The organism is Pseudomonas sp. 8 R 14, from assembly GCF_900005955.1.
GTDB lineage: Bacteria > Pseudomonadota > Gammaproteobacteria > Pseudomonadales > Pseudomonadaceae > Aquipseudomonas > Aquipseudomonas marginalis.
In genome coordinates this window covers 1-57671 of sequence record NZ_CVTH01000002.1, presented here as the reverse complement: position 1 = coordinate 57671, position 57671 = coordinate 1, and the positions used below count along the sequence as shown (strand labels likewise).

The window sequence follows — 57671 nt, the reverse complement described above, 5'->3', positions numbered from 1 at the left end:
CAGGCTACGGCAAATTTCGACACGATCTGCTTGAGGTCCACCGCCAGCCTCGACAGTTCCTGGCTGGCGATCGAGGTCTGGCCGGCCGCCGAAGAACTCTGGATGGAAAGATCACGGATGCTGATCAGGTTCTGGTCCACCGAACGGGCCACGTGGGCCTGTTCCTCGGAGGCCGTGGCGATCAACAGGTTGCGGTCATTGATATCGGTAATGGCTTCGGTGATCTGAGTAATCGCCAGGCCCGCTTCATGGGCAATCTTCAAGGAGTCCACCGCTTCGTTGCGGTTGAGGGCCATGGAAGACACCGCTTCGCTGGAGCACGTCTGGATTTTCGCGATCATCTGCTCGATTTCCTGGGTCGAGGTCTGCGTTCTGTGGGCCAGGGCCCGCACCTCGTCGGCCACCACCGCAAAGCCCCGGCCCTGCTCCCCTGCCCTGGCGGCTTCAATGGCGGCGTTCAAGGCCAGCAGGTTGGTTTGCTCGGCAATCGAGCGGATCACTTCAACCACCCGGGCAATATCCTGGGCCTGCCTGGCCAGCCCTTCGACTTCGACGCCGGTCTGCTGCACCGTGGCGCTGAGTTTCTCGATGGAGGCGATGGTTTGCGTCACACGCTCCTGGCCCACTTTGGCCGAGCGTTGGGAGTCCTGGGTGGACTGGGACGCTGACACCGCATTGCGCGCCACTTCTTCAACTGCTGCCGTCATTTGGTTAACCGCCGTGGCGGCCTGATCGGTTTCCATGCTTTGGCGTTCAATACCGGCACTGGACTCGCGGGTGATGGCGCTCATCTCCTCCGCCGCCGCCGCCAATTGCCCGGACGCCTCGGAGATGTGCTGCAAGGTACTTTTCAGGTTCATTTGCATGGACGCCGTGGACCGTTGCAACGCGGTCAACTCGTCATTGCCATTGATGGCAATCGCCACGCGCAGATCGCCGTCGGCGATCTTGCCGGTCGATACCAGCAATTCACGCACCGGAGTAATGATGCTGCGAGTAAACAGGCTCGCTACCACGACGGTGATCAGCAAGGAGGCGGCCATCAATATCCAGGTGAACAGACGCGCCGCGTCATATTCGCTGGAAGCCACCTGCACCGCCGCCTTGGAGCCCCGTTCATTCAACGCGATCAACTCGCTGATGGAACGCTGCACATCCAGGGCAATCGGCCCGTTGACTTCGCGCAGGTAGGTCGACATCTGTTCAGCGGACAGGGTGGAGGCTTGCGCAAGAAATTCGTCCATCTTCTGGCTGTAGTTCTTGATGCTGGCTAATGCTTCGTTGTACTTGGCTTGCTCTTCGGGGCCTGAGACTAACGGCCCATAGCGTTCGGCAACATCGAGGGCTTCCGTACGGGTCGCCTTGAGTTTTTCCAGGGAGGCCGGATCCTGGCGGCTGATATCCATGGCATAACGACGTAGATCGAGACGAAGTTTATAAAACGCCGAATCTATTTCACCCGCCAAACGAATACTGGGGAGCCAGTTAGTTTCGATTTCAACCGTCGACGAATAGACCTTATCGACTTTTATCAGGGTCATTGCGCCTTGTATCAGCAGCAAAAGGCACACCAGGCCAAAACACAGTGTGGTACGGAAGTTCAACTTCAAGGCTCTCATGGACATCGCGGCTTACCCCTTTCCTGGGCCGCGAACTTCACGGCCTGATGGAGGCCAATGTGTTGAAATTCGTGTGAAAAATACGTGACCGCTGATGCAATTTTTCATTAACCAAAAATAAAAAGCCCGCCCTGATTATTACTTGGCTAACTATCAGGATCAGCGGTGCAGCCCCCTATTGAGATCAAACCATTAATCCACCCGGCGGCAATGGCAGCGCCGTCTTGTAGCGCACTTGCTTGAGGGCAAAGCTCGAGCGGATGTTGGCGACACCCGGCACCTTGGTCAGAAAGTCCATCATGAAACGCTCCAGCGACTGGATCGTCGGCACCAACACCCGGATCAAATAGTCCGGGTCGCCGGCCATCAAGTAGCACTCCATCACCTCGGGCCGGTCGGAAATCGCGCCTTCGAACTGCTGCAACGCCAGCTCGTTCTGCTTTTCCAGGCTCACATGGATAAACACGTTGACGTGCAGCCCCAGCAAATCGGCGTCGAGCAGGGTGACTTGCTCGCGAATCAGGCCCAGTTCCTCCATCGCCTTGACCCGGTTGAAACAAGGTGTGGGCGACAGGTTGACCGAGCGGGCCAGGTCGGCGTTGGTAATCCGCGCATTCTCCTGCAGGGCGTTGAGAATGCCGATATCGGTACGGTCCAGTTTGCGCATGAGACAAAATCACCTGTTTATTATGTTTATGCAGGTTTTTTATCCGCAAATGATCGCGGGCGCAATAAAACACAGATAAATATTCTTCTACGCCACGCCTATGATTGTTGTAGGACAAGATTTCTCTTACCCGGAGACTGACTGTCAGCTAGCGCGCCCACTACAAGAAATTCACAAGATCGAGCGTAGAAAGCCATGAATCAGCCGTATGCCCCACTGCGCCTGCACGTTCCCGAACCCTCGGGCCGCCCAGGCTGCAAGACCGACTTTACCTACCTGCGCCTGACCGACGCAGGCACCGTGCGCAAACCCGCCATCGACGTAGAACCCGCCGACACCGCCGACCTGGCCAAGGGCCTGATCCGCGTGCTCGACGACCAGGGCCAGGCCTTGGGGCCATGGGCCGAAGGGGTTCCCGTTGAAGTCCTGCGCAAAGGCATGCGCGCCATGCTCAAGACGCGGATCTTCGACAACCGCATGGTGGTCGCCCAGCGTCAGAAAAAAATGTCGTTCTACATGCAAAGCCTTGGCGAAGAAGCCATCGGCAGCGCCCAGGCCCTGGCCTTGAACATCGACGACATGTGCTTCCCCACCTACCGCCAGCAAAGCATCCTGATGGCCCGCGACGTGCCGCTGGTGGACCTGATCTGCCAGTTGCTGTCCAACGAGCGCGACCCGCTCAAGGGCCGCCAGTTGCCGATCATGTACTCGGTCAAGGATGCAGGCTTCTTCACCATCTCCGGCAACCTCGCCACCCAATTCGTACAGGGTGTGGGCTGGGGCATGGCCTCGGCGATCAAGGGCGATACCAAGATCGCCTCGGCCTGGATCGGCGACGGCGCCACCGCCGAATCCGACTTCCACACCGCCCTCACCTTCGCCCACGTGTACCGCGCCCCGGTGATTCTCAACGTGGTCAACAACCAGTGGGCCATCTCCACCTTCCAGGCCATCGCCGGTGGTGAAGCCACCACCTTCGCCGGACGCGGCGTCGGCTGCGGCATCGCCTCCCTGCGCGTGGACGGCAACGACTTTATCGCGGTGTACGCCGCCTCCGCCTGGGCCGCCGAGCGTGCGCGCCGCAACCTCGGCCCAACCCTGATCGAATGGGTCACCTACCGTGCCGGTCCGCACTCCACCTCGGACGATCCGTCCAAATACCGCCCCGCCGACGACTGGAGCCACTTCCCGCTGGGCGACCCGATTGCCCGCCTCAAGCAGCACCTGATCAGGATTGGCCAGTGGTCCGAAGAGGAACACGCGGCAGTCAGTGCCGAACTGGAAGCCGAGGTGATCGCCGCGCAGAAACAGGCCGAACAGTACGGCACCCTGGCCGGTGGCCAGATCCCAAGCGCCGCGACCATGTTCGAAGACGTCTATAAAGAGATGCCGGAGCACTTGAAGCGCCAGCGTCAGGAGTTGGGGATCTGACATGAACGATCACAACAACAGCATCGAATTGGAAACCGCCATGACCACCACTACCATGACCATGATCCAGGCCCTGCGCTCGGCCATGGATGTGATGCTTGAACGTGATGACAACGTGGTGGTGTTCGGCCAGGACGTCGGTTACTTCGGCGGTGTATTCCGCTGCACCGAAGGCTTGCAGACCAAGTACGGCAGCTCGCGGGTGTTCGACGCACCGATCTCGGAAAGCGGCATCATCGGCGTGGCCGTGGGCATGGGTGCCTATGGCCTGCGCCCGGTGGCCGAAATCCAGTTCGCCGACTACGTCTACCCCGCCACTGACCAGATCATCTCCGAAGCGGCGCGCCTGCGTTATCGCTCGGCCGGCCAGTTCACCGCGCCCTTGACCATGCGCATGCCCTGCGGCGGCGGCATCTACGGCGGCCAGACCCACAGCCAGAGCATCGAAGCGGTGTTCACCCAGGTCTGCGGCCTGCGCACGGTGATGCCGTCCAATCCCTATGACGCCAAGGGCCTGCTGATCGCCTCCATCGAAAACGATGACCCGGTGATCTTCCTTGAACCTAAACGCCTGTACAACGGCCCGTTCGACGGCCACCACGACCGCCCGGTAACACCGTGGTCGAAACACCCGCAAGCCCAGGTGCCGGACGGTTACTACACGGTGCCGCTGGACGTGGCCGCCATCGTGCGCCCTGGCTCGGCTGTCACTGTGCTGACCTACGGCACCACTGTGTATGTGTCGCAGGTCGCCGCCGAAGAAACCGGCATCGACGCCGAAGTCATCGACCTGCGCAGCCTGTGGCCGCTGGACCTGGACACCATCGTCAAATCCGTGAAGAAGACCGGCCGTTGCGTGGTGGTGCACGAAGCCACCCGCACCTGCGGCTTTGGTGCCGAGTTGGTGGCGCTGGTGCAGGAGCATTGCTTCCACCACCTGGAAGCGCCGATCGAACGCGTCACCGGTTGGGACACCCCCTACCCGCACGCGCAGGAGTGGGCGTATTTCCCAGGCCCGTCCCGAGTGGGCGCGGCGTTGAAACGGGTCATGGAGGTCTGAATGGGCACGCACGTTATCAAGATGCCGGACATTGGCGAAGGCATCGCGGAAGTTGAATTGTCGCAGTGGCATGTGAAGGTCGGCGACATGGTCGTCGAAGACCAGGTGCTGGCGGATGTGATGACCGACAAGGCGATGGTGGACATTCCCTCGCCGGTCCATGGCAAGGTGATTGCCCTCGGCGGCGAGCCGGGTGAAGTCATGGCGGTGGGCAGTATCCTGATCAGCATTGAAGTAGAAGGTGCGGGCAATGCCAAGGACGTGCCCGTGGTGGCGGAGCCGGTGAAAGCGGCTGCCGTTGTCGAGGCCAAGCCGGCACCGATGGTCGAAAGCAAGCCCGCACCGGTGGCAGCCGCACAGGCCCCCGTGGCCCGCGAGGCCGACGAACGCCCCCTGGCTTCCCCCGCCGTGCGCAAGCATGCGCTGGATGCCGGGATTCAACTGCGTCTGGTGCAGGGCTCCGGCCCAGCCGGGCGGATCCTGCACGAAGACCTCGAGGCCTACCTGCAACAAGGCGCGTCAAAAGCTTCGACGGCCGCCAACCCTTACGCCGAACGCAACGACGAAGAACAGATCCCGGTGATCGGCATGCGCCGCAAGATCGCCCAGCGCATGCAGGACGCCACCCGGCGTGCCGCGCATTTCAGCTATGTGGAAGAGATCGACGTCACCGCCCTCGACGAGCTGCGCGTGCACCTCAACGAGAAGCACGGCGCCACGCGCGGCAAGCTGACGTTGCTGCCGTTTATCGTGCGCGCCATGGTCGTGGCGTTGCGGGATTTCCCGCAGATCAACGCGCGCTACGACGACGAAGCCCAGGTCATCACCCGCCTCGGCGCGGTGCATGTGGGCGTCGCCACCCAGAGCGACATGGGCCTGATGGTGCCGGTGGTGCGTCACGCCGAAGCCCGCAGCCTGTGGGGCAACGCCGAGGAAATCGCGCGCTTGGCCAGCGCCGCGCGCAATGGCAAGGCCAGTCGCGATGAACTGTCCGGTTCGAGCATTACTCTGACCAGCCTGGGCGCCCTGGGCGGCATCGTCAGCACCCCGGTGCTGAACCTGCCGGAGGTGGCCATCGTCGGCGTCAACCGCATCGTCGAGCGGCCGATGGTGATCAAGGGCCAGATCGTGATCCGCAAGATGATGAACCTCTCCAGCTCCTTCGATCACCGCGTGGTCGATGGCATGGACGCGGCGCAATTCATCCAGGCCATTCGCGGCCTGCTCGAACAACCCGCCAGCCTGTTCCTGGAGTAAGGGCATGACCCAGACATTGCATACCACGCTGCTGATTATCGGCGGCGGCCCTGGCGGTTATGTGGCCGCCATTCGTGCCGGCCAGCTGGGCATCCCGGCCATCCTGGTGGAAGGCCAGGCGTTGGGCGGCACCTGCCTGAATATCGGCTGCATTCCGTCCAAGGCCTTGATTCACGTGGCCGAGCAGTTCCAGCAAACCGTGCACCACAGCCAGGGTTCCCGGTTGGGAATCGAGGTGGATGTGCCGACCCTGGACATCCGCAAAAGCGTGGAATGGAAAGACGGCATCGTCGACCGCCTGACCACCGGTGTCGCTGCGCTGCTTAAAAAGCACAAAGTGCAGGTGATCCATGGCTGGGCCAAGGTGGTAGACGGCAAGACCGTCGACGTCGGCGACCAGCGCATCCAGTGCGAACACCTGTTGCTGGCCACCGGATCGAAAAGCGTCAACCTGCCGATGCTGCCGATCGGCGGGCCGATCATCTCCTCCACCGAAGCCCTGGCGCCAACCCGCCTGCCCAAGCGCCTGATTGTGGTGGGCGGAGGCTACATCGGCCTGGAGCTGGGGATTGCGTATCGCAAGCTCGGCGCCGACGTGAGTGTGGTCGAAGCTCAGGATCGTATCCTGCCGGCCTACGACGCCGAGCTGACGCAACCGGTGCACGAATCGCTCAAGCAGTTGGGCGTGAAGCTGTACCTCAAGCACAGCGTGACGGGTTTCGAGCACAACAGCCTGCAAGTGCGCGATCCGAATGGCGACACGTTGTCGCTGGCGACGGACCAGGTGTTGGTGGCCGTTGGTCGCAAACCCAACACCCAGGGTTGGAACCTTGAGGCGCTGAACCTGGAGATGAACGGCGCGGCGATCAGGATCGACAGCCGCTGCCAGACCAGCATGCGCAATGTGTATGCCATCGGCGACCTGAGCGGCGAGCCGATGCTCGCCCACCGAGCGATGGCCCAGGGTGAAATGGTTGCCGAACTGATCAGCGGTCAACACCGCGAATTCAACCCGGCGGCGATCCCGGCGGTGTGCTTCACCGACCCGGAACTGGTGGTGGTCGGCAAGACGCCCGATGAAGCCAAGGCCGCCGGCCTGGACTGCATCGTGTCGAGCTTCCCGTTTGCCGCCAACGGCCGCGCGATGACCCTCGAGTCGAAAACCGGCTTCGTGCGGGTGGTGGCGCGACGGGACAATCACCTGATTGTTGGCTGGCAAGCAGTCGGCGCCGGCGTGTCCGAGCTGTCCACCGCCTTCGGCCTGAGCCTGGAAATGGGCGCGCGCCTGGAAGACGTGGCCGGCACCATCCACGCCCATCCGACGCTCGGCGAGGCGGTGCAGGAAGCTGCGCTGCGGGCCCTGGGCCACGCGTTGCACCTGTAAATAAACACCCCCTGTAGGAGCGAGCTTGCTCGCGAAGAACCTGAGGGCGCCGCGTTCATTCTGGTTTGACGCGTTATCGTTGACGATTTTCGCGAGCAAGCTCGCTCCTACAAGGGACGCGGGGGATGCGAATGGGCCTGCGAATGAAGTATTGTTGCGCCCATTCAGAAAAAAACCGACTTGACCAAAGATAGAGGGTGTCATGGGTAACGAAAGCATCAATTGGGACAAGCTGGGTTTTGACTACATCAAGACCGACAAGCGGTTTCTCCAAGTCTGGAAAAACGGCGAATGGCAAGCCGGCACCCTGACCGACGACAACGTGCTGCACATCAGCGAGGGCTCGACCGCCCTGCACTACGGCCAGCAGTGTTTCGAAGGTCTCAAGGCCTATCGCTGCAAGGACGGTTCGATCAACCTGTTCCGCCCGGACCAGAACGCCGCGCGCATGCAGCGCAGCTGCGCCCGCCTGCTGATGCCGCACGTCCCGACCGACGCGTTCATCGACGCGTGCAAGCAAGTGGTCAAGGCCAACGAGCGGTTCATCCCGCCGTACGGCAGCGGCGGCGCGCTGTACCTGCGCCCGTTCGTGATCGGCACCGGTGACAACATCGGCGTGCGCACCGCGCCGGAGTTCATCTTCTCGGTGTTCTGCATCCCGGTCGGCGCCTACTTCAAGGGCGGCCTGGTGCCCCACAACTTCCAGATCTCGACCTTCGACCGCGCCGCGCCACAGGGCACCGGTGCCGCCAAGGTCGGTGGCAACTACGCCGCCAGCCTGATGCCGGGCTCGGAAGCGAAGAAATCCGGTTTCGCCGATGCGATCTACCTGGACCCGATGACCCACTCGAAAATCGAAGAAGTCGGCTCGGCCAACTTCTTCGGGATCACCCACGACAACCAGTTCATCACACCGAAGTCACCTTCGGTGCTGCCAGGCATCACCCGCCTGTCGCTGATCGAACTGGCCCAGACCCGCCTGGGCCTGGAAGTGGTCGAAGGCGAGGTATTTATCGACAAGCTGGATCAGTTCAAGGAAGCCGGTGCCTGCGGGACTGCGGCAGTGATCTCGCCGATCGGCGGTATCCAGTACAACGGCCAGTTGCATGTGTTCCACAGCGAGACCGAAGTCGGCCCGATCACCCAGAAGCTCTACAAAGAGCTGACCGGCGTGCAAACCGGCGACGTCGAAGCGCCAGCGGGTTGGATCGTAAAAGTCTAAGCCAGTAACACCGCAAAACCCTGTGGGAGGGGGCCCCCTCCCACATTTGCTCTCCGGTGTATTCAAGATTCTTTCGGGATATTCTCGTCAATCTTCTTGCCCATGCTGATCCTCGGCTCCACCCCATACCCCAGCGCCTCATAGAACCCCACCACCGCCTCATTGCCACCGGTGATCTGCAGGTTGATCTTCATGCAGCCCAGGGCCGTCAGTACCTGTTCCGCATGCCGCACCAGCGAGGAACCGAGGCCATGACGCCGATAGCCCGGGTGCACGGCCACCGAGTACAACCAGCCGCGATGACCGTCGTAGCCGGCAAGCACCGTCCCGATAACAGTCTTTTTGTCCGTCGCCACAAAAAACAGCCCGTCATTGACCGCCAGTTTCTTATCGATCGTCAGGGTCGGCAGGTTATGCGCCGTGTCATACCCAAACGCCTCCTGCCATAACGCCACCACTTGCCCATGGTGCTGGCGGTCGCGATACGGACCGATGGGATGGCGCGACAACAGCGCTTTCTCCATCACCAACGTGCGCTCATTGCCGTGGTAGACGTCACGTACCGTGTGAAAACCCAGCTTGGTGTAGAACGGCTCGGCGGTCAGCGAGGACGGCACACTCAGCGTCGTCACCCCCGCTTCCCGCGCCCGCAGTTCGATTTCAATCATCAGCAACCGGCCAATGCCCTGCCCTTGCAGCGTCGGGTTGACGAACACCGAACGCACCACATTGGCATCCAGGGCCGCCGTGGCGACGATCACCCGGTCCTGGACCGCCACCAGCACCACACGGCGCTTGAGCAGGTCGAGCACCGCGTCCGGGGTGAAGTTGCTGGCCACCCGGGCAATCACATCCGCCGGATAGTCCCGCGCATTGCTGCTGTGCAAGGCCGCCAGGATGACCTGGCTGATCCCTTCGGCATCGTCGGATTGGGCAAGACGTACGACGGTAGACATGATTCCTCCTGGCTGACGGCGTTATTACAGTGGCCACTGTACCAATGTGGGAGGGGGCTTGCTCCCGATGGCGGTGTGCCAGTTGATGGATTGAGTGACTGATATACCGCAATCGGGGGCAAGCCACCCTCCCACATTTTGACCGCGCTCCAGCTCCCACCGCCGATTCGGCTGCCTCACCCCCCTTTTCAGCTTTCCCGGCTGAGCCGCCCCTTGGTTTCAGCCGGGATTCCCCTGCCACAGCGAACAAAATAGCCCCACTGCTCAACCCCATGGATTCGTGCACCCATGCAAACCACCAACACCGTCCTGATGATTCGCCCGGCGCGCTTTGCCTTCAACCCGGATACCGCGATCAACAACCGTTTCCAACGCCCACCCCTCGACCCGCTCAGTGCACAGCAGAAAGCGCTGGAAGAGTTCGACGGCTATGTCGACACCCTGCGCCGGCACGGCGTGGAAGTGCTGGTGGTGCAAGACACTCCGGCGCCCCACACACCCGACTCGATCTTCCCCAACAACTGGTGGAGCAGCCACGCCGACGGCAGCCTGGTGCTGTACCCGATGGAAGGCCAGAACCGCCGACTGGAACGTAACAAAGGCGTGCTGCAAGTGCTGGAGCAGCGCTTTGCGATCAAGGACACCATCGACCTCAGCCACCTCGAACAACAGAACATCTTCCTCGAAGGCACCGGCAGCATGGTGCTCGACCGCCAGCACCGCATCAGCTACGCCTGTCACTCCGGGCGCACCCACCACGACGCGCTGCGCCAGTTTGCCGAACGCCTCGACTACCGGCTCTGCGTCTTCCACGCCGTCGACCGCCACCACGCACCGATCTACCACAGCAACGTGATGATGAGCGTCGGCCGCGACCTCTCGGTGGTGTGCCTGCAAGCGCTGCCCGACGCCGACGAACGCCAGGCCCTGGAACGCTCGCTGCGCGACACCGGCAAAGACATCCTCGGCCTCGACTTCGACCAGCTCGAAGCCTTCGCCGGCAACATGCTCGAAGTCCACGACCGCGACGGCCAGCCGCTGCTGGCGATGTCTGCCAGTGCCTGGGGCGCGCTGCAACCGGCCCAGCGCCGGCATGTGGAGCGCCACACCCGGCCGGTGGTGGTGAACATCGACAACATCGAACGCATCGGCGGCGGCAGTGCCCGCTGCATGCTGGCAGAAGTGCATCTGCCCGCCCGTCCCTCATTTCAATAAGGAGTCTTGCCATGACCCGCTATATCGACGTCAACGACCTCAGCTATCTGGTTTCGCAAAAAGGCCTGCACACCTGCATCACCGAGATGGCCGAGTACATCCGCGCCGACTACCTGCGCTGGCAGGACTTTGAGAAATGCGCACGCCTGGCCAACCACTCGCCGGATGGCGTGATCGAGTTGATGCCGGTGTCCGACGCCTCGCTGTACGCCTTCAAGTACGTCAACGGCCACCCGAAGAACACCTTGGCCGGCATGCTCACCGTAATGGCCTTTGGTGCCCTCGGTGACGTCGACACCGGCAAACCGGTGCTGCTGGCGGAAATGACCCTGACCACTGCCATTCGTACCGCCGCCACGTCGGCCCTGGTGGCCCGCTACCTGGCCCGCGCCAACAGCCGCAGCATGGCGTTGATCGGCAACGGCTCCCAGAGCGAATTCCAGGCCCTGGCCTTCCACGCCATGCTCGGCATCAACGAGATCCGCCTGTTCGACATCGACGCCAAGGCCACCGCCAAGCTGGCAGCCAACCTCAAGGCGTTCCCGGCAATCAAGGTGATCCTGGCCGGCAGCGTGGCCGAAGCGGTCAAAGGCGCGGACATCGTCACCACCGTCACCGCCGACAAGGCCTACGCGACCATCCTCACCGACGACATGATCGAGCCCGGCATGCACCTCAACGCCGTGGGCGGCGACTGCCCGGGCAAGACCGAACTGGACCGCCGCATCGTCGAGCGCGCCCGTGTGATCGTCGAGTACGAACCGCAAAGCCGCATCGAAGGTGAAATCCAGCACATGCCGGAAGACTCGCCGGTGACCGAGTTGTGGCAGGTCATCAACGGCCAGGTCGCCGGCCGCGAGCATGAGCGCCAGGTCACCCTGTTCGACTCGGTGGGCTTTGCCATCGAAGACTACTCGGCCCTGCGCTATGTGCTGGACGTGGCCAAGGCCCTGGATGTCGGCAGCGAACTGGAACTGGTGCCGGACCTGGCCGACCCCAAGGACTTGTTCGCACGCCTGGCCCAACAGCCTCGTGCACAGCACAAAAAGCGCGCCTGAGACCGCTCTGGCATGCCCCTTTGCGCCAAGGGCAGGCCGGATTTCCAGGACTGAAAAGCCGATTCATAGGGTGCTACAGCCGATTCCGCTGCATTACGTGTTTTAACAGCGCAATTTGCGCTTTGAGCGCGGGGTAAACGACACAAAAAACGCACCATCATGAAGCATTCTGAGCCCGACCAAAGCGTCACCGAATGCATGCACGCTGCACCCTTTTTACTGCCCTGACATCAATTACAAAATATAGGGACCGACACATGACTCCACTGCGATCACTCTTCGCTGCGTTGCTGTTGCCACTGTGCGCCAGCGCCGCCCACGCCCAGGATTGGAAAGAAATCCGCTTCGGCGTATTCCCCGAGTACCCCCCGTTTGAATCCGTGGCCGCCGACGGCAGCCTGCAAGGCTTCGATATCGAGTTGGGCAACGCGATCTGCGCCAAGCTCGAGGTCAAATGCACCTGGGTGCACAACGAATTCGACGGCATGATCCCGGCCCTGCGCGCGCGCAAGTTCGACGCGATCATGTCGTCCATGGCTGTAACCCCGGCGCGCGAGAAAGTCATCGACTTCACCGACCGCCTGTTCCTCAGCCCCACGTCGGTGATCACGCGCAAAAACGCCGACTTCGGCGGCACCCCGGAATCGTTGAAAGGCAAACAGGTCGGCGTGCTGCAAGGTTCGTTGCAGGAAGCTTATGCCCGTGCACACCTGGCCAGGCTGGGCGCGCAGATCAAGGCGTACCAGTCCCAGGAACAGAACTACGCCGACCTGCAGAACGGCCGTCTCGACGCTACCCTGACCGACAAGCTCGAAGCCCAGCTCAACTTCCTGTCCAAGCCTGAAGGCGCCGACTTCAAGACCGGCCCGGCCTTCAAGGACCCGACCCTGCCCCTGGACATCGCCATGGGCCTGCGCAAGAACGACCAGGACTTGCGTGCGCTGATCAACAAGGGCATCGCCGCCGTCCAGGCCGATGGCACCTACGCACAGATCCAGAAGAAATACTTCGGCGATCAAGACATCTACAACGAATAAGCCAACACAATCCCTTGTGGGAAGGGGCTTGCTCCCGATAGCGGTGGGTCAGTCAATACAGGTGTCGACTGGCACGCCCTCATCGGGAGCAAGCCCCCTCCCACAGGGGTATGTCTGCGCCCTTTAGAGATCTCCCCATGAACGAACTCCTCAACCTGCAAGGCTACGGCCCGATGCTCGCCCAGGGTGCCTGGATGACGGTCAAGCTGGCGCTCCTGGCGCTGGCCCTGAGCCTCGCCCTGGGCCTGATCGCCGCCGGCGCCAAACTTTCCAGCGCCCAATGGCTGCGGGTGCCGGCCACGCTGTACACCACGCTGATCCGCAGCGTGCCGGACCTGGTGCTGATCCTGCTGATTTTCTACAGCCTGCAACTGTGGCTCAACGACCTGAGCGAAGTGTTCGGCTGGGACTACTTTGAAATCGACCCGTTTACCGCTGGGGTCATCACCCTGGGGTTTATCTACGGCGCGTATTTCACCGAGAACTTCCGTGGCGCGATCCTCAGTGTGCCGGTCGGCCAACTCGAAGCCGCCACCGCCTACGGCCTGAGCCGCTGGCAGCGTTTTCACCTGGTGCTGTTCCCGCAGCTGATGCGCTTTGCCCTGCCGGGCCTGGGCAATAACTGGCTGGTGCTGCTCAAGTCCACGGCGCTGGTGTCGATCATCGGCCTGTCGGACCTGGTCAAGGCCGCGCAGAACGCCGGCAAGACCACCAACGAGCCGTTGTACTTCCTGATCCTCGCGGGCCTGGTGTACCTGGTGATCACCACCCTCTCCAACCGCATCTTCAAGCGCCTCGAACGGCGCTACAACCTCGGCATCAAGGGGATGGCGCGATGATCGAACTGTTCCAGCAATACGGCCTGGCCTACCTGTTCAGCGATGGCACCGGGTTGTCCGGCGTTGCCATGACCTTGTGGCTGTTCATTATCTCGGTGGTGCTGGGTTTTTTCCTCTCGATCCCCCTGGCGCTGGCCCGCGTGTCGGAACACTTCTGGCTGCGCTGGCCGGTGGAGGTCTACACCTACCTGTTCCGCGGCACGCCGTTGTATATCCAACTGTTGATCTGCTACACCGGGCTGTACAGCCTGGAGGTGGTGCAGGACAACGCCCTGCTCAACCAGTTTTTCCGCAATGCCCTCAACTGCACCCTCCTGGCCTTTGTGCTCAACACCTGCGCCTACACCGTGGAAATCTTCGCCGGGGCGATCCGCAACATTCCCCACGGCGAACTCGAAGCGGCCCGCGCCTATGGCCTGCACGGCTGGCGCCTCAACCTGTTTGTGGTGGTGCCTGCCGCACTGCGCCGCGCGCTGCCGGCCTACAGCAATGAAATGATCCTGATGCTGCACGCCACGTCGCTGGCGTTTACCGCCACCGTCGCCGACATCCTCAAGGTGGCGCGCGATGCCAATGCCGAGACGTTCCTGACGTTCCAGGCCTTCGGCATCGCCGCCCTGCTCTACATGCTGCTGTCCTTTGCACTGGTGGGCCTGTTCCGACTGGCCGAACGTCGCTGGATGCGTTTTCTTGTTCCTACCCGAGGCTAACCCATGAATCAGTCCGCGCAGGCCCTGGCCACTTATCCTGTCGATGTACCCGTTACCCAGGCGGCAACTGCTGCCGTCAAGCTGCAGGCCGAAGGCATCCATAAACGCTACGGCGAACACGAAGTGCTCAAGGGCGTGTCCCTCAACGCCCGCAATGGCGACGTGATCAGCCTGATCGGCGCCAGCGGCTCGGGCAAAAGCACGATGCTGCGCTGCATCAATTTTCTCGAACAGCCGGACGCCGGCGTCATCACCCTGGACGGCATCAGCATCGAAATGCGCCAGGGCCGCGCCGGCGCCCGTGCGCCGCACCAGGAACAATTGCAGAACCTGCGTACGCGCCTGGCCATGGTGTTCCAGCACTTCAACCTGTGGAGCCACATGACCGTGCTGGAAAACATCACCATAGCCCCGCGCCGGGTGCTGGGGGTAAGTGCCGCCGAAGCGGAAAAACGCGCGCGCATGTACCTCGACAAGGTCGGCCTGCCGGGCCGCGTGGCCGATCAGTACCCGGCGTTCCTGTCCGGCGGCCAGCAACAGCGCGTGGCCATCGCGCGGGCCCTGGCGATGGAGCCGGAAATCATTCTGTTCGATGAACCCACCTCCGCCCTCGACCCCGAACTTGTAGGAGAAGTCCTCAAAGTCATACAGACGTTGGCTGAGGAAGGTCGTACCATGCTGATGGTCACCCACGAAATGGGCTTTGCCCGCCAGGTGTCCAGCCAAGTGCTGTTCCTGCATCAGGGCCGAGTCGAGGAACAAGGCGGCGCCGAGATCCTCGACCACCCCAACAGCGAGCGCTTGCAGCAATTTCTTTCCAACCGTTTGAAGTGAAACCCATGGATACCAAGGCCAACGGACCCCATACCTCCCCTGCGCTGGATCGCATCGATGAGGCGATCATCGAAGTGCTGCGCCACCAGGGGCGTATCACCTATGAAAAGCTCTCGTCACTGGTGCACCTCACCCCCAGGCCCTGCCTGGAGCGGGTGCGCAAGCTGGAGCGACGCGGGGTGATTCGCGGGTACGGCGCGATCATCGATGTACAGATGGTCTCGCCCGGACTGTCGCTGCTGGTGCTGGTGGCCTTGTCCAACCAGAGCGGGCGCTCGGCGCAAAAGGCCTTCGAAGCCTGTATGAAGGCGTGCCCCCAGGTGTTCGAATGCCAGCTGATCAGCGGGCCGTTCGACTACAGCCTGCGCATGCGCTGCCGGGACATGGAGCACTACCGGGTGGTATCGGAGATCTGGCTGAACAATGATGAGTTGCACATCGATAAGTTGGTGGCACATCCGGAGTTGGCGGTGGTGAAAAATACCGCCATCGAACTGGCCTAGATCCTCAAACACTGGAAATCCAATGTGGGAGGGGTTTGCCCCTCCCAGATTTTTAACCGCGCCCGCTTGAAATACGCTTGCCGAGCTTGGTGCCAATCATCTTCGCCTGCCCATCCTTCTGCTTCCCCGTACGTGCCTCGCTGATCAACCCCGGGATCAACTTGCCCTCGGGCAGATTCTTCCAGAACCGGCTCGGCAAGTGCCCTTCCATCACCTTGGGGTTCAACCGCGCCGGGTTGAAGATATGGCTGTAGTACGTCAGCCACATCGCACTGTGGGGATCCTCGACATTCTGCGCCAGCTGCTGCCAGGCCTCAGGGCATTGGCGTTGATGAATCAACTGTTCGCCATCGTAATAAACCCCATCCAACGGCGTGGCGATCATCCAGCGATGGCGCCCCATGCGCCCGACAAAATGCTGGCTGGCGCTCTTGAGAATGTCATGGGCCGGCTCATGCCAGGCCACGTACTCCGGCAACTCGGGCCCTGCCCCTGCCGGCAAGGCGATAAAGCGCACAAACGCATGCAGATGATGGGCCTCGCGGCTGACCTGCTTGATGCGCCGCTGCAGCTCAGTGCCGAGTTTATCCCCCGCCAGCATCGCGGTGCGGTCACCATGGCTGACGCGCCAGAGCACTTCGTACAACAGGCTCCAACGCTGGTCGCCGTGGTAGCAGGCGGCCGACTCCAGCAACTCCAGCAGCGCCTTGGGAATGCGCGCCTGGAACGGCCCCAAGCCTGCGGGGATCGGCTCATCGGTCGCAAACAGATCCGCCGCCTGCATCTCGCCCCAGCTGACCTGGCTGGGGTCGACCTGATGGCTGAGCAGCCAGCGCGCCTGTTCGCGCCAGGTGCTGAAAAGGTTGTCGCATTCCAGGCTGATCATCCCCACAACCCCATCTGCTGCGGCTGCGGGCGGTCGCGCAGTTGCTCGCGCAGCAGCACGCTGGTGCTGTCCGCCTGTTGCGGGTGGTAGTCACTGGTGATGAAAAACGGCTTGGCCTTGGCCAGCACACAGCGCATGCGCGCCAGGTCTTCAAAGCGGATCTTGCGTTCGCGGCGCAGGTCCACCAGGCGCTGGGTGGTGCGCAGGCCGATCCCTGGGATGCGGGCGATCAAGGTCGGCTCGGCGCGATTCAGGTCCAGGGGGAATACCTCGCGGTGCTCCAGGGCCCAGGCCAGCTTGGGGTCGATGTCCAGGGCCAGGTGGCCGGGGCCTTCGAACAGTTCGTTGGCACTGAAGCCGTAGCTGCGCAGCAGGAAATCCGCCTGGTACAAGCGATGCTCGCGCATCAACGGCGGCGCGGCCAGTGGCACGCTTTTCGGGCTGTTGGGGATGGGGCTGAAGGCCGAGTAATACACGCGGCGCAGCTTGAAGTTGCCATACAGCGCCTCGGCACTGTGGAGGATGGTGCTGTCGTCGGTCTCGTCGGCGCCGACGATCATCTGGGTGCTCTGCCCGGCCGGGGCGAAACGCGGTGCGCGGGGTTCGTTCAGGACTGTCTGCTCGCCGGTGTAGATGGTCTGCATGGCCTGCTTGATCGAGACGATCTGCTTTTCCGGCGCCAGGGTTTGCAGGCTGGCATCGGTGGGCAGTTCGATATTCACGCTGAGGCGATCGGCGTAGCGCCCAGCCTCGGCAATCAGCGCCGGGTCGGCTTCGGGGATGGTCTTGAGGTGGATGTAACCGCGAAAGTCATGCTCTTCGCGCAGCAGTTTGGCCACCCGCACCAACTGCTCCATGGTGTAGTCGGCCGAACGAATGATGCCGGAGCTGAGGAACAGCCCGCTGACGCAGTTGCGCTTGTAGAAATCCAGGGTCAGGGTGACCACCTCCTCCGGGCTGAAGCGTGCACGGGGCACGTCGCTGGAGCGGCGGTTGACGCAGTATTGGCAGTCGTAGAGGCAGAAGTTGGTGAGCAACACCTTGAGCAAGGATACGCAACGACCGTCCGGCGTGTAGCTGTGGCAGATGCCCATGCCATCGGTGGAGCCCAGACCCGCCTTGCCCTCCGAACTGCGCTTGGGCGCGCCACTGCTGGCGCAGGAGGCGTCGTACTTGGCCGCGTCGGCAAGGATGCTGAGTTTTTCGATCAACTGCATGGAAGGCTACCGATACTGGTTTTTTGTACAGTACCAGTAGCCCAACAGTGTTGCTAGTACCACCTGTAGGAGCGAGGGGGACGCCTAGTTCTTGCTCGCGAAGAACGCAAGAACAACGCGTTAATCCAGAATGCCCGCGTATCGTTGACGATTTTCGCGAGCAAGCTCGCTCCTACAAGGGCGGTCAGCTGGCAGTGGCGAGCAGCAAATCCTGCACCGAACGCCCCTTGCCACGGCTACGGTCGTTTTCAAACAGCGACGCCGCAATCTCATCCGCGCGAATCGGCAGTACCGACAGCAACGTATCGCTCAAGCCATGGCTGGCCTGGCTGAAGCCCTGGATGTAGATGCCGGCCTTGCAGCGCTCATCGGTGACGATGCGGTAGTCGCGCGCCACTTCAAAATCACCCAGATACTCCTCCAGCGGCGCCAGCAATGCGCGGTGGGTCTCGCGCTCGTAGCCGGTGGCGAGGATCACCGCGTCGTAATGGTTGACGCTGGTTTCGCCGCTGGCGTTGTTGCGCAGGGCCAGTTCGATGCCCAGGGGGCCGGGGGTGGCCTTCTCGACCACGGTCATGGTGCGGAAGGCCTGGCGGGCGATGCCGGAGACTTTCTGGCGGTAGAAAATCCCGTAGATGCGCTCGATCAGGTCGAGGTCGACCACCGAATAGTTGGTGTTCTGGTACTCGGCGACCAGGCGCTCGCGCTCGGCACCGACTTGCTGGAACACCAGGTCGGTGAAAGCCGGCGAGAACACTTCGTTGACGAACGGGCTGTCATCGGCAGGCTTGAGCGCCGAACCGCGCAGGATCATGTCGACCTGTACCGATGGGAAGCTGTCGTTCAGGTCGATAAAGGCTTCGGCCGCGCTCTGGCCACCACCGATGATGGCGATGCGCATCGCCTTGCCGTCCACGCAAGGCTGGGTGGCCATGCGCTCCAGGTACTGGGAATGGTGGAACACCCGGCTGTCGCCCTTGAGGGCCTTGAATGTTTCGGGAATGCGCGGGGTGCCGCCGGCGCTGACCACCACCGAACGGGTGGTGCGCACATGCTGCTCGCCCAGGGCATCGCGAGAGATCACGCGCAATGCCTCGACCTGTTGCTGGTGCAGGATCGGCTCGATGGCCAGCACTTCCTCGCCGTAGCGGGCCTGGGCCTGGAACTGCCCCGCGACCCAGCGCAGGTAGTCGTTGTACTCCATGCGGCACGGGTAGAAGGTGCCCAGATTGATGAAGTCCACCAGGCGGTCGTGGGCTTTCAGGTAATTGACGAAGGAGTACGGGCTGGTGGGGTTGCGCAGGGTCACCAGGTCCTTGAGGAACGAAATCTGCAATTCGCTCTGGGTCACCAGGGTATTGCCGTGCCAGCGGTAATCGGCCTGTTTGTCAAGAAACAGTACGTCCAGTTTGCCCTGCGCCTTTTCACGCTCCTGCAGGGCGATGGCCAGCGCCAGGTTCGAAGGGCCGAAACCGATACCGATCAGGTCATGAACCGCGGGCGAAGCAATTGCCTGTGTCATTCCAGTGTCCTCTGGATAAGCCCCTTGGCGGTGGGGCGGGAATACCTTCGAGACCTGCACAACAGGTCATGTGTTGATAGGAAACGAGGACAGTGAAAAAAAATTTAACCGATCAGTGATCAGTGCGCGTCCCACTCGCGCATCCGCACCCGGCAGTGCTTCATGGCGTTGACGATGTGTTTTTCCACCAGGGTGCGGGAAATACCCAGGCGCTCGGCGATTTGCAGGTGGCTCAGGCCCTCGAGTTTGCGCAGCAGGAAGCTGTCGCGACAGGCCGCCGGCAGCTCGGCCAGGGCGCGTTCGAGCAAGGCCAGGCGTTGGCCGTAGTCGTGGGTGGCATGGGGCGAACAGGCGGCAAAGCGCTCCTCGCTGTCGAGCACCTCCAGGGGTTCGACCTGGCGCAGGGCATTACGCCGGTGGCCATCGATCACCAGGTTCAGCGCGGTGCGATACAAAAAGGCACGCGGCTGTTCGATGGGCGTCTCGCTGGAACGTTCCAGCACCCGGACATAAGCGTCATGCACCACATCCTCGGCCACCTGACGGTTGCCCAGCTTGGCGTTGAGGAAACACACCAGCTCGCGATAGTAGTTTTCCAACATGACTCCCGGCCACCGGGTGGCGGCATTAGGTCCTGTAGGAGCGAGCTTGCTCGCGAAGTACGTCAACGATAACGCGGGAAACCAGAGTGAACGCGGCGTCATTGAGCTCTTCGCGAGCAAGCTCGCTCCTACACAAATACAGGCCATTCAGTAATGGCAGTTTGGGTAGGTGCAATTTATAGTAATTCTCATCTACTTTTAAACAAGACTTGCACCTACAGGCCGTTTTTTTTCTCCACAAGACCTGTAACCACTTATGTAACAACCTAAATCCTCGGCCAATTCTCTCGTTTAACTGTCAGCTCTGCGCAACTGCGCTCCGAACTTTCCCGGCTGGAACCTAAGCATGAAACGCCCTCGACCTGCCCGACGCGCCTTGCTCGCTATCGCGTGCCTGATTCCCATCATCGCCGTCGCCGCCTGGCAGGTGTTGCCGCCGGGGCGTGACAACCTGACCACCGTCACCGTCACCCGCGGCACTATCGAAAACAGCGTCACGGCCCTGGGCACCCTGCAACCGCGCCGGTATGTCGACGTGGGCGCCCAGGCGTCCGGGCAGATTCGCAAGATCCACGTTGAAGCCGGCGACCGGGTGCAGGAGGGCCAATTGCTGGTGGAGATCGACCCCTCGACGCAAAAAGCCAAGCTCGATGCCAGCCGCTACGCCATCGAAAACCTCAAGGCCCAGTTGCAGGAGCAAAAGGCCCAGCACGCCCTGGCCCGCCAGAAGTACCAGCGCCAGCAGCGCCTGGCCGCCGGCAACGCCACCCGCGAGGAAGACGTGCAAACCGCCAAGGCCGAACTGAGTGCCACCCAGGCCCGGATGGACATGTTCCAGGCGCAGATTCTCCAGGCCCAGGCCAGCCTGCGCAGCGATGAAGCGGAACTGGGCTATACGCGCATCTACGCACCGATGACCGGCACCGTGGTCGCGGTGGACGCGCGCGTCGGCCAGACCCTCAATGCCCAGCAGCAGACGCCGCTGATCCTGCGGATCGCCAAGTTGTCGCCGATGACCGTGTGGGCGGAAGTCTCGGAAGCCGACATCGGCCACGTCAAACCGGGCATGACCGCCTACTTCACCACCCTCAGCGGCGGCAACCGGCGCTGGACCAGTACCGTGCGGCAGATCCTGCCGATCCCGCCCAAGCCGCTGAATGAAACCCAGGGCAGCGGCAGCCCCAACAGTTCCAGCAAGAGCGGCAGCGGTCGCGTGGTGCTGTACACCGTGCTGCTGGACGTGGACAACAGCGACAACGCGCTGATGGCCGAAATGACCGCCCAGGTATTTTTCGTCGCCAGCCAGGTCAAGGATGTCCTCACCGCACCGGTGGCCGCGCTGCTGGGCACCTCAAGTGCCGACAAGCAGATCGCCCGCGTGGTCGCCACCAACGGCCGCATCGAAGAACGTGAAGTGCACCTGGGCATCAGCGATCGTCTGCGGGTCGAAGTGCTCGACGGCCTGCACGAAGGCGATCATCTGCTGATCGGCCCGGCCGACGGCAACGGGGGTTGAGGTGACCACGCCCCTGATCGAACTCAAGAACATCCGCAAATCCTACGGCGGTGGCGACAGCCCGCAGGTCGACGTGTTGCGCGGCATCGACCTGTCGATCCACGCCGGGGAATTCGTCGCCATCGTCGGGGCTTCCGGTTCCGGCAAGTCCACGTTGATGAATATCCTCGGTTGCCTCGACCGCCCAAGCCTGGGCGAGTACCTGTTCGCGGGGGAAAACGTCGCCCACCTGGACAGCGACGAACTGGCCTGGCTGCGCCGCGAGGCGTTCGGCTTTGTGTTCCAGGGCTACCATTTGATCCCCTCGGGCTCGGCCCAGGAGAACGTCGAGATGCCGGCGATCTACGCCGGCATCAGCGCCGCCGAACGCCATGCCCGCGCCCACGCGCTGCTCACACGCCTGGGCCTGGCCGAGCGCACCGGTAACCGTCCGCACCAGCTGTCCGGCGGTCAGCAACAGCGTGTCTCGATCGCTCGGGCGCTGATGAACGGCGGCCACATCATCCTTGCCGATGAACCCACCGGCGCCCTCGACAGCCACAGCGGCGCCGAGGTAATGACCCTGCTGGACGAACTGGCCAGCCAGGGCCATGTGGTGATCCTGATCACCCACGACCGTGAAGTCGCGGCGCGGGCCAACCGCATCATCGAGATTCGCGATGGCCTGATCATCAGTGACTCGGCCGATGACGAAGCAGCGCCCCCACCCGCCACCCGCGGCGCGCTGCAAGCCGTGGACCTGCGCCAGCGCCTGGCCGACGGCGCCGAACACAATGGCGCGTGGAAAGCCGAACTGCTGGACGCGGTCCAGGCCGCCTGGCGGGTGATGTGGATCAACCGTTTTCGCACCGCGCTGACCCTGCTGGGGATCATCATCGGCGTAGCCTCGGTGGTGGTGATGCTGGCCGTGGGCGAAGGCAGCAAACGCCAGGTCATGGCGCAGATGGGCGCGTTCGGTTCCAACATCCTCTACCTCAGCGGCTCATCGCCCAACCCGCGCACGCCGCTGGGTATCGTTACCCTCAATGACGTCGCGGCGCTGGCGGCGCTGCCCCAGATCAAGCGCATCATGCCGGTCAACGGCACCGAAGCCGGCGTGCGCTATGGCAACGTCGACTACATGGCCTATGTGGGCGGCAATGACACCAATTTCCCGGACATTTTCAACTGGCCGGTGGTCGAGGGCAGTTACTTCACGGCGGCCGACGAGCATGCGGCCGCCACCGTGGCGGTGATCGGCCATCGCGTGCGGGAAAAGCTGTTCAAGGGAGAGGTCGACCCCATCGGCCAGTACATCCTGATCGAAAACGTACCGTTCCAGGTGATCGGCGTGCTGGCGGAGAAAGGCGCCAGCTCCGGCAACAAAGACAGTGATGACCGTATCGCCATCCCCTACACCGCCGCCAGCGTGCGCCTGTTCGGCAGCTACAACCCCGAATACGTGGTGATTGCCGCCGCCGATGCGCGCAAAGTCCACGAGGCCGAAGTGGCCATCGATCAGTTGATGCAAAAGCTGCACAACGGCAAGCGCGACTACGAGCTGACCAACAACGCGGCGATGATCCAGGCCGAGGCGCGCACCCAGAATACCCTGTCGCTGATGCTCGGCTCGATTGCCGCGATTTCCCTGCTGGTAGGCGGCATTGGCGTGATGAACATCATGCTGATGACCGTGCGCGAACGCACCCGCGAGATCGGCATTCGCATGGCCACCGGCGCGCGCCAGCGCGACATCCTGCGCCAGTTCCTGACCGAGGCGGTGATGCTGTCGGTGGTCGGCGGCCTGTGTGGCATTGCCCTGGCCCTGCTGGTGGGTGGCGTGCTGGTGCTGGCCAAGGTGGCGGTGCAGTTCTCCCTGGTGGCGGTGTTTGGCGCATTCGCTTGCGCACTGGTCACCGGCGTCGTATTCGGCTTCATGCCGGCCCGTAAAGCTGCCCGGCTCGATCCGGTTAAGGCGTTGACCAGTGAATAAACGATCCATTCCCCCGTACCTGCCTGCACTTGGCCTGTGCCTGCTGCTCACGGCCTGCGCCGGTGACCCGCCCGCCGTGGACAGCGCTATTGCGCCGCCGGCTGCCTGGCAGTTCGCTGAACGCGACGCCGCCCAGGCCACTAACCAGCGCTGGTGGACGCAGTTCGGCAGCCCGCAGTTGAACCGCCTGGTCGACCAGGCCCGGCGTGACAGCTTCGACGTGGCCGCCGCCATGGCCCGCGTGCGCCAGGCCCAGGCCACGGCGGTGATTGCCGGGGCGCCACTGTTGCCCGAGGTGAAGTTCAACCTTGCCGCCAGCCACCAGAAGTTGTTGCACGGCACGGGCGGGCCGGACCTTGACGCCTCACAAAGCGATGACGCCGTCGATAATTTCGGCGCCAACTTCACCGCCAGCTACGAAGTGGATTTCTGGGGTGGCCGCGCCGCTGCCCGTGACAGTGCCCTGCACAGTCTGCGCGCCAGCGAGTTCGACCAGGCCACCGTGGAACTGACCTTGCTCAGCAACGTCGCCGACCGCTACGCGCAAACCCTCGCGGCGCGCCAGCGCCAGCAGATCGCCGAGTTGAACCTGACCAATGCGCGTAACGTCCTCGACCTGGTGCAGACCCGTTACGACGCAGGCTCCGCTACGGCCCTGGAACTGGCCCAGCAGAAAAGCCTGGTGGCCAGCCAGCAACGCCAGCTGCCGTTGATTCAACAACTGGCCGAAGAATCCCAGATCACCCTTGCCGCCCTCCTCGGCCAACCGGTCCAGGCCTTGGACCTGGGCACCGAACCCTTCCAGGAGCTGACCTGGCCAACCATCGGCGCCGGCATGCCCAGCCAACTGCTCAGCCGCCGGCCGGACATTGCCAAGGCCGAGGCCGAACTGGCGGCAGCCCAGGCGGACGTCACCGTGGCCCGCGCCGCCATGCTGCCGGCCCTGACCCTCGGCGCCACGCTCGGCTCCGATGCCTACAAGGCCGTGGACGTCCTGCGCAGCCCCTACTACACGCTGACGGCCGGCCTGGTCGGGCCGATCTTCAACAACGGCCGTTTAAGCGCCGAGCGCGACAAGGCGCGCGCGCGCCAGGATGAGCTGTTGCAAACCTACCGCGGCGCGATCATCAACGGCTTTGCCGATGTGGAAAAAGCCCTCAGCAGCATCACGCGCCTGGACCAGCAGCGCCACTGGCAAACGGAAGAACTGCAACAGGCCCAAACCGCCTTCCAGATCGCCGAAAGCCGCTACCAGGCGGGTGCCGAGGACTTGCTGACGGTACTGGAAACCCAGCGCACCCTGTATGCCGCCCAGGACTTGAACGTGCAATTGCGACTGTCACGCCTGCAGGCCAGCATTGCGCTGTACAAGGCATTGGGCGGCGGTTGGAAAACCAGCATCTGATAAACGAAACTCCAGTTTCGTACATAAGTCGTCTACCGCCCCTACATTCTTCGACTCAGGTTCCTTGGTAAAAAATGCCGCTATCACACGGCTGCCAGGGAACACTGGATGAATGTTGCAAAATACCTCGCGTGCGGCTGTCTCTGGTTGATGGCAAACCTTGGCCAGGCAGAGCCACTGATCAAACCCACCGCCATTGATTGGCTGCTCGATTGCCCCCTCCCCACCACCGAACGGCTTGACCCCGAGGTGCTGTCGCGCACCCAGTGCGGCATCGTCACCGTCCCGCGCAACCATGCCGCCCCCTGGCAAGGCCACCAGCGCCTCTACCTGACCCGTGTCGGCGCCCGCGATCCCCTGAACCGCAAGGGCGTGGTCTTCACCCAGGCCGGCGACACCGCGCAAAAAAACTACGGAAGCACCTTCGCCATTCACCTCGCCAGCCGCTGGGACACGTATTCCACACAAGCCTATCGCACGCTGCTCAACCGCTACGACATGATCGAACTCAGCCCCCGCGACCTCACTCAGGAGCATGGCGTCGAACAGGCCGTACGGGACTTGGAGTACGTACGCGCCCAGTTGGGCGACGCCCAACTGCATTACCTGGGGGACACCATCGCCACGCGCCTGGGCAGCCGCTATGCCGCAGTGTTTCCCGAGCGCGTCGCACGCATGGTGCTGGTCAACGCCGAACACACCATGGCGGGTAGGCTTGGGGTCGAACAACTGCGCCTCAAGGAGCCCGCCAAACCGGACGCCGGCGGCTGTATCAACCGATGGGTGGGTGACTTCCTCGCCTATGGCAAACAGCCGCCACCGTCGACTCGCTGCCTTGACGTGGCAGGCAGGCAGTAGCGCGTCGTTTACGACCTGTTGCCGCCGAAAACGACACCCTGCGTTGACGCTCCGTCGCAATCGTTATTAAGTGCTATTTATCCGCATTAATACGATAAATCGAACCCATGCTGAGTCGCCCGCTACGCCGCAAACGCCAGAAGCTGTCCGACGTGATTGTCGAGTCGGTCAAGCGCTCTATCGTCACCGACGCCTTGAAGCCCGGCGACCGCCTGCCCACCGAGCGTGAGCTGATGGAGAGCTTCCAGTGCTCCAAGGGCTCGGCCCGTGAAGCGCTCAAGGCCCTGGAGGTCGAGGGGCTGGTGAGTACGCGCACCGGCCCCAGCGGCGGTGCGTACCTGAACCAGGCCGGCACTGAACCCGCCAGCCGCGCGCTGCGTAACTACCTGCACTTCCAGCACCTGGACGGCGAGCAGGTGTACCAGTTGCGCAAGGTCATCGAAGTGGAACTGGCGGTGTCGGTGCTCGGGCGCCTGAGTGAGGACGACTACCGGGCATTGCAGGACAACGTGGATTTCTGCAGCGCCCCCGAAGACAGCGAAGCCGGCCAGCGTGAGCAACGCCTGGCGGAACTGGAGTTCCACAATTTGCTGGCCAAGGCCTGCCCCAACCCGTTGCTGAGCTTTATGGCGCAATTTCTCAACGACCTGCTGCGCGACCTGGTGGTACTGAAAAAAGCCTACAAGCCCAAGCGCAAGCAGTTCGACGCGGCCAACCTCGACTATCACAAACAGCTGCTGAACGCCTTTCGCGCCGGGGATGAAGGCGCGGTACGCAGCCTGATGCATGAACATATGTGCGACGCCGAACACCATATGACCGCGCTGGAAGGCCAGGTCAGCCCGCACTTTCTACTGGAGTTCGACCACAACCACTGAAAACACCCCTCCCACAGTTGACTGCATTCACTGCGTTATCCCAATAACAGGCCTGCCCACAGGCCCTGCTCCACCGTATCGCCCTTGCTACTCCTGCCAATAACTAAACCAGGGAGTCACCCCATGCAGCGTCGTACGTTATTGAAAGCCAGTCTTACCGCCGCCGCCGCCCTCAGTCTTCCACTGAGCGTGCGTTCGGCATTCGCCGCCGAGCCCTTTACCTTTTACGGCCTCAAGTCCATGTCCGGCGCCTTTGCCAGCTATGGCAAGTTTGCCGACATGGGTTCGCGCCTGGCGGTGGCACAACACACCGAGCTACTGGGCCGCCCCTTGAACTACAAGGTCATCGACACCGAGGGCAACGCCGGCAAGGCCGTGCGCAAGGTGCAGGAGGCGATCCAGCAGGACGGCGCGCGCTTCTTCCAGGGCTGCACGCTGTCGTCGTCGGCACTCGCGGTGGCCAAGGAAGTCGACAAGGTCGGCGGTGTATTCATGACCCCGGTCGGTGCCGATGAAGTCACCGGCAAAGACTGCAACCACGCCACGTTCCGCTGGTCGGTACCTACCTACGGCGCGATCCGCGAAACCATGGTGCCGCTGATCAAGCTGCTGCCGGATGCCAAGCGCTGGTACACCATCACGCCGCAATATGTGTTCGGCGAAGCGCTGCTCGAAGGCGCCAGAAACGTACTCAAGGAACATGGCCTGGAGCATGTCGGCAACAGCTACCACTCGCTGCAGGAGCAGGAATTCTCCGGCTACCTGACCAACGCCATCTCCACCAAACCCGACGTGCTGGTGTTGCTGAATTTCGGCAGCCAATCGTCCAACACCCTGCGCCAGGCGGTGAACTTCGGCATCAAGGAGCGCATGAAAGTGCTGCTGGTGTGGTCCGCCGGCCTCGACCAGTTCCAGGAACTGGGCAGCGACATCCTCGACGGCGTGTACCTCGGCGCGCAGTACTGGCATCAGGTCGACACCCCGCTCAACCGCGAGCTGGTCAAGCTGACCCAGGCCAAGTACGGCATCAACCCCACCTACCCGTTGGCCGCCGACTACATCAGCACCAAAGTCATGCTCGACACCATCATCGCCACCGCCAGCTTCGACGGGCCGACCGTGGCCAAGGCCATGCAGGGCTTGAGTTTCGAAGGCCCCACCGGCAAGGAGTCGATCCGCGCCGGCGACCACCAGGTGATCAAGGACTACTACCTGCTGGTCGGCAAGGCCGCCGGCGAGATGGCCGACAAGGATGACCTGGCCAAGGTACTCAGCGCCGGCCAGTCCTTCCCGCCGGTGGAAGCCACGGGCTGCACGCTCGCCTGATCCGCTAAAACACCACCGTTGTACACGGCAGGGCCGCCCGGGCGGCCACCTGTTCGAGGGTTTCTGCATGCTTAATCTTTACCTGTTCCAGATACTCAACGGCCTTGGATTGGGAATGATCTACTTCCTGATCGCGGTCGGGCTGACGATCATTTTCGGCCTGCTCAACTTCGTCAACTTCGCCCACGGCGCGTTCTTCCTGCTGGGCGCCTACATCTGCTACACCGCCGTGAGCCTCACCGGCAACTTCTGGCTGGCGCTGTTGATTGCGCCGCTGGTGGTGGCCGCGTTGGCCTGGGTGATCGAGCGGCTGTTGATCCAGCGGATCTATCACTTGCCGCACATGTTCCAGATCCTGGTCACCCTGGGCATCGCACTGATCATCCAGGAAGCCAGCGTAATGATCTGGGGCCCGGTGGGCAAAAGCGTCGCCGTGCCGGAACTGCTGCGCGGCGTGCTGGTGGTGGGTGATTTCGTCTACCCCTACTACCGCCTGTTCCTCATCGTGTTTTCCGGGCTGGTGGGCCTGGGCCTGTGGCTGCTGCTGGAACGCACACGCTTCGGCGCCCTGGTGCGCGCCGGCAGTGAAAGCACCGAGACCGTGTCGCTGCTCGGCACGAATATCTTCCGCCTGTTCTCCATGACCTTCGCCCTCGGCGTGGGCCTTGCCGGCATGGCCGGGGTGCTGTTCGCGCCGTTGCGCGGTGCCCAGCCGTTCGTTGGCCCGGAGATTCTCGGCATCGCCTTCGTGGTGGTGGTGATCGGCGGCATGGGCTCGTTCAGCGGTGCGCTGGTCGGCGGTTTGCTGGTGGGCGTGGTGCAAAGCCTGATGACCACACTCTGGCCCCAAGGCGCGAGCCTGATGATCTACGGCGCCATGGCCGTGGTGATTCTGGTGCGGCCTTACGGCCTGTTTGGGAGAGCCTGACATGAGCGAGAAAAATCCCCTGCCGTTTGCCAAAACCCAATCACGCGCCATGTTGCTGTGGGTCGTGGCGGTGCTGATCGGCCTGCCCGTGCTATTGCCCTCGGCGACCCTGGCCAGCGAGATCCTGATCTTTGCCATGGCGGCCCTGGCCTGCAACCTGTTGCTGGGCTACACCGGGCTGCTGTCATTCGGCCAAGGCATCTTCTTTGGTGCCGGTGCCTACTGCGCGGCGCTGCTGATGATCCACCTGCAACTGGGCCTGTTCACCGCGCTGCTGGGCGCCGCCATCGCCGGTGGTTTCCTGGCCTTGCTGGTGGGTGCCCTGGCGATCCGGCGCACCGGCATCTACTTCGTGATGCTCACATTGGCCTTCAGCCAGATGGCGTACTTTGTCGCCTACACCTTGAGCGACTGGACCGGCGGCGATAACGGCCTGCTCAGCGTGCCACGCCCGGAAATCCGCATCGGCGACGCCGTACTGTTGTCCCTGGCCGACGCCCGCGCGTTCTATGGTTTTGTCGCGGTGCTGTTCCTGTTGATCTTTATCGGCGCACGCCGGGTGATCGCCTCGCCGTTCGGCAGCACGCTGATGGCGATCCGCGAAAACGAAACCCGCGCCTCGGCCATCGGCTACGACACGCGGCACTTCAAGATCCTGGTGTTCGTGCTGTCCGGCGCAGTCACCGGAATTGCCGGGGCGCTGTACGCCATGCTGCTGCACTTTGTGCCGCTGTCGAATATCGACCTGGCGATGTCCGAAAACATCCTGATCATGACCATTATCGGCGGCACCGGCTCGCTGTTCGGTTCGTTGCTGGGCGCCGGGTCCATCGTGCTGCTGGGGGATTTTCTCTCCGACCTGTGGCCCCGTTGGCTGATGCTGCTGGGGGTGATCCTGATCCTGGTGGTGATCTTCATGCGCGGCGGTTTGTGGGGCGGCCTGGCCGCGTTGTTCGAGCGCGTGCGCGGCCGTCGCAAGGCCGTCGTCGTCGCCAAGGAGGAAGGGCTATGAGCATCTTGTTGGAAACCCAGGACCTGGAACTGGCCTATGGCGCGTTCCGTGCGGTGAACGGCGTGAACCTCAAGGTCGAAGCCGGCACCATCCACACCATCATCGGCCCCAACGGTGCGGGCAAGACCAGCCTGTTCCACTGCCTGACCGGTGAACGCCAGGCCACGGCCGGGGCGATTCATTTCAACGGCAAGAACCTGATGCGCAAGCCCGCCCACACGCGCGTCGGCCTGGGCATGGCGCGCTCGTTCCAGCTCACCAGCCTGTTCCAGAACCTCAGCGTGCGCGAAAACCTGCGCCTCGCCGCCCAGGGCCGCGACGGTGCACGTGCGTTGAATTTCTGGCGCCGCGTGGACAGCAAGCGCGAACACCTGGAGATGGCCGACCAGGTGCTCGAACGCCTGCAACTCAGCGCCCGCGCCGAGACCCTGGCCGGCGAGTTGTCCCACGGCCAGCAACGGGTGCTGGAGGTGGGCATGTCGATCTGCTCCAAGCCCAAACTGTTGATGCTCGACGAGCCCACCTCGGGCATGGGCATCGATGACATCCCGATCATGACCCAGTTGATCAGCGACCTCGGCCGCGACCACACGGTGCTGTTGATCGAACACAACATGAGCATCGTCATGTCCATCAGCCAACGTATCACCGTGATGAGCCACGGGCAGATCCTGGTGGAAGGCACGCCGGAGTTCGTGCGTGCCGATGAACGCGTGCGCAGTGCTTACCTTGGGGAGGCTGCCTGATGTTGATCGTCGAGAATATCCATTCCTACTATGACAAGAGCCACGTGCTCGAAGGCGTGTCGCTGAGGGTCAACCCCGGCGAACTGGTGACCCTGCTCGGGCGCAACGGTGCCGGCAAGACCACCACCCTGCGCAGCATCCTCGGCATCATCTGCCCACGACAGGGCCAGATCCACTTCAACGGCCAGGCGCTGGTGGGGCAGAAAATCTTTGAAATCGCGCGCCAGGGCCTGGCGCTGGTGCCGGAGAATCGCGGGATCTTCCGCCTGCTGACCGTCGAGGAAAACCTGCGCATTGCCGTCCGCAAGAGCAGCCGCTGGCAGCTTGAAGACGTGTACGGCATGTTCCCGCGCCTCAAGGAGCGGCGCAGGAACGCCGGCCATGCGCTCTCCGGCGGCGAGCAACAGATGCTCGCGATCGCCCGCGCCCTGCTCAACGATCCGAAGCTGCTGATCCTCGACGAACCCACCGAAGGCCTGGCCCCGGTGATCGTCGACGAACTGGTGAAGATCCTGCGCAAGGTCAAGGACGACGGCCTGCCGGTGCTGCTGGTGGAACAGAACCTGATGGTCTGCGACAAGCTCGCCGACCGCCATTACGTCCTCGAACAGGGCCGCGTGGTCTACGAAGGCAGTGCCGCCGCCTTCCGCGCCGACCCGACGATCAAGAACCGCTACCTGGCGCTGAGCGCCTGACGGGAGAATGCAGATGAACAGTTTTGCGCAACCGCTCCAGGGCAACGCCCCGCTGATCAACCGCGACCGCCTGTGGCAATCGCTGATGGACCTGGCGCAACTGGGCGCCACGGTCAAGGGCGGCGTGTGCCGCCTGGCCCTCACCGACCTGGACCGCCAGGCCCGTGACTTGTTTGTGCAGTGGTGCGAGGCCGCCGGGTGCAGCGTCAGTGTCGACGCCATCGGCAATATCTTCGCCCGCCGCCCTGGGCGTAATCCGGCACTGCCGCCGGTGATGACCGGCAGCCATATCGACACCCAACCCACCGGCGGCAAGTTCGATGGTTGCTACGGGGTGATGGCCGGGCTGGAAGTGATCCGCACCCTCAACGATTTGAACATCGAGACCCAGGCGCCGCTCGAAGTGGTGGTATGGACCAACGAAGAAGGCTCGCGCTTCCCGCCGTGCATGATGGGCTCCGGGGTATTTGCCGGTAAGTTCAACCTGCAGGACACCCTCGCCAAACAGGACGAGCAAGGCCTGTCGGTGGGCGCCGAGTTGCAGCGCATCGGCTATGCCGGTGCCCGCGCGGTGTTGGGCCACCCGGTCGGCGCGTATTTCGAAGCGCATATCGAGCAAGGCCCGGTGCTGGAAGACCAGGCCACCACCATTGGCGTGGTCATGGGCTGCCTGGGCCAGAAGTGGTTCGACCTGACCCTCACCGGCGTCGAAGCCCACGCCGGGCCGACGCCGATGCACCTGCGCAAGGATGCCCTGGTGGGCGCCGCCGAGGTGGTCAGCGCGGTCAACCGTATCGCCCACCAGCAGCAACCTCACGCCTGCGGCACGGTCGGCTGCCTGAGCCTGCACCCGGGGTCGCGCAATGTGATTCCCGGCCAGGTGCACATGACCCTCGACCTGCGCCACCTGCATGCCGACAAGCTGCAGGCCATGGTCGATGAAGTACGTGGCGTGATCGAAGCCACAGCAGCCCGGCACGGGTTGACCTTCGAACTGACGCCCACCGCCGACTTCCCGCCGCTGGACTTCCACCCGGCCTGCGTCAACGCCGTGCGTGATGCGGCGAGTGCCTTAGGCCTGAGCCATATGGACATCGTCAGCGGCGCCGGGCATGACGCGATTTTCGTCGCCGAACTGGGCCCGGCCGGGATGATCTTTGTGCCGTGCGAAGGCGGCATCAGCCATAACGAAATCGAAAACGCCGCGCCGGATGACCTGGCGGCCGGGTGCGCCGTGTTGTTGCGCGCCATGGTCAACGCGGCACAGGGGGAACAGCCATGAGTGACCTAGGTGAACTGACGGCGGTACAACTGCTGGCGCATTTTCGCGACAAGACCCTGTCGCCGGTGGACGTCACCGAGGACGCATTGCTGCGCATCGAACGCCACAACCCGGTGGTCAACGCCTACTGCCATGTGGACCCCGAGGGCGCGCTGCGCGCCGCGCGGGCGTCGGAGCAACGCTGGTTGAAGGGTAAACCCTGCGGTGCCCTGGATGGCGTGCCCGCCTCGATCAAGGACCTCACGCTGACGCTCGGCATGCCCACCCGCAAGGGCTCGCGCACCTCGTCGGCCGAGGGTCCGTGGGACGTCGACGCGCCCTTCCCAGCCTTTATGCGCAAGGCCGGCGCGGTGCTGCTGGGCAAGACCACCACCCCGGAATTCGGCTGGAAAGGCGTCACCGATAACCCGCTGTACGGCATCACGCGCAACCCGTGGGACACACGCACCACCGCAGGCGGCTCGTCTGGCGGCGCGGGCGCGGCAGCTGCATTGAACCTGGGCGTGCTGCACCAAGGCAGCGATGCCGGCGGCTCGATCCGCATCCCCTGCGCGTTTACCGGCACCTTCGGGATCAAGCCGACGTTCGGCTATGTGCCGCAGTGGCCGGCCAGTTCGATGACCATCCTGTCGCACCTGGGGCCGATGACCCGCACCGTGGAAGACAGCGTGCTGATGCTGCAGGCCGTGGCACAGCCGGATGCGCGGGATGGCCTGATCGGCGCGCCGAGGACCACGCCATGGCTCACGCCGCACACGGATTTGAACGGCCTGCGCGTGGCCTACAGCCCCACGTTTGGCTACGTGGATGTCGACCCGCAGGTGGCCAGGGTGGTCGCCCAGGCGGTCGAGGGCCTGGTGCAGCTGGGTGCCCATGTCGAGCAGATCGACCCTGGCTTCAGCGACCCGCTGGAGGTGTTCAGCACCTTGTGGGCGGCGGGCGCGGCACGCCTGACCGGGTCCATGAGCGACGCACAAAAACAACTGCTGGACCCTGGGCTGCTGCGCATTGCCCAGCGTGGCGAGCAGTTGAGCCTGGATGACTTCAACGCAGCCCTCGAAGCCCGCGCCGCGCTGGTGGCCCGGATGGCGGCGTTCCACGAGCATTACGACGTGCTGGTCTCGCCGATGATGCCGATCACCGCGTTCGAGGCCGGACACAACGTACCGCCCGGTTCCGGGATGCAGGAATGGACCGAGTGGACACCGTTCACCTACCCCTTCAACCTCACCCAGCAACCGGCGGCGTCGGTGCCGTGCGGCTTGGCGGCGAATGGCTTGCCGGTGGGGTTGCATGTGGTGGCGGCGCGGTTTGCCGATGAGCAGGTGTTGAGGGTATGCCAGGTGTATGCGCGAGCATTTCCAACCCGACACTTGCATGCCCCGGTCTGATAAATAGCCACTGTGCCTGCGGAATGCGTTGACGCCTGACTCAGTGCTATTCTCGCGCCCTCAATGTTTTCAGGAGTTTTACGCAATGCCAAGAATACTCACATGGACAGGTCTTTTCTTGGCGCTTGCCTGCTTGCAAGGCTGCGCGCATACCGACCCACTGCTGGGTCAGCCTTACTTCACAACGCCAGCCCAGACAGCCAGCGACAAGGCCACCGTTTACTTCGTGCGCGAGTATCGCCTCATGAGCCCGCAATTCATCACCGAAGTCCACGTCGATGGCCAGAGCCTTGGGGGGCTGCCTACCGGCGGCTACTTCAAAGTGGACTTGCCAGCCGGCGTGCACCGCGTCAGCTCCAACAAAACCTCAATCCTCACGGACGAAGCCACGCGCCAGTTTGACTTGTCCGTCAAGGCTGGCCAGAGCTACTTCGTGGTGGATCAGGATTTGTGGGCAGAACCCAAGGACGGTTTGACCCTGGGCGACATGAACAACAATATCTATCGAGGCTCCATGCACTATTTCCGGTGGGCGCTACTGCCTGCCGATACTGCCGTGAAGTTCATGCCCAAGTACCGCTTGGCCAAATCCAAATAAATCTATCCCTTTTGAACACCCTGGGCATCCCAGAAGGCGTCTTCGGAGGCAAGCCCCCTCGCACATTTTCTGAGCGCACTCCAATCCCCTGCCTCTACAATGTCCCCCATTCATCCCCGGGGGCTTCATGGACATCGAACTGGCACGCACTTTCCTGGAAATCACCCGCTGCGGCAGCCTGGCCGCCGCCGCCGAGAAACTGCACGTCACCCAGACCGCCATCACCGCACGCGTTAAAAACCTGGAAAGCCAGCTGGGCAGTACGCTGTTCGTGCGCAACCGCGCCGGTGCACGCCTGACCGCCGACGGCGAGGCGTTTGTGGTGTACGCCAACCAGTTGCTGCAAACCTGGGAAGCCGCGCGGCGTGACCTGCCGCTGCCCGATGGCTATCGCAATGTGCTGCATATCGGCGGTGAAGTCAGCCTGTGCAACCCGCTGATGCTCGGTTGGGCCCGGGCCCTGCGCGAACAGATCCCCGGGCATGCCCTGCGCACCGAAGTGCGTGAAGGTGAATACCTGCTGCGGCAGCTGGAGCTCGGCGTACTCGATGCCGCGCTGGTGTTCCAGCCGCAGTACTGGCCGGGGTTGCAGGTGGAGCAGGTGCTGGAAGAAAAACTGATCCTGGTGCAATTGACGAGCAAACCGGCCCCGTACGTCTACATCGATTGGGGCCCTGGTTTCCGCCAGCAGCACGACGCGGCCCTGCCCGACAGGGCTCGCGCGGCGGTAAGTTTCAACCTCGGGCCGCTGGCATTGCAGTACATCCTCGAGAACGGCGGCGCCGGCTATTTCCGCACGCGGGTGGTACAGAGCTACCTGGACAGCGGCGTGATGCAGCGCGTGCCCAAGGCCCCGGAGTTCAGCTTCCCGACGTTCCTGGTGTACTCGCGGGCACGGGATTCGGCGGTGTTGCAACAGGCCCTGGGGCTGCTGCGTGAAGTGGTCAAGGCCGAGAGTGACTGGTCGCAGCGCTGGGACCCGTTGATTTGAATCACCGTATGTCGCCGCACATGCTAGCCTGCGGGTGTGTCCTCTCGCAGCCTTACCGATGAACAAGAAAAAGTCCGTCACCATCAGCGACATCGCCAAACGCGTCGGCATGACCACCATTACCGTGTCCCGGGCGTTGAGCAAACCTGACCTGGTCAAACCGGCCACCTTGGCGCGCATCCTCGACGTAGCGCGCGAACTCGACTATGTGCCCAACGCCTTCGCCCGCGGGCTCAAGCGCAGTGAAAGCCTGATCATCGGCGTGATCACCGCGTCAGTGGACAATCCGTTCTACAGCGAGATGATCAAGGCGATTTCCCGCGAGGCCAAACAGCACGGCTACACCATCATGCTGGTGGACACCGATGAGCTGGAGGAATTGGAAAGCAAGGCGGTCGATACCCTGCTGGGCTACCGCGTAGCAGGGATCATCCTGTCGCCGGTCTCCGACGAGCCAAGCTACCAACCCGATTACCTGGAGCGACTGGGCAATGGCAAGACCCCAGTGGTGCTGCTCGACCGTACGATCCACGACAGCCCATTCAGCCGCGTGGTGCTCGACAACTACCACAGCGGCATCCAGGCTGCACATTACCTGCTGCGCCAAACGCCCGATCTCAAGCGCCTGCTGGTGCTGACCGGCCCCGAGCATTCGCGCATCACCGTCGAACGCCTCAAGGGCCTGCGCGAAGTGCTGGCCGAACACCCGCAGGTACAGGTGGAAGTGCAAGCCGGCGACTACACGCTGATGCCCTCTTACCTGCACACCCTCGACTACCTCGCCGAACACTCGGCGCCGGACGCGATCATGGGCTTCAACCAGTTGATCACCCTGGGTGCCCTGCGCGCCCTGCGCATGCACAACATTCCCCATGACAGCCTGACCATCTGCGGCATCGATCGCCTGCCCTTCGCCGATATCTTCGGCGTACCGATTGCGTGCGTGGCCCACGACGCCTCGCTGGCCGGCAGCAGCGCGGTACGCCTGCTGCTCGATCGCCTGGAAGACCCGCACAAACCTCGGGACAAGGTGGTGATCGCCGGCAAGCTGGAGAACGGCTAGCGGCTGGTGTAGCCGCCGTCGATCGGCAGGCTCACTCCGCTGATCATGCTGGCGGCATCGCTGAGCAGGAACAGCACGGGTAACGCCACTTCCACGGTCTCGGCAAAGCGCCCCAGGGGGATTGCCGCCAATGCAGGATCACGCTTGGCCGGGTCGGACCAGGCCATGGTTGCCATCGGCGTGAGCGTTACCGTGGGGTTGACACTGTTCACGCGAATGCCAAATCGGCCCCATTCGGCGCACTGCACACGGGTAATCGCATCCAGCGCGGCCTTGGAGGCGCAGTAGCTGAGGTGGTCGTCCAGCGCGACCAACGAGGCTTGGCTGGAGATGTTGACAATGCTGCCGGCGATGTTCGCTTCGATCATTTTGGCCGCCACTCGGCTGGCCACCTGGGCGGCGGCGCGGGCGTTGACCTGCATGACCTGATCAAAGGCTTCTGCACTGATGGAGGCGGCGGGTTCCAGGCGCGAGATGCCCGCGCAGTTAACCAGGCCATGCAAGGGCGGCAAGTCTTGCAGGGCGTTGTCGAGGGCGGTGCTGTCGGCGATGTCCAGGCACAGGGTGTGGCAGCCCAGTTGCGACAGGGCATTGGCGTCGCGGCCGAGGGCAAAAACTTCGGCGCCGCTGGCGATCAGTTGCCGGGCAATTTCACGGCCGATGCCACTGCTGGCGCCGGTGACGAGAATGCGTTGGTGGGTGAAGTTGAAGACTGCGTTCATGATCACTATTCCCTAGGCGATAAAGATCCCCTGTGGGAATGAGCAAACCCGCTCCCACACTTTTGGACCGTGTTGATTCAGGTGGCTTGCAGGTTGTGCATGATCGGTCTCAGGGCCGGATACAGTTTCAGATACTCGGCGAACACCCGGTCATACGCCTCGACGTTTTCCGCTTTGGGCTCAGCCCGCAACGCCAGGTGCACCCACCCTTTATCCATTTCCCCATCACTCACCAGCCCCACCGTATGCGCCGCCAGCAACGCCGCGCCCAAGGCGGCCTCGACTTCCTGGACAATGGTGTACACCGGTAACCGCGTGACGTCCGCGATGATCTGCATCCACAAATCCGAATGGCTCGCGCCCCCTACCACGATCAAGCGCGGGTCCAACGAGTGCGCGCCACGAGTACCCGCCTCGATGTTATGGCGCAGGGCAAAACTCACCCCCTCCAATACCGCGCGGTACAGGTGGATACGGCTGTGATACAGGTTCAGCCCGACAAAACTGCCGCTGGCGCGGTCGTCCCACACCGGGCTGCGCTCGCCCATCAGGTACGGCAGGAACAACACCCCTTCGCTGCCCGCCGGAATGTTCATCGCGCTCTGTTCCAGCAGGACCAGGCTGTCCTGACCGCTGGCCTTGGCCTGTTGTTCCTCGGCCTGGCAGAACTGTTCGCGAAACCAGCTCACCGACGCCCCGGCGGTGATCGCGCCACCGAAGATGTACAGGTCCCGGTGGCCGTTGTAGACATGGGGCATGCTGACCAGGCCGTGGTGCGCCTCCACCTGCTGGTTCAGGTAGCCCCAGCACATACTGGTACCGATCATCGCCACATGGTTGCCCGGCTGCGTGACGCCGGCAGCCAGCGTTGCCATGGCCGCGTCCACGCCACCGGCAAGCACCGGCGTGCCCGCCTGCAAGCCCAGGCGCGTGGCCCAGTCTTCAAGCAAACCACCGACGACTTCGCCGGAATACAACAGTCGCTGCGGCATCATCGCCAACGGTATATCCAGCGCCGCGAGCATTGCTTCGGACCAACCCCGCGCCGCCACATCGTAGACCCCGCCGATATTGCCGGCGCTGCTATGGTCCACCGCCAGCGCACCCGTGAGGCACCAGTTGATATAGCTGTTGGGCGGCAGCAAGTAGCGGGTTTTCGCCCAGACCGCGGGCTGGTGCTGCTTGAGCCAGAGCATCTTGGTGAAACCGTAATAACTGTCCACCGAGTTGCCGGTGATCGTGAACAGACGATCCAGGTCGACATGCTCGCGCACCCACGCCACCTGCTCGCCGGCGCGGCGGTCCATCCAGATCAGGCAGGGGTGCAACGGTGTCATCTGCCCATCCACCGCGATGCCCGAACCGCCATACAGACTGCTGATGCACAGCGCCTTGACCTGGTCTTTGGCCACTCCGGCCTTGACCATGCATTGCGCCACGCAGGCCTCGACCGCATCCAGCCAGACCTGCGGCCATTGCTCCGCCCAGCGCACCTTGGGGGTATCCACGCTATACCCCTGGCGGTGCTGGGCAATGATCGTGCCTTGAGCATCCACCAGCAGCGCCTTGGTACTCTGGGTTCCTATGTCCACACCCATCACGTAGTTCATGCTGCTACTCCTGGGATGGCAGCACCGGTTTCAACAACACCTTGATCGACTTCGTCGAATTGGCCAGCTCAAAGGCTTCGGCAAAGTCATCCAGCGGGAAATCATGGGTGACGATGCCCTTGGAGGTGACCAGTCCGCGCTCGAACAGGTCGATGGCAATCGGGTAGCAGTAAGGGCCGAGGTGGGCGCCACGCACGTCCAGCTCCTTGCGGTCGCCGATGATCGACCAGTCCACGCTGGTCTCGGCGCCGAACACACTGAACTCGACAAACCGACCAAGCTTGCGGATCAGGTCCAGGCCCTGGGTGACGCCGGCCGGCACGCCGGTGGTTTCGATGTAGACGTCGCAGCCGTAATTGTCGGTAAGGCCATTGATCATCTCGCGGGCGTTGTCCCGTGCCGGGTTGATCACCACGTCGGCGCCGAATTTTTTCGCCAGCTCCAGGCGCTCATCGACCATGTCGATCACCACCAGTTTCTTCGGTGTTTTGAGCGCCGCGACCTGCACCATGCACAGCCCGAGGGTGCCCGCACCGGCGATCACCACCACGTCGTCAAGCTGGATATCGCCACGGTTGACGGTGTGGATCGAGCAGGCCATCGGCTCCACCAGCGCCGAATCTTCCAGCGAAACCGACGCGGGAATCTTGTGCACAATGGCGGTCTTGGGAATGCGCATGTACTGCGCCATGCCACCTTCGGCCACTTCACGCTGGAAGCCGAAGATGTTGTGCACTTCGCACATCCAGTACTTACCCGACTTGCAGAAACGACACTTGCCGCACGGCACGATCTGTTCGGCGATAACCTTGTCGCCCACCTGTACCTCGAAGTGTTCCTCGGCGCCCTCCCCCACTTGCTCCACATAACCGAAAAACTCGTGGCCCGGTACCACCGGCGCCTTGACCCACGGGTTGTCGCCGCCCCAGAACATCGCCGCGCCCGAGTGGCACTTGCAGTCACTGGCGCAGATGCCGCACGCGGCGATGCGGATCACCAGTTCATTGGGCCGCGCCTGGGGTTTGCCGATGCGTTCCAGGCGGTAGTCTTTGGGGCCGTGGCAGACGACGGCTTGCATTTGGGTGTGCTTGTCCATGATGGTTGGCCTGTATGAGAGAAGTTTATTTATGGCGCTGACGGCTGATGAAAATCGCCAGCAAAATGATCCCGCCCTTGATCACGCTCTGGACGTAGGGCGACACCCCGAGCATGTTCAATCCGTTATTCAAGACCCCGAGCAGCATGGCGCCGAGCAAGGTGCCGACAATCACCCCACGCCCACCGGCAATCGACGCGCCGCCGAGTACCACGGCGGCAATCGCATCCAATTCGAACGACACGCCGGCATTCGGCTGGCCGCTCATCAGGCGTGAGGTGAGCACCAGCCCGGCAATCGCGGCGGTCAGGCCGCTGATGCCGTACACCAGCAACTTGAAGCGCGCCGCGCGCACGCCGGACAAACGCACGGCTTCTTCATTGCCGCCGATGGCGTAGATGTAGCGGCCGATGCGCGTGTGTTGCAGCAGCACGTAGGCGGCCAGGTAAGTGATCAGCATGATCAGGATCGGCACCTGGATGCCGAACACACTTTCGCGACCGAAAAAAGCAAACCAGTCCGGCAACCCGGAAATCGGATAGCCGTCGGTGTACATCAGGCCCAGGCCCCGGGCGATGCCCATGGTCGCCAGGGTGACGATGATCGGCGGCATATGCAGGTAGGCCACGAACAGACCGTTGCCGATGCCGAACGCCACGCCGATCAGCATGCCGGCACCTATCGCCAGCCCCGGCGGCAGCCCCGCGACCATCAGCCCGGCCGTCAGCGTGCCGGACAACGCCATCACGGGCCCCACCGACAAATCGATGCCACCGGTGAGAATCACGCAGGTCATGCCCACCGCGATAATCGCGTTGATCGATACCTGGCGCGCGATGTTCGACAGGTTGCTGGCGGTCAGGAACGTGTCGCTGGCCAGGATCATCACCAGGGTCACCACCACCAGCCCCACGAACGGATAGAACGCCGGCGAGCGCACCAGCCGCGCCAGGTTCAGGCGCAGCCGAGCGGTGTCAGCGCGGTTAATGGACGTATTCACTTGAGCCCCCTGTTGCATGGCGCATGACCTCTTGAGGATTGACGGCGGACGCTTCCAGGACCTTGACGATCGCGCCCTTGTGGAACACGGCGACGCGGTCGCACATGCCGATGACTTCGGGCAGTTCGGAGGAAATCATGATGATCGCGTAGCCCTGTTCGGTGAGGCTGCGCATCAGCGCGTAGATCTGTGCCTTGGCGCCCACGTCGATGCCGCGCGTGGGCTCGTCGAACACCAGCACATCGCAGTGGTGGTTGATCCAGCGGGCTATCACCACCTTTTGCTGGTTGCCGCCGCTGAGGTTGAACACTCGGCTTTCGCCGCTCGGGGCCTTGATCGACAGCTGCTTCATCAATGCCTCGACGCTGGCGCACTCCTTGGCCTTGTCGATCAGGCCGCCGGCGTTCTGGTACTTGGGCAGGTTGTTCAGGGAAATATTTTCGCGAATGCTGAAATCAGTGATCAGCCCTTCGCTCTTGCGGCTTTCCGGCAGCAGCCCGATGCCATGGGCCAGCGCCTGGGCCGGGTCGTCGAGGCGGATTTTTTCACCACGCAGCCACACCTCTTTGCTCACCGACGGCAGCGCGCCGAGCATGCCCAGGGCCAATTCAGTGCGACCGGAGCCGACCAGACCGGCAAAGCCGAGGATCTCGCCCTTGTGCAGTTGAAAGCTGTTATGCGGACCGTTGCGCACGAGCTGGATGTCCTTGACCTCCAACAACAACGGACCGCGTCCGGTGCCGGGCTTGGGCGGGAAACTGCACTCCAGGCGGCGGCCCACCATCATTTCCACCAGGCGGTCGATATCGCTGTCGGCCACATCGGTCAAGCCCACGTTGCCGCCGTCGCGCAGTACGCTGATGCGGTCGCACACCTGGAAAATCTCTTCCAGGTGATGGGAGATAAAAATCACCGCCACGCCCTGACGCTTGAGCTCACGCATGATCTCGAACAGCAGTTCGGCCTCGCTGGGCGTCAGAGTCGCGGTGGGCTCATCCAGCACCAGCAAACGCGCATCCAGGGCCAGGGCCTTGGCGATTTCGACGAATTGCTGCTCGGCCACGCTCAAATGCTTGACCGCGCAATGCAGGTCGATGCTCACGCCCAAACGCTGGAACAACGCCTCGGCGGCCTCGGCCATCTCGCGTTTGCGCAGCAGGCCAAAGCGGTTGCTCAGCTCATGACCGAGGAAGATATTTTCCACCGCCGTGAGGTAGGGAATCAGGCTGAACTCCTGGAACACGATACCGATCCCGGCAGCGATTGCGTCGCGGTAAGTAGCGAAACGTTGTGTCTGGCCGTCGATGAGGATGCGCCCTTCGTCCTGATGCTCGACGCCGCCGAGGATCTTCATCAGGGTTGATTTACCCGCGCCATTTTCGCCGAGCAAGGCATGGATCTCGCCGCGCTCGACTTGCAGGTTGATGGACTTGAGGGCCTGCACCCCCGGGTAACGCTTACAGATATTTTCCAGCTTCAGAAGACTGCTCATGCCGCCGACCTCTCGCTCAGAAGGATGACTAGGGCCCCACGCATGCCGAGGGGCCTGGGCGGTTTACCAGCTGAAGTCCTTGGCCTTGGCCTGGTCGATCAGAGTGATGTCCACCGGGATAGTGGCGGGCACTTGCGAGCCCCACTTCCTGGCCAGGGCAATACCCAGGGCCAGGCGGATCTGGTCACGGGGGTACTGGGCCGAGGTGGCGATGAATTTACTGCCGGGTTTCTGGATCGCCTTGATCGCTTCCGGCGCGCCGTCGACGCTGACCAGTTTCACGTCCAGGCCGCTGGCCTCAATGGCAGAAAGCGCACCGAGGGAGCCGTTGTCGTTCACGCTGAAAATACCCTTGAGGCCGGGTTGGGCCTGCAGCATGTTTTCGGTGACGGTCAGCGCCTGGTCACGCTCCTGCTTGCCGTTCTGGACGCTCACGATCTTGATGTCCGGGTGCTTGGCCACGGCCTCTTTGCAACCGCGCACGCGCTCCAGGATCGGCACCACGGCGATGCCGTCGAGGATGGCGATATTGCCTTTGTCGCCGATGTGCTGGGCCAGGTATTCACACGCTTGGAAACCGGCGTCGAAGTTCTTCGAACCGACGAATGAATCCAGCGGGCCTTCGGCCTGGGCGTCCACCGCCACCACCACGACACCGGCGGCGTGGGCGGACTTGACGGCCGATTGCACGCCTACCGAATCAGTGGGGTTGATCAGCAGGATATCGATGCCTTTTTGCAACATGTCTTCCACGTCGCTGACCTGCTTGGACACGTCGTGGCGGGCATCGGTGATGATGAGTTTCGCACCGATGCTCGCGCCGGCTTCTTCCAGGGCGTTTTTCATCGTGACGAAATAGGGGTTGTTGATTTCCTGGAACGACGCGCCGATGCGGATCGGCTTGGGGGCGTCGGCGAACGCCGGTACAGCGTTGCCGAGGGTGATGCTTACAGCCAATAAACACAGGGTTTTCGGGAGCATTTTCATGGCGTGGTCTCTGTTTTGTTTTTATTTTTAGAGCAAATGTTATCGTTAACATTTTGCGAGAAACTAGCAAGGAAACTAGGCCGGTGCAAGAGGCCGTTGGTCAGTCCCGAACAAATGTGGGATCGCCGGTGGCGAGCCTGTCGCCGAAACGAGCGTTGGCGAAACGAAAAAAAGGAGCAGCCGGTTCCGGCTGCCCCTTTCATTTATCACGATGTATCAGTGTGTGATGTTCTGGGTGCAGATGTGCCCCAGGCTCACGTAAGGGACGTTATCGCCGCCCACTCCCACACCTTGGAACTCATCCAGCTCGATGCGCCAGCCACCGAAGTTGAAGGTGGTGTCCCAGTTGTACGCCACGCCGGTGCTGCTGTCCGGGATTACCACACGGTAGTCGCCGAAGCACTCACCCAGGGAGGCGCTGGCCAGGGTCGCGCCGGCACTGTTGGTGGTGGCCTTGAAGTCGGTCCAATGGAACTCGGCACCGTCAAAGCGTTTGTCGACGCGCAGGATCGGCGTTACCCCCAGCAGCGGCACGCCCGTGGAGTCGGCCCATTGGGTCGACCAGTTCAACGTGCGCGCGGTCTGCGTTGCCAGAGGGAACACCGACACCGGTACCCGCACAATGTTGTCGCCCTTCACGTCGAAGCTCTTCAACTGAGGCGCCGAACCCAAGGTCAGGTTGTATTGGACACTCGGATCCTGGGTGACGCCAGGGTTGGCACGAACCCGCACTTGCGCCACATAGCCAGGTGCCAGACCGGAGGCAACCAGGTCATCGCCGACCGGTACCTGGACCCAGTTGTTACCTTCCAGACGCTCGAAGATCCACTGGTCACTCACCTCTTTTTTGTCATCGCTCAGGGACATCGCCACGTTCTGGCCACGGGTGGCCTGGAACGCGAAGTAGTCGACATCATCCGGGTTGTCGAGATTGCCCGTCACCTTGTTCAGGGCGTCGGGCAGCACGAACGAGGCTTGAGGGGTGTCGTTGGGTTCATAGGCATCGATGTTGGTGTCCACCGCCACGCCAAAACTGAACTGCGCGTCGGTGGCCTCATTGGCCACCATGTACCAGTAATAATCCCCCGCCGGCAGCACGCCATCCAGGAACTCATCGGCATTGCCCGCGTTGTCGGAGGTACCGATCAGTTGCGGATTGCCCTGGCCGTCATCCCGGAACAGGCTCAGCGACATATTGGCACCGGCACTTTGGTCAATCAGTTGCACCAGCACGCGAGCACTTTGCGGCAGGTTGAAGTGGTAGGGAAACTCCTGGCCTGTCTGCACATCGGTGATGGTGTAGAGGGTATTGACGTCCAGTGTCGGAAACAGCGGCACGAATTCGGCAACCGCCGTTTTCAACTGGTCCTGGGCGGGTTTCTTCAGTTCGCTGTCAGCGGTGGCAACCGTGGTGGTTTTTGCCGGTTGACTGGCCACGGCCTTGGATTTTGCGGCCGCCTTGACCGTCATCGCCGCCTTGAGTTTTTGCTGCAACTGCGCGGAGATGGGTTTGGCTTCGAGCGTACCGCCCGACTTGAGGGCTTTTTCCGCGGCCTGCTTGACCGCCTGTGCACTCAGTTTGGGGGTGGGCTGCGAAGGGTATTGCTCGGCCAGGGCGAAGGCCGAAACGAAGCAGGAGGCCGCCATGGCCGCGCCCAGCATAAAGGCTTTTTTCGATTTCATTTTTTATCCATCCATAGTTAAAAACTGAAGGTCAGGTGACATCCGGTCACCTGGGATGGAATGTAGGACATTACTGGATGTATGTACAGTATTTTTTCAGCCGAATGTGGCCTTAAGGAAAAATACGTGTAGGAAAAACTACCCCCCTCGAACCTCTGCGTTTTCACTGAAATAGCTTTCCAGTTCGTCGAGTTTTGGACGCCCGGCGCACAGCATCAGTCCCAGAACAACGAACGTTCCAATGATCATCACGAGGGTGTAGACGAAAAAATAATTCATCGTTAAGTCCACTCCGGCCACCAATGGAACCAGACATACCAAATAGCGGTAGTGACAATCCAAATGGAAGAAACACGATATGGCCACAATGCCCATCGCTTAAGCGCTAAAGGAACAGACGCCAGTTCGGCCTCAGTCACTAAGCCTTCTTTCAGGAAAGCCTTGGGCATTGACAGAATATCGATCATCAAACCCATGCGATGATACCGATCGATTCGCTGATTTCTTTTCCAAAAGCGCTTATGTCTACGGACCTTTTCGTTTTCACTGAAGTAACTTTCCAGCTCGTCGAGTTTTGTATATTCGGCAAAAAGCATCAGTCCCAGGAGGACTAACACCCCAACAAAATTCACAATGGTGAAGGCAAGAAAAAATGACACGATTAAGCCCCTTCTGGCTCGAAGATCAAATCACCGTCGACCTCAAGGATCCTTCCACCCAAAAACGCCCCCTGATCACCCAGCTTATCGCCTCCCACATACCCACCCCCAGCGCCGCCGATAACTGCGCACGCAAGCGCGCCTTGTGACTTCATGGAAATACCCAAAAATACGTGACAAGCACGACGAGCTAATTTCGCAGCGACATGCCCACCCCAAGCCGCACCCGACACCGCCCCCACCAACCTCCCCGTCTCCACATACTTCGCCCTCCTGCACTGCGCCTCCCGTCCCGTCACACACGCCTCCTTGATCTCCAGCCCGGTCACGCCCACATCCAGCGCGATCCCAATGAAAGTCCCGTTACCCAGCCACTTGGACATCTGCGCAATCTCGCGCATGCGCCGTGCATACCCCGCAATCTCGCCTTTATGCAGATAGCTTTTGGTCGAAATCCCCAGCACCTTCTTCAACGACTCATTGCCCTGCAACCCCGTGCCGAACCGTGCCGCGCCTTGCAGTTGCAGATCCAAGCGCCGGAACAAAGCCTGGCGCTGTTTGATAAAGCCATCCCGGTCCAACGCACCGTCCTTCAAGCGCTGATGCAACCCCTCGATGTCCTCCAGGGTCTGCGCCACCTCATTCAGATGCCGCGACCAGGCCGATGTCGCACTGCCGATACCAATCGATCCGTAGGCCATGAAGCTCTGCAGCAAGTCATAGTTGCCGATCAACTCCCTGCCCGCCGAGGTATCCATTTCCAGATTGCGCCGAACTGTTTCGGCATGGCGCATCAACCAGGCTTCCTCGCTCGAACAGCTCACGCTGTACGGATCGGGAATAATCACCAATTGACCCGGCGCGACCAGACCGGGGCGCAGGTGCCGGTTGAGCACATCAAAATGATCGGAGCGCTGCTGGCTCGGGGCGCCGCCCATGAGGCGGGATTTCAAATGGATGTAGTCCGTTGTGCGGTCGTTGATATAGCTCTGCGCCATGCCTTACATCCGGGATGCAAAGAATATGGCGTCGAAATATAAGCAAGCACCTACGCCCCGAACACAAGCGCAGGTGGGCTGAATTGCATTTGGGAAGTTGCCTACTTCACGAAGAAACAGCGCCTACAGAAACAACCCTAATACCCGGTCATCTCCAGGTACCCCACCCCACCCTCAAACCGCACCGGCCCTTCCCAGTACGGAATACTCAGGTTCATCCAGGCCTTGGGGTTGACGGCCTGGGTGGTGATATCCAGCTGCTTGCCGGGAATTTTCAGCGACCAGCGTGTGGGAATCTGGCGGCCGTCAATCGCCGTGGTGTCCAGCGGTGCCAGTTGGATGTCGGCGTTGTGCAGGGTCTGGGTGTGGCCTTCGCGGTCGATCCAGGTGCCGGTCAGGTAGGACGCGCCGTCGGTTTGCCGCACCCGAAACAGCATCAGTTGCTCGCCTCGGTCCAGGTGCAGGGAGAACCAGTCCCAGCCGGTCTGGCTGGCGGTCAGCGGTTGGCTGCTCCATTCGCGGTCGAGCCACGCCGGGCCGCTGACCTGATACGTCTTACCGTCGATGCTGACACTGCCCTCGGCGGTAAAAAACGGCTGGCTGTAGTAGTACGACGCCTGGCCCTGATCGGACTTGCGGCTGTAGCCATGGTCGCCTTGCAACACCAATGGCCGGCTGGAGGTGAGGCGCAGGTCGTAGGCAAATTGCGCCCCGCTGGCCTTGAGTTGCATGTCCGCCAAGGCGCTCGCGGCGCCGGGCTGGCTGGCGAAATTCCAGTCGTCGATCCAGGCGTTGAACGGCGCGGCCTGCGCCCCGGCCTGGCCGACGCCGCCGCGGGCGAAGCGTTCGGCGGCGTAGTGGTGGGTGGCGGAGGTGACGGCGGCGTGGCCGAGCCATACGGTCGAGTCGTGCCAGCCCGCCTGCGTCGCCCCGGCCTTGAGGGCGTTGCGAAACAACGTCCATTGCACGCCGAATACATTGCCTTGGGCGTCCTTGAGGTTGGCGGTGACGTACCACCACTCGATCCGAAAGCCGTCGTGGGGGCCGTGGTCCTCGGGAAAGCTGAAGACCTTGCCGGGCAGCACCTGGGCAAAGTCGGCCGCGTCACTGCCCAGGCCGGCGAAGCTTTCCGGCGGCGCAGGTTGTTGGTCGCACGCGCCTAACAGCAACAGAAGAAGCCCTGTAGGAGCGAGCTTGCTCGCGAAAAACGTCAACGATAACGCGGGCATTCCGGCTGCACGCGGCGCTCTCGGGTTTTTCGCGAGCAAGCTCGCTCCTACAGAGAGGACAGCCAGGAACAGGGGCTTAATCTTCATGGGCAAACGTCCTCAACAAATCCGCCGGACGGCTGCGGTACAGCTGCCACAGCGGCCAAGCCGACGCCAACAACGTGGCCAGCAGCGCCAGCCCCAGCAATTGTGCGAGCTGCCACGGGAACACTTGCAACGGCAGGCGCCAGCCAAAGGCCTGCACGTTGATCACCGCGTCCAGGCACCACGCCAGCAACAGGCCCAGCGGCAACGCCAGCAGCAACGTGAGCACCGCCAGCAGCCAGGTTTGCCCCAGGTTCAGCAGCATCAATTGCCTGCGCGTCACCCCCAATGCCCACAGCGGGGCGAGTTGGCCGAGGCGGCTCTGGCTCTGGGTCAGCAGGCTGATGAACAGTGCCACGCCGGCCACGCCCAGGGTCAGGCTGTTGAGCGCGGCGGTGGCGGCGAAGGTGCGCTCGAACACTTGGCTCGACCAGCCCTTGAGTTGCTGTTGATCGACGATACGGCTGTCTTCCAGGGCAAAGGCGCGCTGCACTTCAGCCACCAGCGGCGCCACGTCCTGCGGCAACACCCGCAGGTTGAAACGCGCCGGTGCCAGTGTCGGCCAGCGGGCCAGCAGGTGCCGGGAATTGACCAGCACGTGGCCCTTGGGGTTGCCGTAATCGGCGTACACCCCCACCACGGTCGGCGACCACACACCCTGGGGCGTGGGAATGCTCACCGTATCACCCAGCGTCACCCCGAGCCGCCGCGCCAGCTGTTCGCTGAGCATCAGGGTCTCGCCTTGCTGCAACTGGTCCCACGGCGCCCTCGCCGCTTCCAGCAACGGCCAGTGCTGGCGATAGGTCGGGTCGTCGACCACGCCAAACAGATCCGCCGGCCAACCCTGCAATTGCACCGCGACCTGCCAGGTGGGCAACACGGTTTGCACCAACGGTTGCTGCGCCAGCCAGGCGCTGAGTTGCTCTGCCTGGACCGGGGTTTGCGGGTTGAGGTACAGCTCGGCGGTGAGGCGTTGCTCCAGCCAGTTATTGAAGGTGTGGCGAAAGCCCGAGGTCATGGAGCCCGCGCCGATATTCGCGGCCAGGGCCAACAGCAGCGCCATCAATGCCAGGCTCAGGGCCGGCAATTGTTGGCGGCAGTCAGCCAGGAACCATTGGCCGAGGACCGAACGGCTGCGCCCCAGCAGCGCCTCCAACAGGCCATTGAGCAGCACCGGCAGGCCCAGGGCGGCGCCGAGCAGCAAGGCCGCCATCAACACAAAACCGGCGGCCAGGCTGTCGCCCAGCCATAACGCCAACAACGCGATCAGCAAGGCCGTGGCCGCGACCCAGCCCTGGCGCCGCAACCAGCGCCCATGGGCCTCGCGCCAGGCCTGGGCGTTGGCCAGCGCCAGCAACGGCAAACGCGCCGCGCGCCATAGGCTGCTGGCGCCGGCAAGCAAGGCGCCGAGCAGGCTCAAGCCCAACCCTGCCGCCCACCACCAGGGACTCAAGCTCAATTGGCCCGGCACCTCGGCGCCATACAAGCCACGCAGGCTGGCGGCCACATCCGGCAGCAACAGGCTGGCCAGCAGGTAACCGCTGGCGACGCCGAGCACGCCCCCCAACAGTGACAACGCCCCCAGCTCCACCCCCAGGCCGAGGATCAACATCCGCGCACTCACCCCACAGGCGCGCAAGGTGCGCAACAACCCGCGCCGCTGCTCCAGGGCCAGGCCGATGGCCGCGTGCACGATAAACAGCCCCACCACAAACGACAGGAAGCCCAGCGCATCAAGGTTCAGGTGAAAGCTCTCGGTCAACCGCGCAAGGTTATTCTCCTCGCCCTGCTTGAGCTGCAACCCGGCGGGCGGTGTGGGATGGCGCGCGGCGAAGGCCTTGTCCACCAGCAGGCGCGAGAGCTGGCCGGGCATCTCCAGCAGCGCCTGGGCAAACCCGATATCGGTGAGCAACAGGCCGGGCGCCATATCCGCCTGGACCTGCAACGGCGGCAGGCGCTGCCCATTCAGCGTGAGCGGTTGCTGGCCCTCACGCAGTCCCAGGGCCTGCAAGGTGTGCGGCGCAATCCAGGTAAGACCCGGCGGTTCAAAGAAGGCCAGCATCTGCGCCTGGCTCAGGCGCTGCCCCGCCACCGCGCCGCTGCCGGGCAACGACAATGGTTCGATGCCCATCAACTGCAGGCGTACGTCCTCATGCCCCTTGAGTTGCAGCCGCCCCTGCACCACCGGCGACACCGGCCACCCGGCACGACGCAGTTGGGCAAACAGCGTTTGCGCGAAACTGGCGGCGTCCGGCGCACTCAGGCTGGCCTGGGGTTCGCCGCCGATCAATTGGCTGGCGCGCGCGTAACTGTCGCGGGCCTGGCTGTTGAGGGCCTGCACCCCGGTCAGCAGCGCGGTGGCCAGCCACAGGCCGGTAAGTACGCTGAAAAACTGCACCGGATGCCGTCGCCAATGGCTGAGCAAGGCACGCAAGGTCCAGTAAAACACCCTCACGTCGGCATGACCTGTCCATGATGCAGCACCACTTGCCGGTCCAGTCGGGCGGCGATGCGTGGGCTGTGGGTCACCATCAACAGGCTGGTGGGACTGTCGCGCAGCAGGTCCAGCAGCAGTTGCAGGACCTCGTCGCTGGTGGCTTCGTCGAGGTTGCCGGTGGGCTCGTCGGCCAACAGCAAACCTGGGCGCGAGGCCAACGCCCGCCCGACCGCCACCCGTTGCTGCTGGCCGCCCGAGAGTTGTTCCGGATAGCGCTTGAGCAAGTCCCCCAGGCCCAGGCGTTCGACCAATTGCGCCTGCCACTGCGGATCAAAACGCCCCGCCAGGCGGGCCTGGAACGCCAGGTTGTCGTCGACGCGCAAGCTGCCGATCAGGTTGAACTGCTGGAACACCAGGCCAATCTCAGTACGCCGCCAGTGGGCCAGTTGCGCCTCGCTCATCCGGTCGAGGCGCTGCTCACCCACCTCGATGCTGCCGCCGTCCACCCGATCAAGCCCGGCAACCAGATGCAGCAGGGTGCTCTTGCCGCTGCCGGACTCACCCATCAACGCCAGGCTGCTGCGCGCCCCCAGGTGCAGGTCGACCCCCGCCAACACCGCCAACGGGCCTTGGGGGGTGGCGTAGCTTTTGAAGACACCTTGCACCTGCAACATGGGAACACTCATCTGATGGCTGGCAATCGAGAATAACGGCTGAGGATCAAGGCCACGCAAATTTTTCACATGGTTTTCACCGGCCGCCCACCCACCGCACTTTAAATTGCCGGCCAAGCGTCACTCGTCGACAACTTATTAGTTGCCACGCCTGGCAACTTTTAACCGCAGCATGTTCAGCGAAAAGACAGCCACCCTGTGACAGCCTCGCGCTTCACTTCGGGCACTTGCCGACAAGTTGCGCCTAATTAATACAACACAGCCGATAGTGACCATGGTGAATGTAGTGGTTGACCTTACCCTGATTAAACCACGCTCGCGCCGAGCCTTTTTCAAGCGCCTCAAACCGCTTTGGCTCGGGCTTACGGTGGTCGCCGTGCTGCTCACTTGCGCGCTGTTCTGGCCGTCCTCCCCACGGGACCTCGGCGTGGGCAACCGCCTGCTGACGTCCCAGGTTCTGCCGCTGTGGCGCGACGGCGACCTGATCGTACTGGTGCGGCATGAAGAGCGCTGCGACCGTTCGAGCAACCCGTGCCTGGGCCCGGTGGAAGGCGTGACGATCAATGGCAGCCAACACGCCGAAAACCTGGGCAAAGCCTTTAAATCACTGGGCATGGACGGCACTGACGTACTCTCAAGCCCCGCCATTCGCACGGCTCAGACCTCGCGCTTCATGTTCGGCAAAACCGACATGACCTCCAGCGAACAAGCCGTCTGCGGCAAGGCCATGGGCGAAGAACTGCTCAGCCACAAACAGGCTGGACGCAACCTCGTATTCGTCACCCACAGCGGTTGCATCGCCGACTTTGAAACCGCCCTGGGCTTCCCCCACGCCAAGTTTTCCGAGTACGGCAGCGCGCTGTTCGTGCAGGTGCTGGCCAACGGCAAGTTCAAGGCCCTGGGCATCATGAAAAACCAGGACTGGCCTGCCGCGCTTAAACAAATCTAAGTCATTCCCTTCCCGCCGCCAGGCTTATGTTCAGCAAAAAGACAGCCCTGTTCTGGCATGTTTAGTTGCGTCCTTAATTAAGGTCGTTATGACTATTTCCTGTTATTTAGTGAACGCCGTGACGACTTTCGCCATTACTTCATTAGTTGAAAAAAACACCATCGGACGTCAAGGAGCGACGTTTTCATGACTCGCCTGAAACCCCCGCCGGTACTCTTGCTGGCCTTCGTCGCGTTTTATCTGTTGCCACTGGGCCTGCACGGTTTGTGGATACCGGATGAAACCCGCTACGCCCAGATCAGCCAGGAGATGCTCCTGAGCGGCAACTGGGTGGCGCCGCACTTCATGGGCATCCGCTATTTCGAAAAACCGGCCGCCGGTTACTGGCTGATCGCCCTGGGCCAGGCCGTGTTTGGCCAGAACCTGTTCGGTGTACGCATCGCCTCGGCCCTGACCACCGGCTTGAGTGTGCTGCTCGCTTACCTGATCGCCCGTCGCCTGTGGAACGACCCGCGCAAAAGCTTCGCCTGCGCCCTGCTCTACCTGAGCTTTGGCCTGGTGGCCGGGCAAGCGGGGTATTCCAACCTCGATCCGCCATTCACCTTGTGGGTCAACCTGAGCCTGGTGGCGCTGTGGTTTGCCCTCGACAGCAGCACCCTGCGCAGCCGCCTGGGCGCCTGGGCCGTGTTGGGATTTGCCTGTGCCATGGGGTTCATGACCAAGGGTTTCCTGGCGTGGGCGCTGCCGGTGCTGATCGCCGTGCCCTATATGCTCTGGCAGCGGCGCCTGGGCGAGTTGCTGCGGTATGGCCCGCTGGCCATCGGCGTGGCCGTGCTGGTGTGTTTGCCCTGGGTGCTGGCGATCCACACTCAGGAACCGGATTTCTGGCGCTTCTTTTTCTGGAATGAACACATCCGCCGCTTCAGCGCCGACAACGCGCAACACGTGCGACCCTGGTGGTTCTTCCTGCCGATCATGGCGGTGGCTTGCCTGCCGTGGGCCGGGCTGCTGCCCAACACCCTGCACCAGGCCTGGACAGAAAAGCGCCACCCGGCAATCGCCTTCCTGGCCCTGTGGTTGCTGCTGCCCCTGGGCTTGTTCAGCCTGAGCAACGGCAAGCTGCCGACCTACATCATGCCGTGCCTGCTGCCCCTGGCGTTGCTGATGGGGCATACCTTGAGCGAGCTGGTCAGCCAAGGCAGAACCCGAACCCTGCGCCTCAATGGCCTGTTCAACTTCGTGATCGGCATGGCCGCCATGGTCGGGCTGATCTACCTGCAAATCGCGAGGCCGCTCTACGGCAACAGCCATGCCGAGATGTTCAGCCTGTCGCTGGCCTTTATCGTGCTGCTGGGCTGGATCCTCACCAACCTGCTGCAAAGCTTTCGGCCGCTGACGTTGTGGGCAATGCCAGCCCTGGGCATCGGCCTGCTGGTGGTGCTGCTGCCGTCGAGCATGCCGGCCTACATCGCCGATAACGAAATGCCCGACCAATTTGTGCTGGAGCATGTGGATGAGTTGCAGCACACCCACGCGCTGCTGAGCAATGAACTGGAGAGCGCCAGCGCCTTGGCCTGGCGCCTGCAACGACCCGACGTGACGCTGTATGACACCGAAGGCGAGTTGCGCTACGGCTTGCAGTACGCCGGTGCGGTCACACGCAAAGTGGAGCTGGAACAGCTTCAGGGCTGGCTCAAAGAGGCGCGCCAGCAAGGCTCGGTCGGCGTGCTGCTGCGGGTCAACAGCACCAGTGAAATGCGCGAGGCCGGGCAATTGCCGCCCGGAGGCAAACGCTATTACAAGGGCTACCTGGAACTTATCCTCTACCCGCAGGCGCCATGATGCCGGGTTATCTCAAGACCGAACGCGGCGCCCTGCTGCTGTTGCTGGGCGTCTCGGCCCTGCTGCTCACCGGCCTGGGTGCGCGTGACCTATGGGGCCCGGAAACCCGCTGGGCGAATATCGCCTTGCAGATGCTGCAGAGCGGTGACTATTTCGACCCGTACCTCAAGGGCGGGCCGTATTATGACAAACCCCTGCCCTCCTACTGGCTGATCACCGGCGCGGCGCACCTGGGAGGCCTCGGGCCCTGGTCATTGCGCCTGCCGTCGGTGCGTCCCAACGGGAGCAAGCCCACTCGCCACACGCCAATGCCGTGCGGCCTTATCTCAGCGCAATCCGGGTTTTCATCGGACCGCTCTTACACGACTTTCGGGTTGCGTCTGATGAACCTCGCCGCTAACCTTCGCGGGTCGCTGCAAATTCAGCGAACGGGGGTGGAAGCCCGAACTCTCCAGGCGTATAAGCGCCCATAGCCTTAGCGGGCGCTTTTTTCATGTCCGCGATAAAGTGTTATGGCGGCTGTGCGCGGGGCACCCTCGGGTGCGCCGGGGTCCTGGAGTCCGGTCTTCCACACCTGCGTACAGTCGCCACCCATCATGTGGAAGTGATTGTGGCGGCTCCTTCAACTCCAGGAGCAACCGTATGAAGAAAGTCACACCCAATCCCCCGCTACCCACCTCGGATGACAATCCGCAAATCCCCCCCGATGTCATCTTCACCGTGCGTCCCGGCCTGAGTACGGAAGCGGCCTTGAGCAACGCCAGCGAGATGCTTGAATCGGCCACGGTCTGCGCATACGGCTGCGCCGAACGTCTTGACGGTCACAACCGCCGGCATGTGCTGGCAATGGTGCAGATGATCGAGATTGCGCAGTTACTGGTGGATGAGGCGCTTAATCGGGAATGCCCGGCGGCCTGATCACACAGCGCAAATCCAATCAGCACAGCAAAGCCCCCTGTGGGAGTTGTCGAGCTTCAGCGAGGCTGCGATGGGGCCGGGGCGGGCGGTCAATTCGTCGACTGACCGGCCGCTATCGAAGCCTCGCTGAAGCTCGACAACGCCCGCACTGGATCTTCATCAGGCAGGATAAATGCAGTGAAGTTACCAACTGCCCATCGCCAGACTGAACGCTGACACTTGCGCAAACTAACGAGACGGCCGGGCCCATGGTGACCTGCCAATAACGCTGAGCCTCTGCGATCCTGGAAGGGTTAAAAGTCTGTGATGTCGAAGTTCAGATTGACCTCGTAATTATTAAGCACAATTGATTTGGTTTTGAACCACAGCGTTCCGCTAATCGGTTTGTCAGGGTAGCTGTTTTTCAACTCAACCCAACCTTCAATCCCTTTGTACTCTCTGGTTACACCGGTCTCTCGGATAAAAGTCTTGTAATTCAGCGTCAGTTTCACCTGCGCGTCGCCAATCCTATAGGTGCCGCTGGAAACGTCCTCGCGATCAAGATGAAGACCAATGAGCGCTGTCTCACCAGGTTTTTCCAGATCATCCACGGTGCCATGGAAACGCAACGTCCCCTCCTGGTTGTCACGCCAGATCCATTCAGCGTCAAAGAACGACTCTACATTGGTGTACAGGTTCTTGACCGTCCCGGTCATAGTACCGGTGGCTGTCCCTCTACCAGGCTTCTGAAGTTCGATACCTTCAAACATGTTCATCTCCTCTCCAGTATCAGTGTGTAGTTGCCGCGCCAACCTGTATTGGATAGAAAAAAATGAGGTCCGTAACCTGTGATTTATGACAGGTTTAAGCACGTACTTTTTATTACTTGTTGTCATTAGGACACGGTTCACTTTAACCAGGACGGCACCCAAGCTACCAACTCCCCATCCCCAAACTGAACGGCGAAAACTCCGCGAACTGCCAGCGCAACGCCAACGCCGCCGGGCGGCGGACCAGGTGTTCCACGGTCACTGTCCATAACCGCTGCGCGCCCTCGAAGCGGGCGACCTCAGGCCCGTCGAGAATCAACGAGGTACGCCCGGCGACCTGCAACATGTCCCCCGATTCAAAGTCGATAAACAACAACCCCGCCACCGGATTGGCCGCCAGGTTGCCCAGGGTGTTGAAGAACAGGTTGCCGGCAAAATCCGGGATGGTCAGCACGTCGCCCTCCACGCGCACGAAGCCGGTGTGGCCGCCGCGATGGGAAACGTCCACCGAGCGTTCACCGTCGACATCCACGTAGCTGGCGACGAAGAAGGTGTCGGCGTTGCGGATCATGGTTTCGGCTGCAGCGTCCAGGCCGCCCATGCGCTCGACCTGGCTGCCAGGTTTGCGTGCAACCCCATCGACCGGCCGCAGTTGGATGTATTTGGGGCAGTTCCCGAAGGTCTGCACGACGTCGATTGACAAGCCGTACTGATCAAGTCCGCCGACACGGCCGTTCATGCGGTTGCGGCGCCGGGTGTTCAGGTCGATGCCGAGCAGGCCCACTGCGGCACCCTCGTGCAAAGCGGCCCGAGCCGGGTCGCTGGCAGAGGGCAGGCTGTCAATCTGCAAAGTATAAGGATCGGGAGAATGGGCAAACCCCGGCGCGCCTTCGACCATCGTCGCCCAGGGAATCCCCTGCTCATCCACCACGCCGAGCATCAGGTACGGCAACAAGGGATAGAAGTCCCGATGCTGCTCCGGCAGGTGATCGCGTATCACCTTGGGCCCGACCACCGCCATGCGCTCGGCCACGCCGACCGCTGCTTGTAACTGCCGTTCGCCGGCATGCCAGGGGGACTGTTCGATAGGGTTCATGGCGATCACCTCAAGTTGGTTGCCCCCATGCTGCGCCCTACCAGCCAAATGCAGAATGCCCACCCCAGGCAATCCACTATTACGCCAACTGAAATGCCGAGTGCTCACGCAGCGCCGCCACGCAGTGGTCGACGAAGCTGCGCACGCGCATCGGCGCATGCCGGCCCTCGCGGTACACCACGTGCACCGGCAAGGGCGCTGGCTCGTAGCTCGGCAGAAGGCGACATAACTGGCCGCCGAGCAGATGCTCATGCACCGGGTAGCTCAAGCAACGAACCAGCCCCGTGCCGTGCAGCGCCGCATTGATCGCGCCTTGCACCGTTGCGCAACTCAGACGCGCGCGGGCCTTGAGCTGGCAACCCAGGAATTCCCAATGCACCGGGTTGGCATTCGCGATCAGGCGATGCTGCTTGAGGTCGTCCGGGTGTCGGGGTTCGCCGTGCGCCGCCAGGTAATCGGGACTGGCGCAGAGGATCTGCCGCACGTGCCCGACCGGGCGCGCGATCAGCGATGAGCTGGGCAACTCGCCGACCAGGATCGCCACGTCCAGCCCCTCTTCGTGCAGGTTGGGGTAATAGTCGTGGTAGTGGGCGGTGAGCTGCACCGCAGGGTAACGATCCATGTAGCTGGCCAACAGCGGCGCCATCACATAGCGGCTGAACAGCAACGGCATGAACACCCGCAGATTGCCCTGGGCCTGCACATGCAAGCCCTTGGCCGAGGCTTCGGCGGCGTCCACGGCGGCCAGCAGGTGCACGCAGTCGGC

52 protein-coding genes and 2 pseudogenes (1 of these 54 running past the window's edge) are annotated in these 57671 nt (G+C 62.5%); 31 read left to right on the top strand and 23 right to left on the bottom strand.

Features of this window, described 5'->3' with window-relative positions:
• Positions 1 to 1619, bottom strand: the 5' portion of a protein-coding gene (locus BFQ01_RS00270; protein WP_370671239.1) for a methyl-accepting chemotaxis protein. The gene continues 1 nt to the left of window position 1, outside the view; only the first 1619 of its 1620 coding nucleotides appear in the window; its start codon is at positions 1617 to 1619; its stop codon straddles the left edge of the window (only 2 of its three bases are visible, at positions 1 to 2).
• A gap of 184 nt (positions 1620 to 1803) precedes the next feature.
• Positions 1804 to 2286: an Lrp/AsnC family transcriptional regulator gene (locus BFQ01_RS00265; RefSeq protein WP_027606189.1), complete on the bottom strand. Its 483-nt coding sequence runs from the start codon at positions 2284 to 2286 to the stop codon at positions 1804 to 1806.
• 195 nt (positions 2287 to 2481) lie between these two features.
• On the opposite strand from BFQ01_RS00265, the gene BFQ01_RS00260 reads away from it, so the two are divergent.
• The 4 genes from BFQ01_RS00260 to lpdA are packed head-to-tail and all read left to right on the top strand — an operon-like array spanning position 2482 to position 7418.
• A complete protein-coding gene (locus tag BFQ01_RS00260) occupies positions 2482 to 3717 on the top strand; it encodes a 3-methyl-2-oxobutanoate dehydrogenase (2-methylpropanoyl-transferring) subunit alpha (RefSeq protein WP_065923800.1) in 1236 nt (411 codons plus the stop codon).
• 1 nt (position 3718) lies between these two features.
• The gene (locus BFQ01_RS00255) at positions 3719 to 4777 is read left to right on the top strand and encodes an alpha-ketoacid dehydrogenase subunit beta (protein WP_065884833.1); all 1059 of its coding nucleotides are present in this window, start codon (positions 3719 to 3721) and stop codon (positions 4775 to 4777) included.
• Positions 4778 to 6034 (top strand): dihydrolipoamide acetyltransferase family protein, encoded by a 1257-nt coding sequence (locus BFQ01_RS00250; protein WP_065923799.1) that lies wholly within the window; start codon positions 4778 to 4780, stop codon positions 6032 to 6034.
• A gap of 4 nt (positions 6035 to 6038) precedes the next feature.
• Positions 6039 to 7418 (top strand): dihydrolipoyl dehydrogenase, encoded by a 1380-nt coding sequence (gene lpdA / locus BFQ01_RS00245; protein WP_065923798.1) that lies wholly within the window; start codon positions 6039 to 6041, stop codon positions 7416 to 7418.
• Between the two features lie 12 nt (positions 7419 to 7430).
• Here lpdA and BFQ01_RS32765 read toward each other — a convergent pair.
• Positions 7431 to 7517 (bottom strand): annotated as a pseudogene (locus BFQ01_RS32765) (outer membrane lipoprotein carrier protein LolA); the annotation flags it as partial.
• A gap of 103 nt (positions 7518 to 7620) precedes the next feature.
• Here BFQ01_RS32765 and BFQ01_RS00240 point away from each other — a divergent pair.
• Entirely contained in the window at positions 7621 to 8640 is a 1020-nt protein-coding gene (locus tag BFQ01_RS00240; RefSeq protein ID WP_065923797.1) for a branched-chain amino acid aminotransferase, read from the top strand.
• Positions 8641 to 8702: 62 nt separating this feature from the next.
• On the opposite strand, the gene BFQ01_RS31045 is transcribed toward BFQ01_RS00240, so the two are convergent.
• A complete protein-coding gene (locus BFQ01_RS31045) occupies positions 8703 to 9596 on the bottom strand; it encodes a GNAT family acetyltransferase (protein WP_083244829.1) in 894 nt (297 codons plus the stop codon).
• 288 nt (positions 9597 to 9884) lie between these two features.
• Here BFQ01_RS31045 and ctlX point away from each other — a divergent pair, with 288 nt between their 5' ends.
• The 7 genes from ctlX (at position 9885) to BFQ01_RS00200 (ending at position 15792) form a co-directional block, all read left to right on the top strand.
• Complete coding sequence (ctlX, locus tag BFQ01_RS00230) at positions 9885 to 10811, top strand: citrulline utilization hydrolase CtlX (protein ID WP_065923796.1); 927 nt, start codon at positions 9885 to 9887, stop codon at positions 10809 to 10811.
• A gap of 11 nt (positions 10812 to 10822) precedes the next feature.
• Positions 10823 to 11869 (top strand): ornithine cyclodeaminase, encoded by a 1047-nt coding sequence (locus BFQ01_RS00225; RefSeq protein ID WP_065923795.1) that lies wholly within the window; start codon positions 10823 to 10825, stop codon positions 11867 to 11869.
• 257 nt (positions 11870 to 12126) lie between these two features.
• Positions 12127 to 12906 (top strand): ABC transporter substrate-binding protein, encoded by a 780-nt coding sequence (locus BFQ01_RS00220; RefSeq protein WP_065923794.1) that lies wholly within the window; start codon positions 12127 to 12129, stop codon positions 12904 to 12906.
• 137 nt (positions 12907 to 13043) lie between these two features.
• Entirely contained in the window at positions 13044 to 13745 is a 702-nt protein-coding gene (locus BFQ01_RS00215; RefSeq protein ID WP_027606180.1) for an ABC transporter permease, read from the top strand.
• Positions 13742 to 14455 (top strand): ABC transporter permease, encoded by a 714-nt coding sequence (locus tag BFQ01_RS00210; protein WP_065923793.1) that lies wholly within the window; start codon positions 13742 to 13744, stop codon positions 14453 to 14455. Before BFQ01_RS00215 ends, BFQ01_RS00210 begins: the two co-directional genes overlap by 4 nt.
• Before the next feature lie 3 nt (positions 14456 to 14458).
• A complete protein-coding gene (locus BFQ01_RS00205) occupies positions 14459 to 15289 on the top strand; it encodes an ABC transporter ATP-binding protein (RefSeq protein WP_065923792.1) in 831 nt (276 codons plus the stop codon).
• A gap of 5 nt (positions 15290 to 15294) precedes the next feature.
• Positions 15295 to 15792 (top strand): Lrp/AsnC family transcriptional regulator, encoded by a 498-nt coding sequence (locus tag BFQ01_RS00200; RefSeq protein ID WP_053138651.1) that lies wholly within the window; start codon positions 15295 to 15297, stop codon positions 15790 to 15792.
• 52 nt (positions 15793 to 15844) lie between these two features.
• Here the strand turns inward: BFQ01_RS00200 and BFQ01_RS00195 are convergent, their stop codons facing one another.
• The 4 genes from BFQ01_RS00195 to BFQ01_RS00180 form a co-directional block, all read right to left on the bottom strand.
• A complete protein-coding gene (locus BFQ01_RS00195; RefSeq protein ID WP_065923791.1) occupies positions 15845 to 16678 on the bottom strand; it encodes a TIGR03915 family putative DNA repair protein in 834 nt (277 codons plus the stop codon).
• A complete protein-coding gene (locus tag BFQ01_RS00190; protein ID WP_027606175.1) occupies positions 16675 to 17895 on the bottom strand; it encodes a putative DNA modification/repair radical SAM protein in 1221 nt (406 codons plus the stop codon). The genes BFQ01_RS00195 and BFQ01_RS00190 overlap by 4 nt, the downstream gene beginning before the upstream one ends.
• Before the next feature lie 184 nt (positions 17896 to 18079).
• Positions 18080 to 19417, bottom strand: coding sequence for a lysine N(6)-hydroxylase/L-ornithine N(5)-oxygenase family protein (locus tag BFQ01_RS00185; protein ID WP_065923790.1), 1338 nt, complete (start codon positions 19415 to 19417; stop codon positions 18080 to 18082).
• Positions 19418 to 19536: 119 nt separating this feature from the next.
• A complete protein-coding gene (locus BFQ01_RS00180; RefSeq protein WP_065923789.1) occupies positions 19537 to 20019 on the bottom strand; it encodes a sigma-70 family RNA polymerase sigma factor in 483 nt (160 codons plus the stop codon).
• Between the two features lie 346 nt (positions 20020 to 20365).
• Between BFQ01_RS00180 and BFQ01_RS00175 the strand changes: the two genes are divergently transcribed.
• From BFQ01_RS00175 to BFQ01_RS00105, 15 genes are all read left to right on the top strand, one after another.
• Complete coding sequence (locus BFQ01_RS00175) at positions 20366 to 21535, top strand: efflux RND transporter periplasmic adaptor subunit (protein ID WP_065923788.1); 1170 nt, start codon at positions 20366 to 20368, stop codon at positions 21533 to 21535.
• Between the two features lies 1 nt (position 21536).
• Complete coding sequence (locus tag BFQ01_RS00170; protein WP_065923787.1) at positions 21537 to 23507, top strand: MacB family efflux pump subunit; 1971 nt, start codon at positions 21537 to 21539, stop codon at positions 23505 to 23507.
• A complete protein-coding gene (locus tag BFQ01_RS00165; RefSeq protein WP_065923786.1) occupies positions 23500 to 24912 on the top strand; it encodes an efflux transporter outer membrane subunit in 1413 nt (470 codons plus the stop codon). The genes BFQ01_RS00170 and BFQ01_RS00165 overlap by 8 nt, the downstream gene beginning before the upstream one ends.
• A gap of 108 nt (positions 24913 to 25020) precedes the next feature.
• A complete protein-coding gene (locus tag BFQ01_RS00160) occupies positions 25021 to 25770 on the top strand; it encodes an alpha/beta fold hydrolase (protein ID WP_065923785.1) in 750 nt (249 codons plus the stop codon).
• A 107-nt stretch (positions 25771 to 25877) separates the two neighbouring features.
• Positions 25878 to 26648, top strand: coding sequence for a FadR/GntR family transcriptional regulator (locus BFQ01_RS00155; protein WP_065923784.1), 771 nt, complete (start codon positions 25878 to 25880; stop codon positions 26646 to 26648).
• A 123-nt stretch (positions 26649 to 26771) separates the two neighbouring features.
• Positions 26772 to 27974: an ABC transporter substrate-binding protein gene (locus BFQ01_RS00150; RefSeq protein ID WP_065923783.1), complete on the top strand. Its 1203-nt coding sequence runs from the start codon at positions 26772 to 26774 to the stop codon at positions 27972 to 27974.
• Positions 27975 to 28041: 67 nt separating this feature from the next.
• Positions 28042 to 28902 (top strand): branched-chain amino acid ABC transporter permease, encoded by an 861-nt coding sequence (locus BFQ01_RS00145; RefSeq protein WP_065923782.1) that lies wholly within the window; start codon positions 28042 to 28044, stop codon positions 28900 to 28902.
• 1 nt (position 28903) lies between these two features.
• Positions 28904 to 29914 carry a branched-chain amino acid ABC transporter permease gene (locus BFQ01_RS00140; RefSeq protein WP_065923781.1) on the top strand — a complete coding sequence of 337 codons (1011 nt, stop codon included), beginning with the start codon at positions 28904 to 28906 and terminating at the stop codon, positions 29912 to 29914.
• Positions 29911 to 30660 carry an ABC transporter ATP-binding protein gene (locus BFQ01_RS00135; RefSeq protein ID WP_065923780.1) on the top strand — a complete coding sequence of 250 codons (750 nt, stop codon included), beginning with the start codon at positions 29911 to 29913 and terminating at the stop codon, positions 30658 to 30660. Before BFQ01_RS00140 ends, BFQ01_RS00135 begins: the two co-directional genes overlap by 4 nt.
• Complete coding sequence (locus BFQ01_RS00130) at positions 30660 to 31355, top strand: ABC transporter ATP-binding protein (protein WP_065923779.1); 696 nt, start codon at positions 30660 to 30662, stop codon at positions 31353 to 31355. The genes BFQ01_RS00135 and BFQ01_RS00130 overlap by 1 nt, the downstream gene beginning before the upstream one ends.
• A 13-nt stretch (positions 31356 to 31368) precedes the next feature.
• Positions 31369 to 32637 (top strand): Zn-dependent hydrolase, encoded by a 1269-nt coding sequence (locus tag BFQ01_RS00125; RefSeq protein ID WP_065923778.1) that lies wholly within the window; start codon positions 31369 to 31371, stop codon positions 32635 to 32637.
• Positions 32634 to 34028, top strand: coding sequence for an amidase (locus BFQ01_RS00120; RefSeq protein ID WP_065923777.1), 1395 nt, complete (start codon positions 32634 to 32636; stop codon positions 34026 to 34028). Before BFQ01_RS00125 ends, BFQ01_RS00120 begins: the two co-directional genes overlap by 4 nt.
• Before the next feature lie 118 nt (positions 34029 to 34146).
• The gene (locus tag BFQ01_RS00115; protein WP_051429361.1) at positions 34147 to 34626 is read left to right on the top strand and encodes a DUF2846 domain-containing protein; all 480 of its coding nucleotides are present in this window, start codon (positions 34147 to 34149) and stop codon (positions 34624 to 34626) included.
• A gap of 127 nt (positions 34627 to 34753) precedes the next feature.
• Positions 34754 to 35617 (top strand): LysR family transcriptional regulator, encoded by an 864-nt coding sequence (locus BFQ01_RS00110; protein ID WP_027606159.1) that lies wholly within the window; start codon positions 34754 to 34756, stop codon positions 35615 to 35617.
• A gap of 58 nt (positions 35618 to 35675) precedes the next feature.
• Entirely contained in the window at positions 35676 to 36680 is a 1005-nt protein-coding gene (locus BFQ01_RS00105; RefSeq protein WP_065923776.1) for a LacI family DNA-binding transcriptional regulator, read from the top strand.
• Here BFQ01_RS00105 and BFQ01_RS00100 read toward each other — a convergent pair.
• The 12 genes from BFQ01_RS00100 to BFQ01_RS00045 form a co-directional block, all read right to left on the bottom strand.
• Positions 36677 to 37402 carry an SDR family oxidoreductase gene (locus BFQ01_RS00100; RefSeq protein ID WP_065923775.1) on the bottom strand — a complete coding sequence of 242 codons (726 nt, stop codon included), beginning with the start codon at positions 37400 to 37402 and terminating at the stop codon, positions 36677 to 36679. The genes BFQ01_RS00105 and BFQ01_RS00100 overlap by 4 nt on opposite strands.
• 77 nt (positions 37403 to 37479) lie before the next feature.
• Positions 37480 to 39012: an FGGY-family carbohydrate kinase gene (locus tag BFQ01_RS00095; RefSeq protein ID WP_065923774.1), complete on the bottom strand. Its 1533-nt coding sequence runs from the start codon at positions 39010 to 39012 to the stop codon at positions 37480 to 37482.
• Between the two features lie 4 nt (positions 39013 to 39016).
• Positions 39017 to 40108, bottom strand: a complete 1092-nt coding sequence (locus BFQ01_RS00090) for an alcohol dehydrogenase catalytic domain-containing protein (protein WP_065923773.1) — start codon at positions 40106 to 40108, stop codon at positions 39017 to 39019.
• 25 nt (positions 40109 to 40133) lie between these two features.
• Complete coding sequence (locus tag BFQ01_RS00085; RefSeq protein WP_065923803.1) at positions 40134 to 41126, bottom strand: ABC transporter permease; 993 nt, start codon at positions 41124 to 41126, stop codon at positions 40134 to 40136.
• Positions 41092 to 42600, bottom strand: coding sequence for a sugar ABC transporter ATP-binding protein (locus tag BFQ01_RS00080; RefSeq protein ID WP_065923772.1), 1509 nt, complete (start codon positions 42598 to 42600; stop codon positions 41092 to 41094). Before BFQ01_RS00080 ends, BFQ01_RS00085 begins: the two co-directional genes overlap by 35 nt.
• 63 nt (positions 42601 to 42663) lie before the next feature.
• Positions 42664 to 43587 (bottom strand): substrate-binding domain-containing protein, encoded by a 924-nt coding sequence (locus BFQ01_RS00075; RefSeq protein WP_065923771.1) that lies wholly within the window; start codon positions 43585 to 43587, stop codon positions 42664 to 42666.
• Positions 43588 to 43803: 216 nt separating this feature from the next.
• Positions 43804 to 45270 carry a hypothetical protein gene (locus tag BFQ01_RS00070; protein WP_065923770.1) on the bottom strand — a complete coding sequence of 489 codons (1467 nt, stop codon included), beginning with the start codon at positions 45268 to 45270 and terminating at the stop codon, positions 43804 to 43806.
• 281 nt (positions 45271 to 45551) lie between these two features.
• Entirely contained in the window at positions 45552 to 45929 is a 378-nt protein-coding gene (locus BFQ01_RS00065) for a hypothetical protein (protein ID WP_065923769.1), read from the bottom strand.
• 2 nt (positions 45930 to 45931) lie between these two features.
• Complete coding sequence (locus BFQ01_RS00060; protein WP_065923768.1) at positions 45932 to 46927, bottom strand: hypothetical protein; 996 nt, start codon at positions 46925 to 46927, stop codon at positions 45932 to 45934.
• Between the two features lie 137 nt (positions 46928 to 47064).
• Positions 47065 to 48156 (bottom strand): lipocalin-like domain-containing protein, encoded by a 1092-nt coding sequence (locus tag BFQ01_RS00055; protein ID WP_065923767.1) that lies wholly within the window; start codon positions 48154 to 48156, stop codon positions 47065 to 47067.
• A gap of 76 nt (positions 48157 to 48232) precedes the next feature.
• On the bottom strand, positions 48233 to 50695 hold the full coding sequence (locus BFQ01_RS00050; RefSeq protein WP_065923766.1) for an ABC transporter permease: 2463 nt from the start codon (positions 50693 to 50695) through the stop codon (positions 48233 to 48235).
• Positions 50692 to 51351, bottom strand: coding sequence for an ABC transporter ATP-binding protein (locus tag BFQ01_RS00045; RefSeq protein WP_065923765.1), 660 nt, complete (start codon positions 51349 to 51351; stop codon positions 50692 to 50694). Before BFQ01_RS00045 ends, BFQ01_RS00050 begins: the two co-directional genes overlap by 4 nt.
• Positions 51352 to 51625: 274 nt before the next feature.
• On the opposite strand from BFQ01_RS00045, the gene BFQ01_RS00040 reads away from it, so the two are divergent.
• From BFQ01_RS00040 to BFQ01_RS00025, 4 genes and pseudogenes are all read left to right on the top strand, one after another.
• A complete protein-coding gene (locus BFQ01_RS00040; protein ID WP_065923764.1) occupies positions 51626 to 52300 on the top strand; it encodes a lipopolysaccharide core heptose(II)-phosphate phosphatase PmrG in 675 nt (224 codons plus the stop codon).
• Positions 52301 to 52486: 186 nt separating this feature from the next.
• Positions 52487 to 54142 carry a lipid IV(A) 4-amino-4-deoxy-L-arabinosyltransferase gene (gene arnT, locus BFQ01_RS00035; RefSeq protein WP_065923763.1) on the top strand — a complete coding sequence of 552 codons (1656 nt, stop codon included), beginning with the start codon at positions 52487 to 52489 and terminating at the stop codon, positions 54140 to 54142.
• Positions 54142 to 54414: pseudogene (locus BFQ01_RS31040) on the top strand (ArnT family glycosyltransferase); the annotation flags it as partial. The gene arnT and the pseudogene BFQ01_RS31040, both read left to right, overlap by 1 nt.
• A 370-nt stretch (positions 54415 to 54784) precedes the next feature.
• Complete coding sequence (locus BFQ01_RS00025) at positions 54785 to 55060, top strand: DUF6124 family protein (protein WP_065923761.1); 276 nt, start codon at positions 54785 to 54787, stop codon at positions 55058 to 55060.
• 293 nt (positions 55061 to 55353) lie between these two features.
• On the opposite strand, the gene BFQ01_RS00020 is transcribed toward BFQ01_RS00025, so the two are convergent.
• The 3 genes from BFQ01_RS00020 to BFQ01_RS00010 all read right to left on the bottom strand — a co-directional run.
• Positions 55354 to 55809: a hypothetical protein gene (locus tag BFQ01_RS00020; RefSeq protein ID WP_141691222.1), complete on the bottom strand. Its 456-nt coding sequence runs from the start codon at positions 55807 to 55809 to the stop codon at positions 55354 to 55356.
• Positions 55810 to 55972: 163 nt separating this feature from the next.
• The gene (locus BFQ01_RS00015) at positions 55973 to 56905 is read right to left on the bottom strand and encodes a pyridoxamine 5'-phosphate oxidase family protein (protein WP_065923759.1); all 933 of its coding nucleotides are present in this window, start codon (positions 56903 to 56905) and stop codon (positions 55973 to 55975) included.
• A 79-nt stretch (positions 56906 to 56984) separates the two neighbouring features.
• Positions 56985 to 57671 (bottom strand): LysR substrate-binding domain-containing protein (locus BFQ01_RS00010; protein ID WP_065923758.1); only part of this gene is annotated, 687 nt, incomplete at its 5' end.

Bases quoted from the DNA above. Each gene is read 5' to 3' on its own strand.
- BFQ01_RS00265 (WP_027606189.1), bottom strand. From the start codon at position 2,286: ATGCGCAAACTGGACCGTACCGATATCGGCATTCTCAACGCCCTGCAG.
- BFQ01_RS00260 (WP_065923800.1), top strand. From the start codon at position 2,482: ATGAATCAGCCGTATGCCCCACTGCGCCTGCACGTTCCCGAACCCTCG.
- BFQ01_RS00255 (WP_065884833.1), top strand. From the start codon at position 3,719: ATGAACGATCACAACAACAGCATCGAATTGGAAACCGCCATGACCACC.
- BFQ01_RS00250 (WP_065923799.1), top strand. From the start codon at position 4,778: ATGGGCACGCACGTTATCAAGATGCCGGACATTGGCGAAGGCATCGCG.
- lpdA (WP_065923798.1), top strand. From the start codon at position 6,039: ATGACCCAGACATTGCATACCACGCTGCTGATTATCGGCGGCGGCCCT.
- BFQ01_RS00240 (WP_065923797.1), top strand. From the start codon at position 7,621: ATGGGTAACGAAAGCATCAATTGGGACAAGCTGGGTTTTGACTACATC.
- BFQ01_RS31045 (WP_083244829.1), bottom strand. From the start codon at position 9,596: ATGTCTACCGTCGTACGTCTTGCCCAATCCGACGATGCCGAAGGGATC.
- ctlX (WP_065923796.1), top strand. From the start codon at position 9,885: ATGCAAACCACCAACACCGTCCTGATGATTCGCCCGGCGCGCTTTGCC.
- BFQ01_RS00225 (WP_065923795.1), top strand. From the start codon at position 10,823: ATGACCCGCTATATCGACGTCAACGACCTCAGCTATCTGGTTTCGCAA.
- BFQ01_RS00220 (WP_065923794.1), top strand. From the start codon at position 12,127: ATGACTCCACTGCGATCACTCTTCGCTGCGTTGCTGTTGCCACTGTGC.
- BFQ01_RS00215 (WP_027606180.1), top strand. From the start codon at position 13,044: ATGAACGAACTCCTCAACCTGCAAGGCTACGGCCCGATGCTCGCCCAG.
- BFQ01_RS00210 (WP_065923793.1), top strand. From the start codon at position 13,742: ATGATCGAACTGTTCCAGCAATACGGCCTGGCCTACCTGTTCAGCGAT.
- BFQ01_RS00205 (WP_065923792.1), top strand. From the start codon at position 14,459: ATGAATCAGTCCGCGCAGGCCCTGGCCACTTATCCTGTCGATGTACCC.
- BFQ01_RS00200 (WP_053138651.1), top strand. From the start codon at position 15,295: ATGGATACCAAGGCCAACGGACCCCATACCTCCCCTGCGCTGGATCGC.
- BFQ01_RS00195 (WP_065923791.1), bottom strand. From the start codon at position 16,678: ATGATCAGCCTGGAATGCGACAACCTTTTCAGCACCTGGCGCGAACAG.
- BFQ01_RS00190 (WP_027606175.1), bottom strand. From the start codon at position 17,895: ATGCAGTTGATCGAAAAACTCAGCATCCTTGCCGACGCGGCCAAGTAC.
- BFQ01_RS00185 (WP_065923790.1), bottom strand. From the start codon at position 19,417: ATGACACAGGCAATTGCTTCGCCCGCGGTTCATGACCTGATCGGTATC.
- BFQ01_RS00180 (WP_065923789.1), bottom strand. From the start codon at position 20,019: ATGTTGGAAAACTACTATCGCGAGCTGGTGTGTTTCCTCAACGCCAAG.
- BFQ01_RS00175 (WP_065923788.1), top strand. From the start codon at position 20,366: ATGAAACGCCCTCGACCTGCCCGACGCGCCTTGCTCGCTATCGCGTGC.
- BFQ01_RS00160 (WP_065923785.1), top strand. From the start codon at position 25,021: ATGAATGTTGCAAAATACCTCGCGTGCGGCTGTCTCTGGTTGATGGCA.
- BFQ01_RS00155 (WP_065923784.1), top strand. From the start codon at position 25,878: ATGCTGAGTCGCCCGCTACGCCGCAAACGCCAGAAGCTGTCCGACGTG.
- BFQ01_RS00150 (WP_065923783.1), top strand. From the start codon at position 26,772: ATGCAGCGTCGTACGTTATTGAAAGCCAGTCTTACCGCCGCCGCCGCC.
- BFQ01_RS00145 (WP_065923782.1), top strand. From the start codon at position 28,042: ATGCTTAATCTTTACCTGTTCCAGATACTCAACGGCCTTGGATTGGGA.
- BFQ01_RS00140 (WP_065923781.1), top strand. From the start codon at position 28,904: ATGAGCGAGAAAAATCCCCTGCCGTTTGCCAAAACCCAATCACGCGCC.
- BFQ01_RS00135 (WP_065923780.1), top strand. From the start codon at position 29,911: ATGAGCATCTTGTTGGAAACCCAGGACCTGGAACTGGCCTATGGCGCG.
- BFQ01_RS00130 (WP_065923779.1), top strand. From the start codon at position 30,660: ATGTTGATCGTCGAGAATATCCATTCCTACTATGACAAGAGCCACGTG.
- BFQ01_RS00125 (WP_065923778.1), top strand. From the start codon at position 31,369: ATGAACAGTTTTGCGCAACCGCTCCAGGGCAACGCCCCGCTGATCAAC.
- BFQ01_RS00120 (WP_065923777.1), top strand. From the start codon at position 32,634: ATGAGTGACCTAGGTGAACTGACGGCGGTACAACTGCTGGCGCATTTT.
- BFQ01_RS00110 (WP_027606159.1), top strand. From the start codon at position 34,754: ATGGACATCGAACTGGCACGCACTTTCCTGGAAATCACCCGCTGCGGC.
- BFQ01_RS00105 (WP_065923776.1), top strand. From the start codon at position 35,676: ATGAACAAGAAAAAGTCCGTCACCATCAGCGACATCGCCAAACGCGTC.
- BFQ01_RS00100 (WP_065923775.1), bottom strand. From the start codon at position 37,402: ATGAACGCAGTCTTCAACTTCACCCACCAACGCATTCTCGTCACCGGC.
- BFQ01_RS00095 (WP_065923774.1), bottom strand. From the start codon at position 39,012: ATGAACTACGTGATGGGTGTGGACATAGGAACCCAGAGTACCAAGGCG.
- BFQ01_RS00090 (WP_065923773.1), bottom strand. From the start codon at position 40,108: ATGGACAAGCACACCCAAATGCAAGCCGTCGTCTGCCACGGCCCCAAA.
- BFQ01_RS00085 (WP_065923803.1), bottom strand. From the start codon at position 41,126: ATGCAACAGGGGGCTCAAGTGAATACGTCCATTAACCGCGCTGACACC.
- BFQ01_RS00080 (WP_065923772.1), bottom strand. From the start codon at position 42,600: ATGAGCAGTCTTCTGAAGCTGGAAAATATCTGTAAGCGTTACCCGGGG.
- BFQ01_RS00075 (WP_065923771.1), bottom strand. From the start codon at position 43,587: ATGAAAATGCTCCCGAAAACCCTGTGTTTATTGGCTGTAAGCATCACC.
- BFQ01_RS00070 (WP_065923770.1), bottom strand. From the start codon at position 45,270: ATGAAATCGAAAAAAGCCTTTATGCTGGGCGCGGCCATGGCGGCCTCC.
- BFQ01_RS00060 (WP_065923768.1), bottom strand. From the start codon at position 46,927: ATGGCGCAGAGCTATATCAACGACCGCACAACGGACTACATCCATTTG.
- BFQ01_RS00055 (WP_065923767.1), bottom strand. From the start codon at position 48,156: ATGCCCGCGTTATCGTTGACGTTTTTCGCGAGCAAGCTCGCTCCTACA.
- BFQ01_RS00045 (WP_065923765.1), bottom strand. From the start codon at position 51,351: ATGTTGCAGGTGCAAGGTGTCTTCAAAAGCTACGCCACCCCCCAAGGC.
- BFQ01_RS00040 (WP_065923764.1), top strand. From the start codon at position 51,626: ATGGTGAATGTAGTGGTTGACCTTACCCTGATTAAACCACGCTCGCGC.
- arnT (WP_065923763.1), top strand. From the start codon at position 52,487: ATGACTCGCCTGAAACCCCCGCCGGTACTCTTGCTGGCCTTCGTCGCG.
- BFQ01_RS00025 (WP_065923761.1), top strand. From the start codon at position 54,785: ATGAAGAAAGTCACACCCAATCCCCCGCTACCCACCTCGGATGACAAT.
- BFQ01_RS00020 (WP_141691222.1), bottom strand. From the start codon at position 55,809: ATGTTTGAAGGTATCGAACTTCAGAAGCCTGGTAGAGGGACAGCCACC.
- BFQ01_RS00015 (WP_065923759.1), bottom strand. From the start codon at position 56,905: ATGAACCCTATCGAACAGTCCCCCTGGCATGCCGGCGAACGGCAGTTA.